Below are 47,129 nucleotides of genomic sequence, written 5' to 3' on the forward strand. Positions count from 1 at the left end.
CCCGCAACGCTCACGACCCCACTCCTCAAGGCTTGTTTTGGCTTTTGGTACCCCTGTTTTGCTCTTCAATGCCGAGCGGTATAGGGCGTTATACACTTAGAAGACTCGGTGAGTGTGGTGCCGGGCTTGCCGATACGGTGGCCAGGTGACGGTCACCGGGTTCTTCTCCTCCTTCGAACCGAGCGATCCGCAACCTTTGCTCCCCGGCATAGACACCGGGCCTGCCCACTCCCCCACTGCCAGGGAAAACGCCGGCTTCACCGGACTGCACGCCCTGCGCTTCACCGGCGGTGGGGTGCTGTTCGAAGTGGACGTCGCCGTCACCGAGCACAGTGAACTGTCCTATGTGGTGTTCCCTGAGGGCGATCTGCTCGTCACCGTGGACGTCGAGTTCGAGGATGGCAGCCGCGCCGGGCTCACGACCGACCCGAAGTCGCTCTACCCCGATCAGTGGAACCTCGTCCGCAGGCGACTGGGTTATTTTGCGGGCAAGACCGTGCGCAGGATCCTGCTGCACGCCCAGTCCCCCGGCTGGCTCGACGACGTGCGGCTCGCCGAACGGCCCATCGAGGACAAGGACCCGGTCGACTGGGTCCGCACCACCCGTGGCACGAACTCCAGCAGCGACTTCTCCCGCGGCAACACCTTCCCGGCCACGGCCGTGCCGCACGGGTTCAACTTCTGGACCCCGATCACCAACTCGCGGGTGACCGACTGGATCTACGAGTACCACCGGCACAACACCGCCGAGAACCTGCCGGCGCTGGAAGCGTTCGGGCTCAGCCACCAGCCCAGCCCGTGGATGGGCGACCGGCACACGTTCCACGTCATGCCCGGCATCGGGCCGGTCGAATCGGCGCGTCACAAGCGGCTGCTGACCTTCCGCCACGAGAACGAGACCGACCGGCCACACCACTACGGCGTCCGGTTCGAGAACGGGATCACCACCGACATCGCGCCTGCCGATCACGCCGCGATCTTCCGGTTCACCTTTCCCGAGGACCGGTCCTGGCTGCTGTTCGACAACGTCAAGAACCGCGGCGGCCTGCGCCTCAAAACACACAAGGGCGTGCTGACCGGACACACCTGGGTCCGCAGCAGGCTCTCGACCGGCGCACGCCGGATGTTCATCTACGCCGAGTTCGACAAGCCGGCCAAGCACGGCGGCAAGCTCCGGCGGCCGTTCTGGCGCACCGTCACCGGCTACCTCGAATTCGAGGCGCGCGAGGTCACCATGCGCATCGCCACCTCGCTGATCAGCCTCGACCAGGCCAAACGCAACCTCGAGCTGGAAATCCCGGACGGCACCACCTTCGAGGAAGTGCGCGACAACGCGCGCGCCGCCTGGCAGGACATCCTCGGCCGCATCGAGATCGAAGGCGCCACCGAAGACCAGCTCACCACCTTCTACTCCAACCTCTACCGGCTCTACCTGTACCCGAACTCCGGGCACGAGGACACACCCGACGGCGTCCGGCACGCCAGCCCGGTCATCCGCCGCTGCCGTCCGAGCACCCGCAAGCAGACCGGCGCACAGGTCGTCGACGGCGAGATGTTCGTCAACAACGGCTTCTGGGACACCTACCGCACCACCTGGCCCGCGTACGCGCTGCTCACCCCGAGCCGCTGCGCGCGCATGGCCGACGGCTTCCTCCAGCAATACCGCGAAGGCGGCTGGGTCTCCCGGTGGTCCTCCCCCGGCTACGCCAACCTGATGACCGGCACCAGCTCGGACGTCGCGTTCGCCGACGCCTACCTCAAGGGCGCCAACGGCTTCGACCTCCGCACCGCCTACGAAGCGGCACTCAAGAACGCCACCGTCACCCCCACCGGGGCGGGTGTCGGCCGCAAGGGACTCGCGGAGTCGATCTTCCTCGGCTACACGCCGGCCAGCGTCGGCGAGGGCCTGTCCTGGGCACTCGAAGGCTGCATCAACGACTTCGGCATCGCCAACATGGCCACCGCGCTCGGCGACCGCGACAACGAGGCCTACTTCCGCCGCCGCGCCATGCAGTACGTCAACCACTTCGACCAGCGCGTCGGCTTCTTCCAGGGCCGCAACCGCGACGGCAGCTGGCACCACACGCCCGAGCAGTTCGACCCGGCGGCCTGGGGCGGCGACTACACCGAGACCAACGCCTGGAACACCGCGTTCTCCGTGCCGCACGACGGACACGGGCTCGTCGCGCTGCACGGCGACCTCGAGTCCAAACTGGACAAGTTCTTCGCCACCCCGGAAACCGGCCGCAACCCCGGCGCGTACGGCGGCATCATCCACGAGATGACCGAGGCTCGCGACGTCCGGCTCGGCCAATACGGCCACTCCAACCAGCCCTCGCACCACATCCCGTACATCTACAACTACGCGGGCGCGCCGTCGAAGACCCAGCGCATCGTCCGCGAGGTCCTCACCCGCTGCTACCTCGGCAGCGAGATCGGCCAGGGCTACCCCGGCGACGAGGACAACGGCGAGATGTCCGCCTGGTACGTCTTCAGCGCGCTCGGCTTCTACCCGCTCGCCATGGGCAGCCCGTACTACGCCGTCGGCTCGCCGCTGTTCCCCAAGGTCACCATCCACCTCGAGAACGGCGAAGACCTCGTCATCCGCGCCTCCGGCCACCAGCACCCGTACGTCCAGAACCTGCACGTCAACGGCACACCGCAGACCATGCCGTTCCTCGCGCACGCCGCGCTCGCAAGCGGCGGGACGATCGACTTCACACTCGGCCCGCAGCCGTCACGCTGGGGTTCGGGCAGACCGCGCCCCCGCATGCCCGCTCCGCTGCACGATCTCACCGGGACAGTCCACAGTGCACAAGGCACCAACGTCGAGGCACTGATCGACGACACCACCCGCACAGAGGCCACTTTCCGCTCGACCACCGCGACCATCGACTACACAGTGGACGGTCCTAACAGGCCGGTCGTGCTCTACACGCTCACCTCCGGCGCCCGCGGCGGCGACCCGAAATCCTGGATGCTGGAAGGCTCCGACGACGGTACCGAGTGGACTGTCCTCGACGAACGTTCCGACCAGACGTTCCCATGGCGCCGCCAGACCAGGCCGTTCCTGCTGAGCCGCCCGGCCACCTTCGGCCGCTACCGCCTGCGTGTCACCGGCAGCTCCGCCAGCTGGATCACGCTCGCCCAATGGGAGCTGCTCGCACAGTGAAACTCTGGGACTCCACAAGGGACCGGCTGGTCGCCTCCGACCCCGGCTTCGTCCGGCTGAAACTGGGCCTCTCGGCGGTTCTGGGCATCGTCCTGTCGGTGCTCGCGTTGCTCCCGCTGCACCAGCCGCTCACGGTCATGCTGGTCGGCGCGATCGCCGCGATGATGGCCGCGTTCACCGTCGGCGACGCCACCCCGAAGAAGCAGGCCGTCACCCTGCTGCTCGCGCTGCTCGTCGGCGCCGTCGCGCTGACCGTCGCCAGCCTCGGCACCGCCGCGCCCCCGCTCGACAGCATCCTGTTCGTGCTGCTCATCTTCGTCGCCGTCTACGCCCAGCGCTTCGGCAGCCGCGGCATCGCGCTCGGCTCGGTCGGCTTCTTCCTCTTCTTCTTCGCGATGTTCCTGCAGACGCACCTGCGGCAGGTGCCGTCGCTGCTGCTCGCGCTCACCGTCGGCATCGCGGCCAGCGCACTCGTCCGGTTCGTGCTGCTCCGCCGCCGCCCGGACGCCGAGTTCCTCCGCGTGCGCCGCGCCTTCCGCGCCAGGCTGGGCGCCGTCGTCCGCGCCGCCGAGGCCTACCTCGCGGGCGGCGGCACCGACCGCGCCCGCAAGCAGCTGCGCACCGCCAACTCCCGCCTGCACGAATGCGTGCTGCTGATCGAGGACACCGCCCCGGACGTCATCGGCGAACAAGACGTCGACCTGCTCCGGCGCCGCGCGATCGAGGTCGAACTCGCCGTGCAGTGGCTCGCGATCACCACCCAGCGCACCGTCACCGAGGACCTCGCGCCGTCGACCCGCGACAAGCTCATCGCCAGCCTGCAACGCTTCCACACGCTCATCGAACGAGACCCGCGCGACCTGCCGCTGATCAGCGAGACCGGCGAGTTCAGCAAGATGCTCGTCGAAGGCAGCCGCATCGACGAGCACCCCGAGCCCGGCGACGAACTCCGCCGCGCCATCGCCGAACTCGCACTCGCCGACGTCAAAGCCCAGCGCGTCGCCGAGCACGACAAGTCCACTGAGGACTCCGCTCCGGAAGAGCCGGAGAAGAAGCCGGCGTTCACCTACGACAACCAGACCCGCAGCGCCATCCAGGCGGTCGTCGGCGGCGGGCTCGCGGTCGTCGGCGGCGCGCTCGTCTCCCAGCAGCGCTGGTACTGGGCCGTCCTCACGGTGTTCGTGGTGTTCATCGGCTCCTCGACGGCGGGCGCCACCTTCGTCAAGGGCGCACGCCGTCTCGGCGGCACGCTGATCGGCATCGTCGGCGGCGTCGTGCTCGCGACGCTGGTCACCGGCAGCACCGGCGCGACACTCGCGCTGATCCTCGTGTGCGTGTTCGGCATGGTCTACATGTCACGCGTGTCCCAGGTGATCATGGCGTTCTTCGTGACCGCGATGCTGGGCCTGTTGTACAGCCTCCTCGGCACCTTCAGCCTCGAAGTGCTCTGGATCCGCCTCGCCGAAACCGCCGTCGGCGCGGCCGCGGGCATCCTCGCCGCGGTCGTCATCGTCCCCGTCCGCACCCGCTCGGTGATGCTCGACGACACCGCCGCCGTGCTCGACCAGCTGCGAGACTTCCTCGACCAGGCCGTGAAACTGTTGTCCGGCAGCGAAAACGTCAACATCATCGAGCTGTCCCGCGACCTCGACCGCGCCGTGGACAAGGTCCGCGCGACCATCGAGCCCCTCACCCACCCGATCAACTTCAGCAGCGCCCGCCGCGACTACGGCTGGCACGTACTGACCACACTGGAAACCATCGCCTTCCGCGCCCGCCACGTCGCCGCCAGGTCCCAGCCCGGCCTGCTGGCCGACGAAGACCGCTTCCTGCTGTTCGCGGGCCGCATCGACGGCAACGTGGGCGTCCTGCTCGACGCGGTCCACGAGACAGCGCACGGCAAGCTCATCCTCGACGACGGCACCCCGGTCTCGGACACGATCACCGACCCGCAGGCCCGCTCCGTCCTGTCCAGCCTCGGCCAACTCGACAACGCGCTGATCGCACTCGGCCGCGCCTTCGACGTCAAGGCGATCGCCCGCTCAGGGTCGTGAGTGGTATGACCGGTTAGAACCGGCCGGATCACTCACGACCCCTAAGCTCCAGGCTGTTTTTTTACCTGGCTGAGCCGATTTTCGCCTCAGGCCGAGCGGTATAGGACGTTATACACGTCTCTCGACCTGATCGATTAAGCGGAGAGTGACAGGACGCACCCGATCGGCGTGACGCGGGGCGGATAGAGTCGCCTGTACAAGCCATCGTCGTCTGCAGGAGAACGCAATGACCCAAGCCCCTGTCAACGTGACCGTCACCGGTGCGGCCGGCCAGATCGGGTACGCGCTGCTGTTCCGCATCGCGTCCGGTCAGCTGCTCGGTGCCGACACCCCGGTGAAGCTGCGGCTCCTCGAGATCCCGCAGGCGGTCAAGGCGGCCGAGGGCACCGCGATGGAGCTCGACGACGGCGCGTTCCCGCTGCTCGCGGGCATCGACATCTTCGACGACCCGAAGCAGGCCTTCTCCGGCGCCAACGTCGCGCTGCTGGTCGGCGCCCGCCCCCGTGCCAAGGGCATGGAGCGTGGTGACCTGCTCGAGGCCAACGGTGGCATCTTCAAGCCGCAGGGTGAGGCCATCAACGCGGGCGCCGCCTCGGACATCAAGGTCCTGGTCGTCGGCAACCCGGCCAACACCAACGCCCTCATCGCCCAGGCGCACGCCCCCGACGTGCCCGCCGAGCGCTTCACCGCGATGACCCGCCTCGACCACAACCGCGCGCTCGCGCAGCTGTCGAAGAAGCTCGGCGTCCCGATCACCGAGATCAAGAAGCTCGCCATCTGGGGCAACCACTCGGCCACCCAGTACCCGAGCATCGCCCACGCCGAGGTCTCCGGCAAGAACGCCACCGAGGTCGTCAACGACGAGCAGTGGCTCGCCGACACCTTCATCCCGACCGTCGCCAAGCGCGGCGCGGCGATCATCGAGGCCCGCGGCCTCTCCTCGGCCGCTTCGGCCGCCTCCGCCGCCATCGACCACGTCCACACCTGGGTCAACGGCACCCCGGAGGGCGACTGGACCTCGGCAGCGGTCGTCTCCGACGGCTCGTACGGCGTTCCCGAGGGCTTGATCTCCTCGTTCCCGGTCACCGCCGCGAACGGCGAGTACAAGATCGTCCAGGGTCTCGAGATCGACGACTTCTCCCGCGCCCGCATCGACGCCTCGGTTGCCGAGCTCGCCGAAGAGCGCGACGCCGTGCAGAAGCTCGGCCTGATCTAAGGCCGCACCACTCGGGTTCTTCTTGCTTCACACGCGAAGGCCCCCGCCACGGAACTCTGGAGGTTCCCGGCGGGGGCCTTCGTCACGCAAAGGGTCGTGAGTGTTTAGACCGGTTAGAACCGGCCGGAACACTCACGAGCCCAGTCCTCAGGCGCCGGTGAGGCCTCGGCGCTTCAGCAGCGGCTCGATCTCCGGGTCACGGCCGCGGAAGTTCCGGAACGCCACCATCGGGTCGACGCTGCCGCCCCGCCCGAGCAGCTCACGGCGGAAGTGATCGCCGTTGTCCCGCGTCAGGCCGCCGTTCTCCTTGAACCACTCGACGGTGTCCGCGTCGAGTACCTCGCTCCAGATGTAGGAGTAGTACCCGGCCGCGTACCCACCCGAGAAGATGTGCGCGAAGTACGTGCTCCGGTAGCGCGGCGGCACACTCGCCAGCGCGACGCCAGCCTTCTCCAGCGCCGCGGCCTCGAAGCGCTGGACGTCCTCGACGTGGTCGTCGACGCCCAGGCCATGCCAGGCCTGGTCGAGCAGTGACGCCGCGAGGTACTCGGTCGTCGAGAAGCCCTCGCCGTAGAGCTGGGACGTGAGGAGCTTGTCCACCAATTCCTGGGGCAGCGGCTCCCCCGTCTCGTGGTGACGGGCGTAGTTGGCGAGCACCTCCGGCCAGAGCATCCACATCTCGTTGACCTGCGACGGGTATTCGACGAAGTCGCGCGGGACGTTGGTGCCGGAGAAGCTCGGGTAACGCACGTCCGAGACCAGTGCGTGCAGCGCGTGGCCGAACTCGTGGAACGCGGTGTTGACCTCGTCGAAGGTGAGCAGGGTCGGCTCGCCTGCCGGTGGGCGGGCGATGTTGAGGTTGTTGACGACCACGCACTGGGTGCCGAAGAGCTCGCTCTGGTTGACGAAGGTGTTCATCCACGCGCCGCCGCGCTTGGAGTCGCGGGTGTAGTAGTCGCCGAGGAAGAGGCCGAGCCCCGTGCCGTCGGCGTCGAAGACCTCGAAGACGCGGACCTCGGGGTGGTACTTCGGCAGGTCGTGGCGCTCGGAGAAGGACAGGCCGTACAGCTTGCCCGCGGCGTGGAAGATGCCGTCGACGAGCACGCGGTTCAGCTCGAAGTACGGGCGCAGCGCGGCGGCGTCGACGTCGAACCGGTCGCGGCGGACCCGTTCGGCGTAGAACGGCCAATCCCACGGCTCCAAAGAAGCGCCGGGCACGTCTTCGGCGAGGTAGCGCTCCAACTCCTCGGCCTCGACCTTCGCGTTGGCGACCGCCGCGGGCGCGAGCCGCTCCAGCAGCCCCGTCGCCGCTTCGGCCGTCCGGGCGGTCTCGTCGGAGATCACGTACGCCGCGTGATGCGGGTGACCGAGCAGCGCGGCGCGCTCGGCGCGCAATGCCGCCATGCGGGCGAGGGTCGCCTTGTTGTCGTAGGTATTTTCACCGTTACCACGGGCGATGGAAGCGTGGTAGAGGCGCTCGCGCAGTGCGCGATTTTCCAACGAAGCCAATGCGGGCTGGCCGGTCGGGAGAACGAGGTTCAGAACGTACTTACCCGGCAAGTCGCGTGCGATCGCGGCCTCGCGCGCCGCGGCGATCGTGTCCGCGGAAAGGCCCGAAAGTTCTTCGACGTCGTCGACGACGACAGCCAATTCGTTCGTGTCTTTGAGCAGATTCTGCTGGAATTTCGTGCTGAGAGTGGACAATTCACCATTCAGCTCGCGCAACCGTTGCTGATCCCCCGCTGGCAGCCCGGCTCCCGCCCGCTGGAAATCGGTGTGGATCCTTTCCAACAGCCAATCGGACTCGTCATCGAGCGCCAGCTCGGAACGCCGCGAGAAGAGGTCGGACACCCGCGCGTACAAATCCTCATTCAAGTGTATGGCATCGTGGTGCGCCGCCAGCCGCGGCGCGATCTCCGACTGGATCCCCTGGATCACGTCGTTGCTGTCCGAGCCCGCCAGGTTGTAGAAGACGGAGAGCACCCTGGACAGGAGCCTGCCGCAGCGCTCCAGCTCGACGATGGTGTTCTCGAAGGTCGGGGCGTCGGGATTGGCGGCGATCGCCGCGATCTCGGCCGTCTGCTCAGCCAGCCCGGCTTCGAACGCCGGCAGGTAGTGCTCGTCGGCGATCCGATCGAACGGCGGCAGGGCGTACGGGAGCCCGCTCGGCGTCGCGAACGGGTTGTCCTGCGAAATCATCGGATCTCCAGCTCAGGTCGGCTCACGTTTGGTCTCTTGGCGCACCTTAACGTCCGGTCGTCCCACCCACGACGGCATCACTGGAAGCCTTCCGCTTCCGGCCACGCGACGGCTTGGGCTTCGGCGGCACGACACCGGCCAGGTCACCGCCGTTGTCGTTCATCCGGAGCACGAAAGGCCTGGTCTCGGTGTACCGGACGACCGAGATGGACGCGGGGTCGACCACGATCCGCTGGAACGCGTCGAGGTGCTGGCCGAGCGCGTCGGCGAGGATGGCCTTGAGCACGTCACCGTGACTGCACAGCAGCCAGACGGCCTCGTCGCCGTGCTCGGCGGTGATCCGGGCGTCGTGCTCGCGCACGGCCGTCACGGCGCGGGCCTGCATGGCGGCCAGCCCCTCCCCGCCGGGGAACACCGCCGCCGACGGATGCGCCTGCACGACCCGCCACAGCGGCTCGCTGAACAGGGTCTTCAGCTCCCGGCCCGTCCACTCCCCGTAGTCCACTTCGGACAGTCGGGGTTCGACGTGTTTGCCCAGGCCACGCGCGGTCGCCAGCGGGCCGACGGTCTGCTTGCAGCGCAGCATCGGGGACACCACGAGCTCGGCGAGCGGTACCGCCGCGAGCCGCTCGACCAGCCGCTCGGCCTGCTCCTTGCCGGTCTCGTCGAGGTTGACCTTCGGCGAGCGCCCGGCCAGCACACCGGAGCCGTTCGCGGTGGACTTGCCGTGGCGCAGCAGGATGACGGTACTCACCGGCCCCACCTTACGTGTCCATGATCGCTGTGGCGGCGCGAAAAGGTTTGATCACGTAGAGTAAACGGTTTCCCGGTGGAGCGATCACCAACCCGACGCGGCGAAAATGGTTTAGTCCACCTACGCCAAATGGCGGCCTCACACGGCCGCGCCGACCAGCGATAAAGCCCTTCCCCGGCCGTGATCCACTTCGCGCCCAAGAAAGCGCTATCCCACTCAGCGGAAACCATTAGTAAATTGAGAAGTGAGCGATCACTAACCTCGCAGGAAATGAAAACACAAAAGAATGACTACGGAGCGGATCGTTCGGGCCCGCACTACCTGTCGGACCGTCAACGACGCCGAGGTGGCCTGCGGGTAAAAATATCGGTACCCCAAGGAAACCGAGCATCAGATCATCTCTCGGTCTGCGTGTTATAGGCCGATCGGGCGGTCCGCTACTCCATCAGAGAGCAATTCAAGAAATTGTCGGTAACGGTGTAACGCATCTGGCGCCGAGTCCGACCCACTAGTTGCTGTCGCTACTGCTTTGGAACAGCGGGGTAGGCCATCAACCGTCAATCACCATTCTCCGTCAGGCCCATCGACGGGGAACCGGTCCTCCCCTGCCCACATCATCCTACGTCCGAGGGGAAAAAACGGACCATGAGAACGTCGCCCTCCAGTGGCAGAAAGACCGCGACGCTGCTGCTCACACTGCTGCTCACGTCGGCGGGAGCCCTAGTCCCACCAGCGGCGAGCGCGAGTGAGCATCCGCGCCACGGGCTCATCCGCGGTGAGGTGGCCCGCCCGGCGCCCCCACCCGCGGCGCCACTACCGGTCAAGAACGGCCCTGTCGGCGCGGCCACCGCCCGCGCGGCGCAGGTGCTCGCCACCGACCAGGTCGCGCTGCGCCCGCTGGTGATCGCGCTCGACAGCGCGGACTTCGGCCTGCCCACCTGGAAGGCCGTGCTCAACCGCGCTGGCTCGCCCTACGACGTGCTGTACGCGAAGTCGGACCCGCTGACCGCGGCGAACCTCGTCCGCGGTGACGGCGTCGGCAAGTACAACGCCATCCTGCTGACCGACAACGCGCTGCTCTACCAGGACGGCGGCGGCAACTACGTCTCCGGCCTCGACCCCGCCGAGTGGAACACGCTCTGGGACTACGAGCGCACCTACAAGGTGCGTCAGGTCTCGCTGTACACCTCGTGGGGCAGCTTCCCCGAGGACTACTGCCTGCGCCCCGGCATCGAAGGCAGCGTCGGCGCCTCCATCCAGTCCGCGCTGACCACCGACGGCGTCAAGTTCTTCAGCGACCTCAACCCCAGCGGCCAGATCCCGATCTCGTACTCCTACGTCTACCGGTCGAAGCTCCAGGCGGGCTGCAACGCCCAGCCGCTGCTGACCTCCGGCGGCTACGTGCTCGGCGTGACCAGCCCGTCGGCCGACGGCCGCGAGCGCGCCGCGCTGACGTTCTCCTCCAACGAGTACCTGATGCAGACCGACCTGCTCGGCTACGGCCTGCTGCGCTGGGCCACCCGCGGCGTGCTGACCGGCGAGTTCCGGCACTGGCTGACCGCCGACGTCGACGACTGGTTCAACTACAACGACCACCGCTACCCCGACGGCCACGTCGAGACCGACCCCGGCTTCCGGCTCTCCGGTCCCGAGGCGGCCGCCGCGAACGGCCAGCAGATCGCACTGCGCTCGCTGTACCCGCTCGCGGGCAACTTCACGCTGAACCTGCCGTACAACGGTGACGGGATCGCGGCCGGCGCGCTGCCGCTGTGCACCTCGCTGCTCTCCCCCGACCCGCTGACCAGCTTCTCGAAGTGCCTGGCGAACAACTTCCGCTGGATCAACCACACGCTGACCCACCCCGACCTCAACACCACGACCTACGCGGTGAACAAGGCCGAGATCGCCGACAACCTCACCGTCGGCCGCCAGAACGGGTTCACCGTGCCGACCGAGGTGCTCAAGACCCCGGCGTACTCCGGCCTCGGCGTCTACAACCCCGACCCGAACGCGCCGGACACCGACCCGCCGACCGACTTCGGGCTGGCCGCGTCCAACCGCGCCATGCTGACCGCCGCCAAGGACCTCGGCGTGAAGTACCTGCACGGCAACATGTCCTTCGCCAGCCACCGGCCGAGCTGCTTCAACTGCGGGATCAGCCACCCGCTCGAGCCCAGCCTGATGATCGTGCCCGACTGGCCGACGAACATCGGCTACCAGGCGACCACGGCCGACGAGGAGACCTCGCTCTACAACAGCCTCTACGGCCCGAACGGGCGGTTCCCCTACTACGACCACAACCTCAACTACACCGAGGTGATCGGGTACGAGTCGGACGTGACGCTGCAGCACGTGATGAGCGGCTCGGCGTACACGCACACCCTGCACGAAGGGAACCTGCACCAGTACAACTCCAGCCAGAGCCTCACCTTCGACCTGCTGCGGGCGACCGTCCAGAAGTACAGCTCGCACTACCAGGTCCCGCTGAAGAACCCGGACTGGCCCGCGCTGGCCGCCTACGTCAAGGCCCGCACCGCGCACGTCGCCGAGTTCGCGGCCGGTCAGGACCCGGTGTGGAACAAGACCACCAACACGGTCAGCTACACCCCGACGAAGACCGGCTCGGTGTTCCTCACCGGCGTCACCGGCGCGGCCGCCTCCAGTGAGCGCTACGGCGCGGAGAACATCGCGCAGTTCAACACGGTCGCGGGCACGCGATTCACGACGACTGCGACGCCGCGCCCGTGAAGATGGCACGCAGGCTTCAAGGTCCGGCGCTGGTCGTCGCCGCGCTCACCCTCGTCGGGGTGACGCTGGCGAGCCCGAACAGCGCCGGGCCGGGCACGGGCGGTGAACCTGTGGCGGCACCCGTGCCGCCACAGGCGCTCGCCGCCCGCAAGAGCCGGGTCCCGGTGCGGGTGTCCGCGCCGGGCGGCACCGGTGACCGGATCGCGTTGCGCCAGCTGGTGATCGCCACCGGCGAGGACGACTTCGGCCTCGCCACGTGGAAGTCCGTGCTGGACTCGCTCGGCTCGCCGTACGACGTCGTGCTCGGCGACCGCGAGCGGCTCGACCCGGCGAAGCTGACCGGATCCGATGGCGTCGGCCGGTACAACGCGATCCTGCTGACTGACAACGCGCTGCTCAAGGCGCGTGGCGGCGGGAAGTACACCTCGGTGTTCGACGACGCGCAGTGGCAGATCCTCGCCGACTACGAGCGTCGGCACCGGGTGCGCCAGGTCGCGCTCAACGCCTCCCCCGTCGCCGGTCCCGACGAATACTGCCTGCGTGCCAAGGGTGAGACCGACATCGGCAAGAACCCGGCCCAGCTCACGATCACGCCATCCGGCGCGAAGCTGCTGGACTATCTCGCGCCCGATGCCCGTATCCCGCTCACCCAGTCCTACCTGTACAAGACCGAGCTGAAGCCAGGCTGCTCCGCCGAGCCGCTGCTGTCCTTTGAGGACTCCGTGGCCGCTGTGCTCGCCCGCTCGGCCGACGGCCGCGAACGCGCGGCGCTGACCTTCTCGACCGGACCGGACGCGCTGTCGACGGTGTTGCTCGGCTACGGGCTGGTCCGGTGGGCGACGCACGGCGTGATGATCGGTGAGCAGCGGCATTGGTTCACCGTGGACGTCGACGACTGGTTCAACGTCACGATGCGCCTGCAGCCGGACGGCACGCGCGCGGTGTTCCGGCTCGACGGGCCGGAAGCCGCCACGATCAGCGCCCAGCAGAAAGAGCTGCGCGGCAAGTACCCGCTGGCGGACGGGTTCACGCTGAACCTGCCGTACAACGCGGGCCGGTTCCAGAACTGGGTGCCCGCCGAGTGCTCCGCCAACGGTGACGAGGACTCGCTGAGCCGCTATTCGCGGTGCCTGGCGGGCGAGTTCCGCTGGATCAACCACACGCTCACCCACCCCGAGATGAACGACACCTCCTACGACGTGAGCCGCAAGGAGATCGCCGACAACCTGCGGCTCGGCGCCGCGGGCGGGCTGGCCGTGCCCGGCGAGATCCTCAAGACGCCGGAGTATTCCGGACTCGGCGTGTACAACCCCGACCGGCGGTCCACCGAGCCGCCGACCGACTTCGGGCTGGCCGAGTCGAACCAGGCGATGCTCGACGCCGCGCGCGATCTCGGCGTGAAGTTCCTGCAGGGCAACATGTCCTTCACCGGGCACCGGCCGAGCTGTTTCAACTGCGGCATCCACCACCCGTTGCGGCCGGAGCTGCTGGTGGTCCCCGACTGGCCGACGAACATCGCCTTCGAGGCGACGACACCGGCCGAACAGTCGACTTTGTACAACGCCGAGTACAAGCAGGGCCTGGACTACAACGCGGTCATCAACGCCGAAGCCGACGTCTCACTGCGACACCTGATGAACGGCTCGGCGTACGCGCACACCCTGCACCAAGGGAACCTGCACGTCTACGAACCCGGTCGCAGCGTGGCGTTCGACTGGATCACGGCCACTGTGGACAAGTACGCGAAGCTCTACCGGGTCCCGCTCAAAGCACCGGACTGGACCACACTCGCGCACTACACGCGCGACCGGACAGCGCATTTCACCGAACTCGCCGCCCGCCACGACGCGATCTGGGACCGGACGTCCAACACCGTCAGCTACACCCCGGACGGCACCTCGGCGTTGTTCGTCACCGGCCTCGAAACCCGCGAAGCCACCGACGCCGACCAGAACGGACCGGACGAAGGCGAGCTCTACGGATCCGACTCGGTGTCCAGGTTGGACCTGACCGCAGGCAACACCGTCGTAGTGAAGGCGAGCCCCCGGACATGACCGAGCTGGTGGAACTCGAGCCCGGCCGCAAGACGGTCGCCAGGCCGCTGCGGATCGCGCTCGTCTCCGAGGGCGCCTACCCGTTTCAGCCCGGTGGCGTGAGCCTCTGGTGCGATCAGCTGGTCAGGGGCATGCCGGAGCACTCCTTCACCGCGGTCGCGCTGACCGTCGACGGCTCGGAGAAGCCGACGTGGGACGCGCCGGGCAACCTCGACGAGATCGTCAACCTGCCCTTGTGGGGACGGCGGCGCCGCCCGTTCCGCCGCAGGCCCGCCGAGTTCGCCGAGGTGCACGAGGCGTTCCTGCGCTCGTTCATCCCGCATTCCTCGTCGAGCGCCGACCAGCTGCTTTTCGCGCTGCGGCGGCTTTTCGAGCTCGCGCAGACGTCCAATGTGGCCGCCGCGCTGCTCTCCAACGAGTCGGTCGACCGGCTGAGCGAGATCTACCGTGAGGCATTCGGCGAGCGGCTTCCCCTGCGCGAAGCCACCACGGCGACGCGGCTGTTCGAGCACATGCTCCGCCCGCTCAGCTCGCCGCCGATCGTGACCGATGTCGTCCATCTCGCGATGAACGGGCTCAGCGCGCTGGTCGGGATGACCGCGAAATGGGCGTACCGCACGCCGATTCTGATGTCCGAGCATGGCGTCTACCTGCGCGAACGCTATCTCGGCATGGCCAAGGACGACACACCGCCCCGGCTCAAGACCATGCTGCTCGCGTTCCATCGCGCGCTGGCCGAGGCGGCATACCTCAGCTGTGACGCGCTGGCGCCGCATTCGAGCTACAACCGGCGCTGGCAGCTGCGCGGCGGCGCCGACGAGTCGCGCATCCACACGATGTACAACGGGATCGACCCCGCCGATTTCCCCGAGGCGGAGACCGAACCCGACGAGCCGACCATCGTGTTCGTCGGGCGGATCGACCCGCTCAAGGACCTGCACACGCTGATCAGGGCGTTCGACATCGTGCGCGACGAGCTGCCGAACGCCCGGCTGCGGATGTTCGGGCCGGTCACCGAGATCAACCGCGAATACCACGCGGGCTGCCAGAAACTGGTCGACGAACTCGGGCTGACCGGCGCAGCGGTGTTCGAAGGACGCGTGCCCAACCAGGCCGACGCCTACCAGGCCGGGCACATCGTCGCGCTGACCAGCATTTCCGAGGGATTCCCGTTCACCGTCGTCGAATCGATGTCGACCGGCCGCGCGCAGGTGTGCACGAACGTCGGCGGGGTGTCCGAGGCCGTGGGGGACGCCGGCTTCGTGGTCGCGCCGCGAGACCACGAAGCCGTCGCCCGCGCCTGCCTCAAGCTGCTGACCGACGACGACCTGCGGCGCGGCCTCGGCCGGGTCGCCAGGCAGCGGGTGCTGGAGAACTTCACGTTGCAACGCTGGAACGACCGCTACCGCGCGATGTACCGCGACCTCACCGGAGGTCACGAGTGAGCTTGGACGAACTGACCGCGCGGGTGGCGGGGATCCTGCCGCAGCCGGTCGACGAACTGCAGGTCGCCGCGCTGCTGGAGAGCCAGGGCCTGACCGATCAGGGCGCCGTCGACGACTACGGGATGGCGGACGTGTTCGCCGTCGCCGTGCTCGTCTTCGCACGGCTGCGGGAACGGCCAGCGCCCGCTCCGGCGCCGGAAGAGCCGCCGGAGACGCGCAACTGGACCGAGATCGTGCGCGGCCCGCTGTACGCGTTGCCCGCCATGGTCTATCCGGCGGTTTCGATGGCCATGGACGAGACGCGGATCGTGCCCGCGATGGTGTTCACCACCGCGCTGGGCTGGATCTGGGGCGCGGGCACGAGCTGGGTGGCGTACCGGCTGCTCGGCCAGGGCTTGGAGAAGGCGGCCGGGAAGGCACAGCGGGTGCTCGGCGGGGTCGGGCTGGTGCTCGTACTGATCGGTTCGGTGCTGCTCACGCCCGGTCCGCTGGTCTTGTTCGCGGTGACACAGATGGTCTTCCAGCTCGCGGTCGGCGTGCTGGTGTTCTATCGCGACGAGAACCGGCTGGCGATCGCGATGACACCGGCGTGCGTCGCCGGGCTCGCGCATCTGATGTCCGGGTATGACGACGGCCTGACCATCCCGACGCTGGTCTGCGCGGTGGTTTCCGTGCTGCTGGCGGGTTTCGCGGCGCTGCGTGCCACGTTCACCGGCACCGGCACACTGCGGATGCCTCGGTGGCGGCCGCTCGCGATCGGCGCGGCGCCGAGCATGGTCTACGCCGCGCTCTGCGCCGGGCTGCTGCTGTACACCGACACCCGGTACGTCGTCGCGAGGATCGATCTCGCGGTGGGTGTCGCGCCGCTCGTGCTCGGTATGGGCGCCGTCGAGTGGCGCGCCCACCGGTTCTTCGAGCAGGCTGGTGAGCTCATCCGGGGCACCATCCTGCCGGCGCAGTTCAGCCGCGAGGTCTGGCGGGTACTGCTGCGCGAACTCGGCGCGTGCCTGATCCTGCTCGCGTTGTGCGGGCTGCCGGTGCTGGCGCTGCTGGCGTATCACGGCGTGCTCTCGCGCAGCGGGGCGCTGCTGATCGACGGGCATCTGATGCTCGGTGGCGCGTTCTTCCTGGGTTTCGTGCTCGCTCGCGTGTCGATTCCCGCGCTGCTCGCGGTCTGGAGCGGCGTTTTGTTCGTCTACATAGGACTCGCTGAGGTCCTGAACGGCGGCCATGTGCCGCTGCTGCTGGTGAGTGCCACCGGGTTGGTGGCACTGATGCTCATGGCGCTCCGGACGAGCGTCGGGCAAGTACGTCATTACGGCTGACTAAGGAGGCACCATCAGATGCACGCGGTGATACTCGCCGGTGGCCGAGGAGTGCGCTTGCGGCCCTACACCACGGCACTGCCCAAACCGCTCGTCCCGATCGGTGAGGAATACGCGATCCTCGACATCATCCTGCAGCAACTGCGCGCGCACGGGTTCGACCAGGCGACGCTCGCGATCGGGCATCTGGGTTCGCTGATCCAGGCGTTCGTGGGCGACGGTTCGAAGTGGGGCATCAGGGTGGACTACGCGGAGGAGGAGACACCGCTGTCCACCATCGGGCCGATCCTGAACTTCCTCGACCGGCTGCCGGAGGACTTCCTCGTGATGAACGGGGACGTGCTCACCGACCTTGACTACCTCGCGCTGCTCGAACACCACCGGGAAGCCAAGGCGCCGCTGACCGTCGCCACCTACCAAAGACAGGTGAAGATCGACTTCGGGACGCTGGAGACCTCGGACGGCCGGATCACCAGTTTCGTCGAAAAGCCGACGCTGGCGTACGGCGTGAGCATGGGCGTCTACGCGATGTCCCGCAAGACACTCGCGCCCTATCCGCGCAATGTCCCCTTCGGACTCGACGACCTCGTGCTCGATCTGCTCGCGCGCGGTGACCTGCCGTGCTCCTACGACTTCGGCGGCTACTGGCTCGACATCGGCCGTCCCGACGACTACGACGAGGCCAACGCCAGCTTCGAGAAGCTGCGCTCGGTGCTGCTGCCCTCCGGAGAGGCCAAGTGAAACGTATTCTGCTGTTCGGCGCGTCCGGGTTCCTCGGGCGCGCGGTGGTGGCCGCGTTCTCCGGAAGCGCGGACGTGGTGTGCGCGAGCCGCGGTGCCCGCGACGAACCCGGCTGGATCCGGCACGACCTGGAGCAGGATTCCGCCGCTCAGCTCGCGTCGGTCGTCCGGCAGGTTCACCCGGACGCGGTGGTCAACTGCACCGGAAGGCTCGACGGGACGACCGCCGAACTCGTGTCGGCGAACGTGCTCGCGACCGCGCGGCTGCTCGACGCGGTGTCCACTTCGGACGCCCGGCTGGTCACGCTCGGGTCGGCGGGCGAGTACGGCGCGGTGCCGGTCGGTCACCCGGTCGCGGAGGACGCGCCGACCGAGCCGGTCGCGGCGTACGGGGTGACGAAGCTCGCCGCGACCCGGCTCGTGCAGTCCGCTGTGGACGGTGGGGTCGACGCGGTGTCGTTGCGGGTGTTCAACCCGATCGGCGCCGGGATGCCGTCGGGGACGGTGCTCGGGCGGGCGGCGTCCCGTATCCGTGAGGCGCGGAACTCCGGGCAGGACTTCATCGAACTCGGCCCGCTCGACGCTTACCGCGACTTCGTCGATGTGCGGGACGTGGCTTCGGCGATCGCGGCTGCGGCATTGGCTACCGAGGTGAAGGAGCCTGTGCTCAACGTGGGCAGTGGGTCCGCTGTCCGTACCCGCGACGCGGTCGCGCTGCTCGCGGAGATCGCGGGCTTCTCCGGGTCGGTCCGTGAGGTGGGCGCCGCGCAGGCCAGGTCCGGCGCGGTGAACTGGATCGCCGCGGACGTGTCACGGGCCAAGCTGGCCTTGGGCTGGTCGCCGCGATATTCACTGGCCGATTCGATTCGCTTGATCTGGCACGAGGGGTGATCAAGCTTTTCGCGGCGCTTCTGGTCACGCTGATCGCGATGTCGGCGTGTTCGTCCGACTCGCCGGAAGAGAAACCGGTCTCGAACGGCGGCGCGTTCGTTTATCAGCTACAAGGCTATGCGAACGGGCGGCTCGACGAGATCGCGGCCGCTCCGTTCCGGATGGCCGTGATCGATTTGGCAAGAGACGCGTCGCACGCTTATTTCACCGCGAGTGAGATCGGCGCGGTCAAGGCTTCGGGAAAGAAGGTGCTGGCCTATTTCGAGATCGGCGCGATCGAGAACTTCCGGCCCGAATACGCGGCGGTGAAGGACAGTTCGCTCATGCTCAACGAGTGGCCGAGCTGGCCGGGTGAGTTCTTCGTGCGCTACTGGGAGCAGCAATGGTGGGACATCGCGGTCCGGCCGCGGCTCGACCGTGCGCTCGAGGCCGGTTTCGACGGCGTCTACCTCGACACTCCCCTTGCCTACGAGGAGATCGAGCTCAACCGGGTGCCGACACTGACCCGCGAGGAACTCGGCGCCAGAATGGCCTCGCTGATCGTGCGGATCAGTGGCTACGCCAAGCGGGTGAAATCCGGCTTTTCGATCTTCCCGCAGAACAATCCCGAGCTACAAAAATACCCGGGCTTCGTCGACGCGATCGACGGAATCGGCATGGAGGAACTCGTCTTCCAGGCCACTGACCAGCCGTGTACCGCGGATTACTGCGCCGAGAACCTCCAGGGGGCCAGAGAATTACGTAAAGCAGGCAAGACCGTGCTGGCGATCGACTACGCGAATCAGCCAGTGAATATCGCTAACGCATGCCGTCGCTATCGCGACGAAGGTTTCGAAGGGTATGTCACCGTGCGCGCTCTGGATCGAATCAGCGCGCCCTGCCCACCAAATCCGCGCTAAGAGGAGCAGAAAGTGGTAGAGGCGTCACCGGAATTGCGGAAGATCGGCATCATCGGAATGGGCTACGTCGGCCTCACGCTGGCCGCGGCGATGGCCAAGCGCGGGTACGAGGTGCACGGCGTGGACACCCAGCCCGACGTGGTCGACTCGCTCAACCGCGGCAAGCCGCACATCTTCGAGCCAGGCGTCGAGGAGGCCTTCGCCACGCTGATCGGCGAGCGGATCTTCGTCGGCTCGGAACTGCCGGAGAGCGGCGTCGACGCGGCCGTGATCTCCGTGTCCACCCCGGTCAACCTGGACACCCACGAGCCCTACCTCGGCAATCTCGCCGCGGCGGCCGAGCACGTCGCGAAGCGCTGCTCCCCCGAGACGCTCGTGGTCGTGCGCAGCACCGTCCCCGTCGGCGCGAGCCGCAAGGTCGTGCTGCCCGCGCTGGTCGACGCCTGGGGTTCGGCACGGCTGGTCATGGCGCCCGAGCGCACGATCCAGGGCCAGGCGCTGCGTGAGCTCGTCGAACTGCCGCAGGTCGTCGGCGGGCTCGACGAGGAGAGCCTCCAGCTGGGCTTGGCACTGTTCGGCGGCCTGTCCGCACAGCTGGTGCCGGTGTCCAATTTGGAGACCGCGGAGCTCGTGAAGCTCACCAACAACTGTCACACCGACGTCATCTACTCGTTCGGCAACGAGGTCGCCAGGCTCACCCAGCGCCTCGGCCTCGACCCGCTGGAAGTCATCCGCGCGACCAACCTGGACTACCCGAGGCCCGACATCGCCAAGCCCGGCTACGTCGGCGGCGGCTGCCTGTCCAAGGACCCGTACATCATGGTCGCCGCGGGCTCGTCCGTCGGCTACACGCCGTCGCTGATCAGCGCGGCACGCACGGTCAACGAGCAGACCCCGGTCCACGTGGCCGAGCGCATGGTCGAGCTGATGGGCAGCGGCAAGACGCTCACGGTCCTCGGCTGGGCGTACAAGGGCTGGCCTCCCACCGACGACATGCGCGGCACTCCGATCGCGTCGATGATGCCGGTCTTCACCGAAGCGGGCATCACGGTACTCGGCCACGACCCGCTGGTCGGCCCGGCGGTGATCACCCATCACGGCGGCGCGCCGGTCGACCTCGCCGATGGCTTCGCCCGCGCGGACGCGGTGTTGATCATCACCGATCACCCCGAATACCGGAAGCTCGACGTCGACGGCCTGCTGGCGGGTTCGGACGTCAAGCTGCTCTTCGACTCCTGGCGCATCCTCGACGAGAAGAGCGTGACAGCCCACGGAGTCCGCTACGCCGGACTCGGCTACGAACCGACCGGAGCGGCCCGATGAAGACACTGATCCTCGGCGGCGCCGGCTTCATCGGCCTGCACCTGACCCGCCGCCTGCTCGCCGCCGGGCAGGAAGTGACCATTGTGGACGACTTCTCCCGCGGCAAGCGCGACCCGGAACTCGACGCGCTGAACGTCCCGGTGATTTCGGCCGACCTGACCGAGCCGTTGACGCTCCCGGCCGAATGGGACCACGTCTACATGCTCGCCGCGGTCGTCGGCGTCCGCAACGTCGAGCGCGACCCGGCCCGCGTGGTCCGCATCAACACACTGGCACTCATGAACACCCTCGACTGGATCCAGCCGGGCGTGAAGCTCTTCTTCGCGTCCACCAGCGAGGCGTACGCCGGCGGCGTGACGGCCGGCGTGGTCCCGGTGCCGACCGCGGAGGGTGTCCCCCTGCTGATCGAGGACATCACCTCGCCCCGTTTCGCTTACGCCGTCAGCAAAATGCTCGGCGAAGCGGCGGTCGTCCACACGGCCCGCGCCAAGAAGGTCCCCTACGTCATCGGCCGCTTCCACAACGTCTACGGCCCACGCATGGGCGCCGACCACGTGGTCCCCGAGCTGGCGTTGCGCGCGATGGCCAAGGAGGAGCCGTTCCGCGCGTTCGGCCAGGACCAGGCTCGCGCCTTCTGCTACGTCGACGACGCGACGGAGGCCATGCTCCAGCTGATGACCACGGACGCGGCGGTCAACGAGATCGTCCACATCGGCAACGACGAGGAGACCAACATCGGCGACCTCACGGCGCTGGTGTTGAAGATGGCGGGCCACGACCCGGAACTCGACCGCGTCCCTGCCCCGCCGGGCTCAGTCGCCCGCCGCTGCCCGGACATCTCGAAACTCCGCGCCCTGACAGGCTTCGAACCCACGGTCTCCCTGGCCGACGGGGTCCGCCGCACCTTCGACTGGTACGCCGCCAACTGGAAGTGACCCCACCCCCTGCTTTGCCCGGCCCACACGACGTGAACGCCACTTTCGCAACGTTGAGCGTTGTGGAAGTGGCGTTCACGCGGACCGATCAGGGGGCCGGCCGGAGGTGGGCTCCCCCAGTACTCGGCGGGGTGGAGGTTCGTGGCGCGCATTGCCGAGTGCTGAACCTCTGCGCTTTCAAGCCGAGCGGTATAGGGCGTTATACATCGCGAGAGTGCTAGAGCGCGGGGCCCGCGTTGGGGGCGAGTGCACCTGTCAGGATCAGTACGAACAGGAGGATGCCCAGCGCGATCCGGTAGATCACGAACGGCAGGTAGCTCTTGGTCTTGATGAACGCCATCAGCCACGCGATGACCACGTAGCCGACGCCGAACGCGACCAGCGTGGCCAGGATCGTCGGCCCCCACTGCGCGGGCACGCCGTCCTTGCCGATGTCGGTCAGCTTGTACAGCCCGGACCCGAACACCGCGGGCACCGCGAGCAGGAACGCGTACTCGGTCGCCTCGGCGCGCGTGTAGCCGAGGAACAGGCCGGCACTGACCGTGCCACCCGACCGCGAAACGCCAGGGACGATCGCCAATGCCTGCGCGAAGCCGAAACCGAGGCCGTGCGGGACCGTCAGATGGTCGAGTTCGCGGTACTTCTTGCCGACGCGGTCGGCGATCATCAGGATGACGCCGAACACGATCAGCATGGTCGCGGTGATGCGCAGGTCGCGGAACGCGTGATCGATGTTGTCCTGGAACAGCAGGCCCAGGAACACGATCGGCAGCGAGCCGACGATGATCAGCCAGCCGAGCCTGGCGTCGGGATGGCCGCGCCAGTCCTTTTTGTACAGCGAGAAGAACCAGGCCTGGATGACACGGCCGATCTTCTTCGCGAAGTACAGGATGACCGCAAGCTCCGTGCCGATCTGGGTCACCGCCGTGAACGCGGCGCCGGGGTCGTCCCAGCCCGCCAAGGCCGCCGTGATGCGCAGGTGCGCGCTCGACGAGATCGGCAGGAACTCCGTCAGGCCCTGCACCAGGCCGAGCACGAGTGCTTCGAACCAGCCCATGTCAGGCCACCCCCGCCAGTTCCAGCGCCTCGACGGCGGTGCGCAGCGCGGACGCCTGGTCCGCGACGCTCGGCGCGATCGTCAGTGTGGTCACCCCGGCTTCGGCGAAGGCCTGCATGCGTTCGGCGATCCTTTCCTTCGGGCCGAGCAGCGCTGTCGCGTCGAGGAACTCGAGCGGCACCGCGGCCTGTGCGCCCGCGTAGTCCTTGGCCAGATACTTTTCCTGGACCTCCGCCGCTTCGGCTTCGAAGCCCATGCGGCAGGCCAGCTGGTTGTAGAAGTTCTTGTCGCGGCTGCCCATCCCGCCGATGTACAGCGCCGCGTAGCCGCGCACGTTGTCCGCACACGCCTTCCAGTCGTCGCCAGGCACGAGCGGGACGGTCGGCGCGATGTCGAAGCCGTCGAGCGAACGGCCCGCCCGCTCGGCGCCTGCCCGCAGCGGCTTGATCAGCCCGCCCGCGTGCTCGGGCGAGTAGAACACCGGCAGCCAGCCGTCGGCGATCTCACCGGTCAGCTCGAGGTTGCGGGGACCGATCGCGGCGAGGTAGACGGGGATGTGCTCGCGTACCGGGTGGACGGTCAGCGTGAGCGCTTTGCCTGGCCCATCAGGTAAAGGCAGTGTGAAGTGGTCGCCGTCGTAACGGACACGCTCGCGCCGCAACGCCATCCGCACCACGTCGACGTACTCGCGGGTGCGGCCCAGCGGCGACGCGAACCGGACGCCGTGCCAGCCTTCGGACACCTGCGGGCCGGACACGCCGAGCCCGAGCCGGAACCGGCCAGCCGAAAGCGTGTCGAGTGTGGCCGCGGTCATCGCGGTCATCGCCGGGGTCCTGGCGGGAATCTGCAGTACAGCGCTGCCGACGTCGATGCGTTCGGTCTGCGCCGCGATCCAGGCGAGCACCGTCGGCGCGTCCGATCCGTACGCTTCGGCGACCCAGACCACCGAGTAGCCCAGCTTGTCGGCGTCCTTCGCGAGCGCCAGGTTCGACGCGTCGTTGCCCGCGCCCCAGTAACCGAGATTCAGTCCGATCCGCACGATCGCAGACACTAACGGGGCCGGTATGCCCGACACAGACGTGCCTTGGTCAAGGCGACGCGGGCGCGGCGACTAGGCTCGGCGGTCGTGGAAAAGCGACAGCTCGGCCGCTCGGGACTCCGTGTCTCGCGCATGGGCCTCGGCACGATGACCTGGGGCGGCGAAACCGACGCCGAAGAGGCGGCCAGCCAGCTGGTCGCGTTCGTCGACGCGGGCGGCACGCTCGTGGACACCGCCGACATCTACCACGAGGGCGAGGGCGAGCGGATGCTCGGCTCGCTGCTCGCGGACCTCGTGCCCCGTGACGACATCGTGCTCGCCACCAAGGCGGTCGCCAGGCGCGGCGACGGGCCGTTCGACGGCGGCGCCTCGCGTGGCGCGCTGCTGTCCGCTTTGGACGGATCGCTGAAGCGGCTCGGCGTCGACCACATCGACCTGTGGCAGCTGCACGCCTGGGATCCCGCCGTGCCGGTGCAGGAAACACTGTCCGCTGTGGACTACGCGATCACGAGCGGCAAGGTCCGCTACGCCGGCGTGTCCAACTACGCGGGCTGGCAGCTGGCCACCGTCGCCGCGAGCGGGTCGATCGTCTCCACCCAGGCCGAGTACTCATTGGTCGAGCGCGGCATCGAGCGTGAGGTCGTGCCTGCCGCCGCGCACCACGGCGTCGGCCTGCTGCCCTGGGCGCCGCTCGGCCGCGGCGTACTCACCGGCAAGTACCGCACCGGCACGCCGGCCGACTCGCGTGGCGCGTCCGCGACGTTCGCCGGATACGTCGAGCAGCACCGCACCGAGCGCGCGGCCCGCATCGTCCAGGCCGTCGTCACCGCCGCGGACGGGCTGGGGACGTCGCCGCTGGCCGTCGCACTGGCCTGGGTCCGTGACCAGCCGGGTGTCGTCGCCCCGATCGTCGGCTCGCGCGACACCGGGCAGCTGACGGGCTCGCTGGCCGCCGAAGAGATCACCCTGCCGCCTGCCATCAAGTCCGCGCTGGACGACGTTAGTGCCATTGAATTCGGGTATCCGGAGCGTTGGCCTAGGTGACCGTTTGGTGACGCAGGGGTGACGGGACGGGTGAGTTAGAGGATGCTGGGAATGACTCTGCGTAGAGAATCGCCGGGAGGCTTGGTGCGTCTGCAGCTGGTGGTGATCGGCCTGGCTGGCGCGCTCGTGCTCACTGGCTGTTCCGGTGACGGCAAACCGAGCGACGACCTGCAGATCGTCGCGAACCCGGTGGCCGCGACCGCGCCGGTCTCCCCCGCCACCGCGGCCAAGCCCGCCGGCCGGGTGCTCCCGGCGACCGGTGTGACCGCCACGGCGATGGACGCGTCAACACGCACGCTGGTCGTCGCGCTCGCCGAGCCGCCCTCGCTGCGGCTGGTCAACCTCGACACGCCCGACGCCGCGCCTCGTGACGTGCCGCTCGCCGGTCCCGCCGAGCGCCTGACCATCACGGGCGGCCACGCGCTGGCCAGCATCCCGTCGAAGTCCCAGCTCGCGCGTGTCGAACTCCCCGGCGGGGTGCTCGCCTCGGTCGACGTCGCCGGTCAGCCCGCCGCCGGCCGCGAGGCAGGGAACCAGCTGCTGGTGGCCGTCCGTGACCGCAAGGCGCTCGACGTCTTCGACGGCGGCAAGCTCACCAAGAGCATCAGCGGCAAGATCTACAGCGCCGACGACGTGATCACCACCAGCGCGAACTCGACCGTCGTGCTCGACCGGCTGCGCACGGCCGTGTTCGCGGTCGACGTCGCGGCGGGCACCGTCGGCGAGGGCCTGCGCGCCGGCGACGGCGCCACCAACGCCACCGCCGACGGCTTCGGCCGCGTGCTGGTCACCGACACCCGTGACAGCGCGCTGATCGCGTTCTCCACGAACCCGCTGCTGATGCGCCAGCGCTACCCGGTGCCCGGCGGGATCTACGGCATCACCTACGACACCAAGCGCAACCTCGCCTGGGTCACTCTCACGGAGCGGAACGAGGTCGTCGGTTTCGACGTCCGTGGCGGTGAACCGACCGAAAAGTACCGTTTCGCGACGGTCCGTCAGCCGAATTCGGTTACCGTCGACGAACAGACCGGCCAGGTCGCCGTCGGCTCGGCGACCGGGGAAGGGATCCAGGTGATCGCGCCATGAGTGTCGTAGACGAGGCGGTGGTCGAAGGGGATTGGGAGTATCGCCGGCTGCAGCTGCCACCCGGGATTTCCCGCCGGGCGGCAGCGATCCAGCTGGCGATCCACGCCGAGTTCGCGGGCTGGGAGCTCTCGACCGTCCGGCTTTACTCCGACGGCACGCGGCGCGTGCTGCTCCGCCGCAAGCACCGGCCCGGCCTCCTACCCGGCCTGATCACCTGAGTCGTGAGTGATTTGGCCGGTTAGAACCGGCCGTACCACTCACGACGCCTGGAAGAAGCGGTCCAGCACTCGCACGCCGAACTTCAGCGCGTCCACCGGCACCCGCTCGTCCACGCCGTGGAACAGCGCGGAGAAGTCCAGGTCGGCGGGCAGTTGCAGGGGCGCGAAGCCGAAATTGCGGATCCCGAGCGTCTGGAACGCCTTCGCGTCGGTGCCGCCGGAGAGCATGTATGGCAGCGTGCGCGCCCCGGGGTCCTCCGCGAGCACGGCCGCGGTCATCGCGTCCACGAGCGCACCGTCGAAGGTCGTCTCGACCGGCGGCAGCTCCATCCATTCCTTCTCGATGTCCGGGCCGAGGATCTCGTCGAGTTCCTTGTTGAACGCGTCGAGCCTGCCCGGCAGGATCCGGCAGTCCACCGCGGCCTCGGCGAACGACGGGATGACGTTCGACTTGTAGCCCGCGGTCAGCATGGTCGGGTTCGCGGTGTCGCGCAGTGTCGCGCCGATCATCCGCGAGATGTTGCCGAGTTTCGCGACGGCGCCGTCGATGTCGTCCTCGGGGAAGTCCCAGCCGGTGATCTCGGTGACGCCCGCCAGGAACTCCTTGACGGAATCGGTCAGCACCAACGGGAACCGGTGGTTGCCGAGCCGCGCGACGGCCTCGGAGAGCTTGGTGACGGCGTTGTCGCGGTGGATCATCGAGCCGTGCCCCGCGGTGCCGCGCACGCGCAGTTTCATCCAGCGGATGCCCTTTTCGGCGGTCTCGATCAGGTAGGCGCGGACGTTGTCCTTCAGCGTGATCGAGAAGCCGCCGACCTCGCTGATCGCCTCGGTGACGCCCTCGAACAGCTCCGGCCGGTTCTCGACCAGCCACTGCGCGCCGTACTGGCCGCCTGCCTCCTCGTCGGCCAGGAACGCGAACACGAGGTCACGCGGCGGCACGATGCCGTGCCGCTTGTAGTGCCGCGCGAGCGCGAGCGTCATGCCGACCATGTCCTTCATGTCGACCGCGCCGCGTCCCCAGACGTAGCCGTCCTGGATCGCGCCGGAGAACGGGTGCACCGACCATTCCGAGGCGTCGGCAGGCACGACGTCGAGGTGCCCGTGGATGAGCAGCGCGCCGCGGCTCGGATCGGCGCCCGCGAGCCGCGCGACCACGTTGTGCCGGTTCTTGCCGCCGGACTCGACGTAGGTGATCTCGTACCCGACCTCGGTGAGCTTCTCCGCGACGTATTCGGCGGCTTCCCGTTCGCCGACCAGCGTGGCGGGGTCGCCGGTGTTGGTGGTGTCGATGCGGATGAGCTCGCTGACGAGCGTGACGGCTTCGTCGGCGGCGGTTTCGATCAAGTTCGGTTCGGTCACGTGGCCATTCCTACCAGGTGCCAGTATGTAGAGCTGTGGAGTCCACTCGTGTGGACCGCTGGCTCTGGGCGGTCCGGCTGACCAAGACCCGACCGGACGCGGCGGCGGCCTGCCGCGGCGGGCATGTTCGCGTCAACGACAAACCGGCCAAACCCGCGACGACCGTGGTGCCCGGCGACCAGATACGGGCGCGGGTGAACGACACGACCCGGATCATCGAGGTCGTGCGCGTGATCCAGAAGCGGGTCGGCGCGGCGGACGCGGCCACCTGCTTCATCGACCGGACCCCGCCCCCGCCGAAGGAGATGGCGATCCCCGTCGCGAAGCGGGACCGGGGCGCGGGCAGGCCGACCAAGCGGGAACGGCGGGTGCTGGACCAGTTCCGGTCGGGCAGCCTCTGAGCCGATGAGAAAGTTCTCATCCGACCCTCATCGAGGGCTCACGCCCGGCCATGATGATCGACATCATGCCCACCAGGACAGCTGTGCTCGCGATCGGCTTCGTGCTGCTCGTGGTGGCCGGCGCCGGGACGCTGGCGGTCACGGCGACCTCGGCGGGGTCGCCGCCTGACCTCGGCCCGCCGGTCGTCGCGCCCGCACTGCACAACGGCACGGCCGACCGGGGCGCTCCGCCCGCGCCGGTGCCGCCACGGGTGGCCGGTGACGGCGACGACGTCGATGATGACGGCGATGACCTCGATGACCTTGACGACCTTGACGACTTCGATGACTGACCCGGTGCGCCGGTGAGCGCCAGGGCCCGCATCCTCGCCTGGGTACTGCTGGTCGTGCTGCTCGCGCTGGCAGGCACGCTGCTGGCGACCAGGACCGTCCTGCGCAACCAGCTCGACCAGCGGCTCGACAACGAGATCGCGCACGAGACGAGCAAGCTCCGCGCCTACCTGGGATCACCGGACTCGCGACCGGCGGGGCAGCCGGTGACCGTCGACGCGCTGCTCGGCCGCTACCTGGAGCGCAACCTGCCGGAGAAGTACGAGACGTTCTTCTCGATCGTCGACGGCGCCGCGTCCCGGCGCAGCGCGATCGAACCACCCGCCAGGCTGGACAACGACCACGCGCTGGTCGCCGAGCTGGCGAAGGCAAACGCGCCGGCGTACGGCACGGTCAGCACCGCCGTCGGCTCCGCCCGCTACGGCGTGATCCCGGTTTCCGCCGAGAACTCGCCGGGCCGCGGCGCGCTCGTGATCGTCGAGTTCGTCGACCACGCCGCCGGGGAGATCACCGACGTGATCAGGGTGATGGCCGCGATGTCCGGCGCGGCGCTGGTGCTGGCCGGGCTGGTCGGCTGGCTCGTCGCGGGCCGGATTCTCGCGCCGGTGCGCGAGGTGCGGCTCGCGGCCGAGCAGATCGGCGAATCCGACCTCACCCGCCGCATCGAGGTGCGCGGCTCCGACGACGTCGCGGCACTCGGGCGGACCTTCAACACCATGCTGGACCGGCTCGAACGCGCCTTCGCGGGCCAGCGGGAGTTCATCGACGACGCCGGGCACGAGCTGCGCACCCCGATCACCATCGTGCGCGGGCATCTGGAGCTCATGGGCGACGACGACCGCGAAGCCACCCGCGCGCTGGTGCTCGACGAGCTCGCGCGGATGCAACGGATCGTCGACGACCTGCTCGTGCTCGCCAAATCCGGCAACCCGGGGTTCGTGGCGCCCGCCGAGACCGACCTCGCCGACCTGACCGTGGAGACGCTGGCGAAGGCCAGGCCGCTCGCCGACCGCGCCTGGCGGGTCGACGCGGTCGCCGAGACGGTGATACCGGCGGACGGCCAGCGCCTCGGCCAGGCGCTGCTGCAGCTCGTCTCGAACGCGGTCCGGCACACCCGTGACGGGCAGGAGATCGCGATCGGGTCCGCGGTCATCGCCGAATCCGCGCTGCTCTGGGTGCGCGACACCGGAGAAGGTGTCCCGCTGGACTCGCGGGCGCGGATCTTCGAGCGTTTCAAGCGCGGCACCAACACCACCGGTGACGACGGCGCCGGGCTCGGGCTGCCGATCGTGGCCGCGATCGCCGAGGCGCACGGCGGCCGGGTGCTGCTCGACAGCGTGCCGGGCGCGGGCGCCCGCTTCACCATCGAACTGCCACTGCCTCCGGAGGCCCCGTGACCAGCATCCTCGTCGTGGAGGACTCCGCGCGTATCGGCGCCTTCGTCGAGAAAGGCTTGCGGGCACACGGTTTCGCGACGCGCTGGGCCCGCACCGGCGCCGACGGGCTCGCCGAGGCGCTCACCGGCGCGCATGACCTGGTCGTGCTCGATCTCGGCCTGCCCGATCTCGACGGGTCGGACCTGCTGCGTGCGCTGCGCGGCGCCGGGCGGACCACGCCGGTGGTCATCCTGACGGCGAGGGACAGCGTCGTCGACCGCGTCGCGGGCTTGTCCGGCGGCGCGGACGACTACCTCGCCAAGCCGTTCGCGTTCGAGGAACTGCTCGCCAGGATCCGCCTCAGGCTGCGCGGTCACGTCGACGCCGAGCCCGCCGTACTGCGGTCGGGCGACCTCACGCTGGACCTGCGAACGCGGCGCGTTTCGCTGGCAGGCAAGGAAACCGACCTCACCGCGCGCGAGTTCGCACTGCTGGAGACGTTGCTGCGCAACCGGGGTCAGGTGCTCTCCCGCGAGCAACTGCTCGGCAGCGTCTGGGGATTCGACTTCGATCCCGGTTCGAATGTCGTGGACGTCTACATCCGGTACCTGCGCAGGAAAGTCGGCGCCGAGCGGATCGAAACCGTGCGGGGCATGGGATATCGGCTCGAATGAGCGGCTTCTCATCCGGCTCTCACGCCGCTCTCCCCCGCGGGCGGAACAGTGGTTCCCATGACCACGACATTGCTTCATCTCGCCGCGGATCTCGTCGCGGCCGTGCTGCTCGCCTACGGGATCTACGCCCGCCGCCACCATCGGCGTGACCTCGCCTGTGCCTATCTCGCGCTCAACGTCGGGGTGTGCGTGTCGGTCGCCGTGCTGCTGTCCGTGCCCGCCGCCGGGACGCTCGGGCTGGGCCTGTTCGGGGTGCTGTCGATCATCCGGCTGCGGTCGGACTCGATCAGCCAGCAGGAGGTCGCGTACTACTTCGTCGCGCTGGTGCTGGGCCTGGTGAACGGCCTGCCGTCGGCGGACTGGCGGATCGTCGCCGTGTTCAACGTGCTGCTGCTGGGTGTCATGTACGTGGCCGATCACCCGGCACGCGCCGGTGGCCCGGTGCGCCGGACGGTCGTGCTCGACACGGTGTATCCCGACGAAGCCGCCATCGTGCTGGACCTGCAGGCCAGGCTGAACGGGACGGTGGTCAGGCACAGTGTGTCCGAAGTGGACTACGTGCGGGAGGTCACGACCGTCGACGTTCGGTTCCGGCCGCGTCCGGCACCGGTCACCCACGGCGCGCCCGCGATGCTCCGATGACCGCGCCGGACCGGGGCACCGCCGTCGTCGACGTCGTGACGGCCCGCCTGCCGGGACTTTCGCTGCCCGAGGTCGTCGCCACCAGCGCGCTGATGAGCCGCACCGACCGCAAATACCTGCTGCGGCCGCCGGAGTTCCTGGCGCTGGCCGACGCGCTCGGCGCGGACCTGGCAGGCCTCGACATCGCGGGCAGGCGCTCGTTCGGGTATTCCTCGACCTATTTCGACACCCCCGACCTGGCGGTGTTCCGCGCGCACCGGCAGGACCGCAGGCGCCGCTTCAAGATCCGGACCCGGACGTACACGGACTCGGCAGACACCTTCTGCGAGCTCAAGCTCAGCGGGCGACGGGACGAGACCGTCAAGGTCCGCCGCCCCCATCCGACGCGGTCGGCGCACGCGCTCACCGCGTCCACCCTGTCGTTCCTCGACGACCAGCTCATGGCGTCGTTCGGCCGACCGGCACCACGCCCGCTGGCCGCGTCACTGGTCACCACGTACCGGCGGGCGACGCTGGTGACGGCCGACCGGCGGACCAGGGTCACCTGCGACACCGGGCTGACCTGGTCGGCGGGGACACGCGAGCTGCCAGCGGCCCGCGACCTGGTGCTCGTGGAGGTCAAATCGGCGGCCGGGCGCAATCCGGTCACCGAGACACTCGCGCGGCTGCGGATCCGCGAGCTGTCGGTGAGCAAGTACTGCTCGGGACTGGTCGCGCTCGGGCTGACCGGCGGCGGAAATCGCTGGCTGCCCGCGCTTCGCCGCCTCGCCGTTCACCCGATCTGGTGAAGCCGACGGCCGGCCGTCATGATCACGCACGGGTTCCCTCTCTCCCGGCGTGTGGTGGTGCCACTCGGCACGCCCCCCGACCGGGCGGCACCACCACAGCTTTCCCCGTAACGCGATGCCGGATTCGCGCGACTTGTCTTGTCCAACGCCCGTGGAGGCGAGATGAGACGGTCACGAGCGCGCCGCCGGATCGCGGCACTCCTGCTCACGGCACCGCTGCTCGCCGCTTGCGGCTGGTTCGATCCTGACCCGGTGCCCACTACGACGTCGGCCCCACCGGTCTGTGCGCAGGGCTACCCGTACACGCTCCAGCTCATCCCCGAGACCTTGCCTGAACTGCTCGCCCAGAGCGGCCTCACCGTCTGCGCGGACAGCACCTCCAGCAACCTCTTGGTCCGGAACGATTCGAAAGCGGTCTGGATCATCGACCGCCCCGTGGGACTGCACTGGCCGCTCAAGGACTTGGCGCTCAACGACGTCGACCTGTTCCGGAAGATCCGCGGCACCGCGCCGGGCCTCACCGTCGAACCAGGGCAGAGTGCCACCATCACGGCAACGCCAGCCGACCTCCACCTGAAGCTCGACGTCTTCGCGGCGGCCGGTTGGCAGACGATCACCGCGATCAAGGACTCCATCGAGAAGAAGGCCGTTGGCGCGTTCTTCAAGCTCGTCGCGGGGAACTCGACCGCGAAAGAGGTCATCATCGAGTGCGGAACGGCCGGGTACAACGCGGGACAGGCCATCGCGAAAGCGCCCCAGCAGGACCCCGCCGAAGCGGTGAAGAGCGCGTTAGGCCTGATACCCGGCGTCAGGACCTGCTTCAGCGTGGTGAAGGCGAACGAAGCCCGAACCGGCGAACTCAAGCTCGCCTCGCTGGCCGAGCACGTCAAGCAGCCCGCGTGGACCATGGAGACCAATTCGATCGGCCGCGCCGCGCTGAAGCAATTCGCGTTGCGCTTCAGGATCCCGTGAGCAGCGGGTTCGGGTGCGCGACGTAGGTGCTCGCCGCGCCGTCCGCGCCGAACCAGCGCAGCAGCAGGTTCGTCTTGCTCGGTACCTGCGGGCTGTCCAGCAGCTCGCGCAGCTCCCCCGGCGCACCGTGATCACGTCCGTACGCGACGAACGCGCCCCGCGCCTCGGCCCACACGTCCTGGGCGAGCGCCGGATGCCGCTCGATGATCGCGCCCGCGATCTCGTGCAGGTGATTGGTCACCAGGCAGTACTGCAGGCGCTGCCACCCGTGCTCGGCGTCGACGCCACGCGCGAGCGAATGCGGCCCGTCGACCTCGCGCAGCAGCCCGGCGTGACGCGACGCGAGCAGCCGCACGCCCTCGTGGTCACGAAAGAGCGCCTGCACCGGCATGCCGTCTGGGCCGACGCCGACCAGGACGTTCTGCAGGTGGCACTCGAGGACGACACCGTGGCGGAAGTACATGTGCAGCACCGGCGGCACGACCGTCGCGAGATAGCGGCGCCACCAGGTGAGCGTGGCCGCGGCGTCGAGCCCGTCGAGCGGGTTGCCGGGGAAGCCTTCGCTGATGCCCGCGGTCAGCAGCGGGGTCACGCCGGGCAGGGTGTGCGCGCGGACACCGTCACGGACCACGACGGCCAAGCCCTCGTAGACGTCCACGTCGCCGACGTCGATCGTGCGGTAGCCGCGGTCGATCAGGAACGCGGTGCCGGGGAACGCCGAGGCGACGTCGGCGAACGCGGGGCGCAGGACGCGGGCGAGCGGCGCGGTCCAGCGCAGGTCGTACAGCCAGAGCCTGCGGACGTCGTTGGTGATCCTGACGTCCAGGCTGAACTTGTAGAACAGGTCCGCGGCCGGATCGCACACCGTGCGCACCGACGAGGTCGGCCAGACCCGTCGGTCACCCGCGCCGAGCGCGCGCAACCTGCCGTCGCGCAGCGCGGGCAGCTCGCATAACCGGTCTTGCAGCAACGTGAGCTGCCACGGGTGCGCGGGCAGCAGCCGGTAGCCGTCGGGAACGTCGGCGCCGAGTGCCGACAACGCCGCAGTGTCACCGTCGTCGACGAGCACGTCCTCGCGAACCGCCAAGTGGCTCAACGGAAAGCTCGCGTGCGCTTCGGGCGCGTACGGCAGCCAGTGCTCGGCCGCGATGCCGCCGCGGCCTTTCGGCGCCGGGTGGTAGCGGTGCCCGGCGACCAGCGCCTGTTCCGAGCGCTGATAGAGCTCGTCCGGCATGGCGGCGCCGACCCTGGCGCGCAGCATCGCTTCGAGCGCGGTGCGGCTGTCGGTGATCTCGGCGACGAGCGCGTCTGCCGCGACGCCGGTGTGCAGTGTCAGCTCCTGGCAGACGGCGCCTGCCAGTTCACGCCAGGTCAGCGGGCTCCAGACGTCACCGGTGAGCCGTTCGGGCTCGGACGCCCAGCGCCCGTGGCGCGCGCGCAGGACGATGCCCGCGCGCGGCAGCCTGATGGTCACGTGGGTGTCGTCGGTCGTCAGCCCGCCCTCGACGGCGGTGACCTCACGCCGGAGGCAGTTCAGCACCGCCGTGCCGGTGATGGCGTCGGCGCGGCGCTCCAGGTCAGTGCTCGGTTCCACCGATCTCCTCTAGGGTTGATCGCAGTCGCCCATCATTCTCGTGTAACCGGCAAAGGTGCGGTGTCGTTGGTCTTGTCACAGGCGTTCGAATCACCCGTTGAGGCCGTCTTCGCCGCCGATCTGCTAGCGCTTCGCCCAGAACTCCGCTACCGCGACGCCTTACCGGGCGCGCGGGCGGCCGTGCTCGACCGGCTTTGGCGTGGGCTGAGTCTTGATCCGCTCCCCCGTGTCGCGCACCGCGACCGGGACACCATCACGCTCGACGGCGGACGGCTCCTGGCCCGCTCCGGCGCCGTGATCAGCCTCGACGGCAAGCATTTCGACCATCCGGCCGCTTTGCTGGCCGCGCTCGGCTGGCCAGAAACCGCCTGCCTCGAAACGGAAGTCGCCCACAGCGTCGCGGCCATGGCGCTGGCGCGAGCGGGGGCTCCGGCGCTCGGTCGTCCCGCCGAAACGTTGGCCGAACACGAACAAAGCGTTGTCGACGGTCACCCTTTACATCCCTGCTGCCGCAACCGGACGGGCTTCACGGCGGCCGACCATCTGGCGTACGGCCCGGAATTTCGCCCGATCGTGGCACTCGATCTGCTGGCCGTCCCGGCCGATCGCTGTGTGGTGCGCGGCGACTGGCCGGAAGACCTCCGCGACGGCGACTCCGTCCTGCTGCCGATCCACCCCTGGCAGTCGGCGCATGTGCTGCCGCGGCACGATCTCACCCCGCAGCGGCCTGGCGCGCTGCCGTCGCGGCCGCTGCTCGCGTTGCGCACACTCGCGCCGATCGGGAAGCCGTGGCAGGTGAAGACCGCGTTGAGCACTCAGCTCACGTCGGCCGTCCGCGACATCTCCGGCGGTTCGGTGGACACGAGCGTCGCGCTGTCGGCGTTCCTGGGCGACGCCGTGCGGCGGCTCGACGGCCTGAGCCTGCAACACAACCGGGCCGCCGCCGCGGTGCTGATCGACGGGGAGCCGCACCGGGACCTGGCCGCGATCGTGCGCGACTCCCCCGCCGTGCTGCCCGGCGAGACGGTGCTGCCGATCGCCGCGCTCACCGCCCGGCCGGTGTCCGGTGCCTGCCCGCCGCTGTGCTCGCTGGCCGCCGATCCGGCCGAGTGGCTGGCGGAGTTCGCGAGTGTGGCGTTGCCGCCGCTGCTGACACTGCTCGCGTGGGGCGTCGCCCTGGAAGCGCACGAGCAGAACCTGGTGCTGGTGCTGGAAAACGGCAGGCCGAAGCGGTTGATCTACCGTGATCTCGCCGACATCCGGCTCGGCCCACGGCGGCTGAGCGCGGCCGGCTTGTCGTGGCCGGGGATGCCCGATCGGTTCCGCGTGGCCGACGAGGATCTGCGTGCGAAGTTGTTCGCCACGTTCTTCGCCAACACCACGACCGGCCTGGTCACGACACTCGCCGACCACGCGCCAGGGTTGTGGAGCGTCGTCGCTGACCAGATCCGCCGTGCCTACGACGCGATGCCCGACACCGCCGCCACCAGCGCGGACAGGTCGGCGTTGCTGACCGAACCGATCCCCGCGAAGCCGCTCACGCTCATGCGCCTGGACCCGAACACATCCGCTTGGGCGTACCTGCCGAACCCCTTCGCGTCATAGGGTCGGGCCGACAAGATCGTTCCGGCAGAGCGGAGAACCGAAGTGGCGACAGTCGCCGGTGTGGAAGTCAGCCCGGCCGCCGGCCACATCGGCGCCGAGATCACCGGCGTCGACCTGGCCGGGCCGCTGGACGACACGGTCGTCGCGGCGATCAGGGCGGCCGTGCTGCGCTGGAAGGTCGTGTTCTTCCGCGACCAGAAGCTCGACCACGCCTCGCACATCGCGTTCGCGCGCCGCTTCGGGGAACTGGTCACCTTGAGGTCCCGCGGCAGTGCCTCGCCGAAGGACTTCCCCGAAGTCGAGACGACCGCAGACCGTTTGGAGCTGGCCGGGCGCTACGGCATGGGCAACGCCGAGTGGCTCGAACGGCGACGCCACTCGACGCTGCGCGGCTGGCATTGCGACCACGGCGCCCGCATCGATCCGCCCGCCGCGACCATCCTGCGAGCCGAAACCGTGCCCCCGTACGGCGGCGACACGACCTGGTCCAACCTCGCCGTCGCGTACGAAGGCCTGTCCGAGCCCGTGAAGAGGTTCGCCGACACGCTCTGGGCCGAGCACCGGCTCGGTGTCGGCTACCAGACACGGCCAGGGCCCGACGCCTACGCGAAACACCTGCAAGACCACCAGGTCGCGTCCATCCACCCGGTCGTTCGGGTACATCCCGAGACCGGCGAACGCATCCTGTCCATCAACGGCTACTACATCGAGCAGATCCGGGACGTTTCCCGCGCCGAGAGCCGGTTGCTGCTGGAGATGTTCCTCGAGCAGGTCACCCGGCCCGAGTACACCGTCCGCTTCCGCTGGGAACCGGGCAGCGTCGCGTTCTGGGACAACCGGGCCACCATCCACCTCGCGCCGAGTGACACCGGGCATCTCGACTTCCCACGGACGATGCACCGGGTGATGCTCGCCGGTGACGTCCCGCTCGGGGTGGACGGCAGGCCGTCCACCCCGATCACGGGTTCGCCGCTGGTCAGCCGTTAGTCGCGTCGATCCTGTTCGTTTCCCTAAATGTCTTGCCGCCGCACAGCATCCAGAACCACGTTGACCGCGGCCCGTGGCGGTCCCCCACGCCGCACGGCGGCGGTGATGGTCCGCGTCACCGCCGCGGCCAGCTCCCGCGTCACCACCCGGTACCGGTCATCGACGGCCAGCCCCGGCAGCAGCGCGACCGAAAGCCCGGCCTCGACATGCTGCAAGGTCATCAGGTAGTTGCTGAACCGGCAGACCACCCGCGGCTCGAACCCGGATTGGCGGCACAGCCGGATCGCCAGGTTCGCCATATACGACTGCGGCATGTCAAAAGCCCAGGACGCCCCGGCGAACGCGGCAAGATCGACCGGCCCCCGTCCGCCATGGTCTTCCGGGAGCACGAGCACGACCGGGTCCATACCCAGCGTCACCAGGTCGACATCAGGCCCCAACGGCAGCTCCACGAAGTCGGTCGTCGTGATGATGACGTCGACATCCCCGCCCCTCAGCGCGGGCATGCTCTCGTGCGGCTCAAGTTCCAGAACCTCGACCTCGAGCTGCGGATGCGACGCCGCGAGCCTCGTCACCGCGGGAACGGCCATCGTGTGAATGGCGCTCTGAAACGCCCCCAGCCGCACCAACCCGGCCGGCTCCTCGTTGAGCCCCCGCAACTCGGCCTCGACTTCGGCCATATGGTCCAGAATCGCCCGCCCCCGCCGAGCGAGCACCAGCCCAGCAGGCGTAAGCCGCACCCGCCGCCCACTCCGCTCGAGAAGCTGAGTACGCGTCTCGGCTTCGAGCACGGCCAGCTGCTGCGACACGCTGGAAGCACTGAGATTCGCATCCACCGCGACCGCCCGGACGGTACCGAGCGTGTCCAGTCTGCTGAGCAGCTGAAGCCGCCAAGGATTGAGCGTCACAGCGGCCATTCTTGTACGGCTCAGCCGAACAGCAACCCCAGATTTGTGAGCTGGACGCGTTCACACAGGCCCACTTACCGTCAAACCATGACCACTCAGTTCTGGGCCGACGCCGACCGCCACCTGGTCCGCTACCTGGGCGCGGGCACGTTCACCCGCGAGATCATCGCCGGCGCGTCCGGCAGCTTCCTCCACACCGAAGACGGCCGGAAGATCCTCGACTTCACATCCGGCCAGATGAGCGCGATCCTCGGCCATTCCCACCCCGAGATCGTCGCCACCGTCCAACGCCAGGTCGCCTCGCTCGACCACCTCTTCAGCGGCATGCTCACCCGCCCGGTAGTCGACCTCGCCCGCAAACTCGCCGAGACCCAGCCCCTCGAGAAGGCACTGCTCCTCACCACCGGCGCCGAGTCGAACGAGGCCGCGCTCCGCCTGGCCAAACTGGTCACCGGCAAACACGAGATCGTCTCCTTCGCCAGGTCCTGGCACGGCATGACCCAAGCAGCGGCATCGGCCACCTACAGCGCGGGCCGCAAGGGCTACGGCCCGGCGGCGCCCGGCAACTTCGCCATCCCGGTGCCGGCGGGCCCGGACTGGCAGGCCCAGCTCGACCTCGCCTTCGACCTCATCGACGCCCAGTCGGTAGGCAGCCTCGCCGCCTGCATCATCGAGCCCATCCTCAGCTCAGGCGGCGTCATCGACCTCCCCCTCGGCTACCTGGAAGCGTTGAAGGCCAAGTGCCGGCACCGAGGCATGCTCCTCATCCTCGACGAAGCCCAAACCGGCCTCTGCCGCACAGGAACCTGGTACGCCTTCCAACGCGACAACGTCGTCCCCGACATCCTCACCCTGTCGAAGACGCTGGGAGCTGGCCTTCCGCTGGCAGCGGTCCTCACCACCCCCGAGATCGAGCAGGAAGCCCACGACCGCGGTTTCCTGTTCCTGACCACCCACGTCTCAGACCCCCTGGTCGCAGCGGTAGGCAACACGGTCATCGACGTCCTCACCCGCGACCACCTCGACGAAAGGGCCACCAAACTCGGCGCCACCCTTCGCGCCGGTCTCGACGCCATCGCCGCCCGCCACCAGGCCGTCGGCGACATCCGAGGCCGCGGCCTCCTGGCGGGCCTCGAGCTCACGGCACCTCCCGGCAGAAGCGCCGACGAACTCGGCGCCCTGGTCACTCAGCGCTGCCTAGCGCTGGGTCTGCACATGAACATCGTCCAGCTCCCCGGCATGGGCGGCGTCTTCCGCATCGCCCCACCCCTGACGGTCACCGAGAAAGAACTGGCCCTGGGCCTGGAGATCCTCGACGAGGCTCTCGGCGATGCATCCAGCCACCTAGGCCTCTGACCTCATGACGGCCAAACTTCCAGATCTTGCCAGTGGCCCGCACAGCGCGTAACTGGACCCCCGTGAAAACGGCCTGGACGCGGCGTATAGTCTTCTTACATCAAGTCCGGGTGGCGGAATGGCAGACGCGCTAGCTTGAGGTGCTAGTGTCCTTAACGGACGTGGGGGTTCAAGTCCCCCCTCGGACACTCAATTACCCCATAAGACCAGTTCAGCTCCTACAGGCCAACTCCTGTAGGAGCTGAACTATTTGGTGGCATTTTCAGGCTAGCGAAAGCTGTGCAGCGCATGAGGCCGCAACAGGATGGCGTCCCTCGATCATGACTTCGTTGCCGTCGCATCTGAGGAACCAAGAATTCGATCTCAGATGCCCGGCGAGTGAGGTCGCGTCGCTTGCCATATGAGCAGCCAGGCGTACGCGCAGGGTGGCGAGCAGGTGATCCTCACGGACGTACAGGTTCTTCGGGAAATCGCGCGGACGGCTGCGCGCGCTGGTGTGACCGTGCCGGCAGCGATAGCCAGGACGGTTGTTGATCCAATGGGAATCCAGCCGCCGACCGCACAAGCCACACGTGACCAGCCCGGCCAGCGCGTAGTCCCTGGCACTGCCGTTTTTGGGCGGTCGACGGGCCCTCATCCCCTGGACCGACAGGAACGTAGCCTCATCTACCAACGCGGGGTGTGAAACCTTCTCCGACACAGCCCACGCTTGCAATGTCGTCGGCGACTTCGAGCCACCGCTACCAGGCAAGCACGTCGTCCTGGCACCATGGCGATTCCACGTCTGCCTGCCCGTGTACCGCGGATTCTCGATGATGCCCAGCACCGTACGGACGATCCACTGCCGCCTCGTCCGATGCCGATTTCGCTCCGGATCAGCGCTCGAGGGACAAGGCACGCCTCGCATGTTGAGCTCTCGGGCTATCCCGGCCACACTGCGGCCGGCCTTCCGCTGCTCGAATATCCACCGCACCCATGGCGCCGTGTCCGGGTCCGGCTCCAACCGCTGCAACCTTCGACCCCAGCCAGCGTGCGCCTGGTTCGGATGCGGTCCAGCATCGACCAGCTGATATCCATACGGCGGCCGACCACCAAGAAATCTGCCCTGCACGCGGGCCTGTGTGTGCATCGCCGCCAGCACACGGTGCCTGGCCCGCATCACCTCCCGGCGCGACTGCGACCCCAGCAGCAACATCAACGCCTGATGCACCGGATTGTCCAGCTCGACAGGACCGCCTGCCTCGGGCAACCACAGCTGCACCCCATGCTCGCGCAGAACCGCCAGCACACCACCGAACTGATCACCATAAAACGCGCGCTCATACTCCCCCACGATGACCGCATCGAACTCACGGCCCGGAGACCGCGCTGCAGCGAGCAAGGCCGCGGCCGCCGGGCGATCATGCCACGGGAGCCGACGCGAACACCCTTCATCGAAGTACTCCGCCACGATCACGCCACGCTCTTTGATCATCTCCTCGGCCACCTCCCGCTGCCACCACAGAGACGTTTCACGATCCTGGAACTCGACCGTTGACATCCGCCCATAGAACGCAAACCGAACCCCCAGCCCGACGGCCGCCCGCACACGTCGCCTCACACCCGATCTTCGCGGCGAGACCCCGGCAGCAACCGCGCATGTGGCTCTCGTCATCCCTACCTCACCATCGCAGAACTTCCCAGGTCACCGTCGAAACCAATCCGAGCGACCGCAATGACGAACCTTGAGCCCACATGCACCCGGATGGCCGTATGAGCGACCTGCTGGTCAAACAGCAAGAAACCTCGACTGTTTCGGGCTCGCCCTTGCTGACGTACCAGAAGTCGGCCCAACAGGTGCACATCCTGAGACTGACGCAAGCCGTCCGGTGAGGTGGTTCGGCATCGACTTCGACTACCAGCTGTCACAACGGGTAGTACATTTCGGCATCGTCGCCGATCCTGGGTTGATTCCGCAGGCCAGGACCCGGATTCTGTTCTACTGCCCATCAAGAGGGGATGGGTGTGGCGATGGGGACTGGATGCGTCCGAACGACCCGAACGTTCGCCGCGAGGCGATTAAGCTGGTGCAGTACCTCCGCGACATGGCCGCGTCGACGAAGGCCGACAGCTGCGACCTCGACGACTTCGAACGATGCTGGTGGCTATCAGAGCTGCCAGGCGGCCTCGAGCTGCGCACGCAGTTGGCCCCGGACGGCGGCCTTCTCACCGTCGACCAAGTCCCACTGCCGCCACCACCTGATCTACCTCCGCAGCTCAACGGTCATGTCGAGCACCAGCAATGGGTGGACCACGACCTGAAGCAACTCGACCTCTCCGAGGACCTGACTACCCGGGTCGCAGACGCTCACGACGCGACCGACCTCACCACCGCCTACCGCACCGCGGTTGCCGCCCGGGACGCGTGGCTAGCCGAGGTCAAGTCGGTACGTCCGCAACGCACGCTCTACGAAGATCTGCGGCAGGTCGCGGGCCAACTCGCGAACCAGGACGACGAATTCGAGCTCGTGCTGTGCGCTGGTCTTGTGTCGGGTAGCGACGAGAACGGTCGGCTAGTGCGGCGACACTTGCTGGTCAAACGGCTGTTCGCCAGAGTCGATGATCGCTACTCCGGTGTGACCGTCGGCCCCGATACCGACGCGATCATGCTGATGGAGGACCGGAGGTTCCTCATCCCCGTGCTGGGAGAGCGATTGGGAAGCGCTGATCACATCCGGGCCGAAGTGGAGCAGTCCGACCTCCTGCCGACCGACGAAGGTGCCAGCAAGTGGCTCAGCGACTGGAGCGGGCGACTGCTGCCAGACTCGCCACGATTCAGCGACGCCGTAACACCGCCGACTCTCGATCAGGCGGGACGACTCACAGTGTCTGCTTCACCTGCCATCGTCCTCCGGCGCCGCGATCGTTCAAGTGTGGCCGGCTTTCTCGACCGCGTGCTGGAACAACTGCGCGACCCGGGCGTAGTCGTTCCGCAGGCACTCGTTCAGATCCTGCGTGATCTTACGCCCGACGAGCAGGAGGCGTGGCTGGCCGCAGTGGCCGGCGGCACCAAGTCCCTGGGCGCCGAACCGCTCTTCTCACGAGAGCACAACCTGCAGCAACGGTTGGTCCTCGATCGAGTCCGGCAGGACAACGGCGCCGTCGTCCAAGGACCACCGGGAACCGGCAAGACACACACTATCGCCAACTTCTTGGTGGCGATGCTCGCCGAGGGAATGCGAGTGCTGGTGGTCAGCCAACGCGAACAGCCGCTTCGCGTGCTGCGGGGAATGTTGCCGCCAGACATGCAGAAGTTGTGCGTCTCGCTTGCCGGAAGTAAAGACGGACGAGCCAGTGAGCTCGAATCGAGCGTGCGCGCGATGGCGGAATACCTCGCGAGCACCACCAACGACCAGGCGCAACATCGAGTCGCGACCAGCCATGAGCGCTGGCTTGTAGCCCGGCAGCGCGTGGCCGACATCCAGGTGGACCTGGCGGTCTTGCGCGAATCCGAGCACGTCGACCATCCGTCGGTCAGCGACGGCTATCGAGGGCGGCTCGCCGACATCGCCGCTCAAGTCCAGGAAAGGCGCGGCCGACTCGACTGGTTCCCATCCCTGGCCGAGCACTCAGCATCGCACAGCCCGCTCACCCCTTCGGAGCTCACTGACCTGCGCACCCTGCTGATCGAACATCCACTTGGGCCACAGCGCGCGATGGAGTTCGTCCCTCCCCCAGACCAAATCCACACGCCCGAACAAGCCGAAGTGCTGTTCAATGCGCTCAGACCACCTCATGTCCGCGACGGCGCCGCGCAACTTGCCGACCTCTGCGGCAGGATCGACGCGGCAGAGCTCGATCGATGGCTGAGCAACCTCACCCGCTTGAACCAGATCGTCCGGCACCTCCAGCAGCGAGCGAACGTGCCGAGTGACGCTCAATGGCTCACCACAGCAGTCGACGACCTGCTCTCTGGCCGCAACTTCAGCGCATGGCATGACGTCATTGCCCGATCGTCGGTGGCTGAGGCGCTTTCGGCGAGGTCACGAAATCCGCTGCTGCGTGATGTCCACTTTCCAGAACACGACCACACCGCTCTGCGAGATCTGCGCGACGAGGCATGGAAGCTGCGGCAAGGACTGGCAACCCGGCAGCCTGTGCGTACCGCCCTGTTCCGCAGGCTCACCCTCCTTGGGCGTGACACGCAGGTGGTCCGGGAACGATGTAGATACCGCGGTCGTGAGCCGCGTACTAGAGAGGCCGCAGCTGCCGTACACGATGTGCTGGACATTGTCGTCACCCTCGCCGAGGCAGAACACGCGTGGAGCTTCGTGGTCGCGATCCCCACCGCCACCGCCCATGCCGGCGAACGACTTCGCTGGCTCGTCGAGGCTGAAGCGGCATTACCGGTCTTACGAGAGTTGGGACAGATCACCTCCGGGATGCGGACCACACTTGCCAAGAACGGCATCCTGGCCGTACTCACGACACATGACCTGTGGCTGACGTTCCATGATGCCGTCACACTCGCCCGGCACCGCATCGACGCCGCGCAGCACGAGCAGTACCACACTCAGCTGAACGCGTCGTGGGCAGCGGTCCTCGCTTCGCCCGAAGCTGCCCCAGAACTGGGCGAGCTTGCGGCAGCACTGGAGCACTGCGACATCTTGGCATTCCGGACCGCAGCTGACGCAGTCAACGACGCCAGACGCACGATTGAGAGCCATTGCCGATTACGCGAACTGCACGATCGCATGACCGAAGGCCACGCCGAGCTTGTCACCACTTTGACGTCCTCCTTGCTAGATAATGTCTGGGAGACTCGCTTTCCCATGATCGACGAGGCCTGGTCTTGGGCGATCGCTGACCGTTTCGTACACGCTCAATACCGGCCTGGGCTCGATGCCCAGCGAGAATCTGACCTTGCAGAAGCCAAGGCCGACCTGCTTAAGGTGACAGCCGAACTCGCAACAGCCAAGGCTTGGGCGAACTGCCTGCAGACCATGGATCCCAAAGCACGCCGCGGCCTGAAGAACTACGAACACTTCGCGAAGAAGCAACGCGGCCGAGGAGCAAACGCCGCTCGCTATCAGAAGTCCGCCCGATCCGCGATCGCCGACGCCAAACCGGCCGTTCCCGCCTGGGTCATGACGATCGACAGAGTTGCGGAGTTGTTCCCGGCAGCGCCGAACAGCTTCGACGTCGTCATCGTCGACGAAGCCAGCCAAGCCGAACCGACCGCCCTGTTCCTGCTCTGGCTCGCACCGCGAGTAATCGTGGTCGGTGACGACAAACAGTGCACACCGTACTCGAGCCCGCGCCTTCTAGACGGTGTGATCGACCGTCTGCGGGCGGATTTCCCCGACGTGCCGTCCCACGTGCGGGAGGTCCTCCTACCGAACGGAAATCTGTACAACATCCTCAGCAGCGCATTCCCGGCCGTAGTCCGGCTCCGGGAGCACTTCCGCTGCATGCCGGAGATCATCTCCTGGCCTTCGCGACAGTTCTACGACGACGATCTGGTGCCACTGCGGCAACACGGAGCCAATCGCCTGGAACCGGTCCTGATCGGCCACGTACCGAACGGGCAAACCACCGGCTCTTCCGAGACTTTGACGAATCGTCCTGAAGCCGAATACGTCATCGACCGCCTGGCAAAATGTCTGGACGATCCAGCGTATGAGGGCAAGACGTTCGGCATCATTGCTGTGCAAAGTGCTCGTCAGGTCAAGATGCTCACAGGGCTGCTCCACAAGAGAATCCCCGCTTCGGAAATCGAACGACGCAATATCCGTGTCGGGAACGCTCAGAATTTTCAAGGTGATGAACGCGACGTCATGCTGGTCTCGACGGTCGTAGCCGGTCGGCCGCAGATCCTACGCAACGACACGCGCTACGAGCAGCGAATCAATGTCGCTGTCAGCCGAGCCAGAGATCAGCTGTGGTTGATCACGTCACTCGGCCCCGACTTGGACAGCGAAGACATCCGCCATCGCATGCTCAGCCACTACAGTGAAATCGAAGAAATCGATCAGACCGAGGACTTCGACCACATCTCGCCGACGCAGCGCTGTGAGCCGTTCAGGTCTCTGTTCGTCCAGCAGGTCTACCTGGCGATCCGCCACCGCGGGTATGCCGCCGACCCGCACCAGGACATCGGTGGCCGTCAGCTCGATATCGTCGTCCGCGGCCAGGACCGATCTGTCGCGGTCATGTGCGATGAATACACCGGCCTCAGCGCGGAACGCCGCAGAAAGGACGACGAGTCGCTGCGGGAGTTGCGGCGTGCGGGCTGGCCGTTCTGTCGCGTCGCCCACAGCCAGTTCATCCTTGCCCCCTCGAAGGCCTTGGAAGTCGTCTGGCAGATCTTGACTGAGCACGGCGTCGAACCCCAGGAGGCGTGATCATGGAACCGATTGATGAGCAGACCCTGATCGCCGTCGCAGACCTCATCTGTGGCGACGGCACCGTGTACTACCGTCGAGCAACCGATTTGGTCGCCTTCTTCCGCCGGGCAGGCTGGAACGACGTGCGTGAGTACGACGGCGACAGCCGTAAGGCCTGGACGATCTCTCACCTGCTGAATCGTCACACCGAACCCGATGCCATCGAGCAGGTGCTCAAACGCCTGACCGACCCCCGTGAATATCAGCAGGACCGCGAGTCCGCGGACGAGATCCTGCGCCAGCTCAATCTGCTGCTGGAGGTAGAGAACCTGCACGTCGAACTCGACGCGAACTTGCGTCCGGTCGTTCGGCCTGGCCGTGCAGTCTCAGAGTCCGTGCCTTTGGACATCAGCAGGCAAAAACTCCAGTACTCGGTCGAGGACGTCGTGACGGACCCGACGCTGGTCCCCTTACTCACCCAACGCATCGACGAAATCGACAAGTGCAGGGCGGCCGGTTGCTACCTCGCAGCGATAATCCTGCTGGGAAGCCTCCTGGAACTACTACTCCTCGATGCCGCAGAAAACCGCCCGATCCCCGATGAGATCTGGGATGAACCCGAGGCGAAGGCCGAACGCGTCCGCCCGGCCAAAACGGCGGACAAGCTCAACCTGCATTCGCTGATCTACGTGGCTCATCGGCTCAAATGGATCGACACGGACGCCTACCGCATCGCGAGCATTCTTCGTGAATTCCGCAACCTGGTCCATCCGAACCTCCAGCGCAAGCTGGTCGGTCGCATGCCTGACGAAGACACCGTGGACATGTACTGGCCGGTATTCATCGGGACCTTCAACGACCTCGGCCGATCCCGGCCAGGCCGACCAGGAGCGGGCGTCCGTAAAGACGAGCCGCCCTCGGACCCCGCCGGACCGTGGGGACGCGGCCGCGGTTCGCATAAATAGACCACGAACGCGCGGTACAGCCACACTCTCGAACTACGGCTTCGTCGGTGGTCGGCTCGACACGTCGCAGTAGAGAATCGAGGCTGCGAGCATTGCGGCCGACTTGACTCGAACCGCCCTGCCCCTCATCGAGTCGCTTCGTACGTACGAAGTTGCCTGGTCGTCGCATTCTTTTGAAGCTCAAGTAGCAGCAGTCCCTTCGCAACCCTGAGCCTGGATCCTTGTTGTCGGCGACCTAATCGTGTCGCATGCGCACAGGCGTCCCGTCGAGCCTGAGACACATCGCCGTGTCAGCGACCCGGAAAGTCATATCCCGGCGTCAACCAAACTCGGGGCAGCCATCCTCCTGCATGAACTGCCACGACGACACAGCGCAACCGATACGTGTTTTCTATTCCCGAATAGCATCGAACAGGTTTCATTTAACGCACGCCCTGTAACTACCTGCCTCTAGAAAGCGACTGGCGCAGAACCAGCGACGGGAGTGAGGTTCACCCCGAATGGTGGACAGGGGCTTACGAGGGTTCAGGCAGCCATGCGGAGTGACTGCTCGAAGTTGTCGGGACTGAGCATCCCGATGGCGGAGTGCCGCCGGATACTGT

35 protein-coding genes and 1 tRNA gene are annotated in these 47,129 nt (G+C 67.8%); 28 read left to right on the forward strand and 8 right to left on the reverse strand.

Annotated elements, in window-relative coordinates; genetic code table 11:
- Positions 1-145 precede the first annotated feature (145 nt).
- The 3 genes from ACFV15_RS32465 (at position 146) to ACFV15_RS32475 (ending at position 6,442) form a co-directional block, all read left to right on the forward strand.
- Complete coding sequence (locus ACFV15_RS32465) at positions 146-3,172, forward strand: GH92 family glycosyl hydrolase (RefSeq protein WP_378355141.1); 3,027 nt, start codon at positions 146-148, stop codon at positions 3,170-3,172.
- Positions 3,151-5,226 carry an FUSC family protein gene (locus tag ACFV15_RS32470; RefSeq protein ID WP_378355142.1) on the forward strand — a complete coding sequence of 692 codons (2,076 nt, stop codon included), beginning with the start codon at positions 3,151-3,153 and terminating at the stop codon, positions 5,224-5,226. The genes ACFV15_RS32465 and ACFV15_RS32470 overlap by 22 nt, the downstream gene beginning before the upstream one ends.
- Before the next feature lie 226 nt (positions 5,227-5,452).
- Entirely contained in the window at positions 5,453-6,442 is a 990-nt protein-coding gene (locus ACFV15_RS32475; RefSeq protein ID WP_378355143.1) for a malate dehydrogenase, read from the forward strand.
- 147 nt (positions 6,443-6,589) lie between these two features.
- On the opposite strand, the gene ACFV15_RS32480 is transcribed toward ACFV15_RS32475, so the two are convergent.
- Entirely contained in the window at positions 6,590-8,641 is a 2,052-nt protein-coding gene (locus ACFV15_RS32480) for a M3 family metallopeptidase (RefSeq protein ID WP_378355144.1), read from the reverse strand.
- A 46-nt stretch (positions 8,642-8,687) separates the two neighbouring features.
- Positions 8,688-9,395 carry a histidine phosphatase family protein gene (locus ACFV15_RS32485; protein ID WP_378355146.1) on the reverse strand — a complete coding sequence of 236 codons (708 nt, stop codon included), beginning with the start codon at positions 9,393-9,395 and terminating at the stop codon, positions 8,688-8,690.
- Positions 9,396-10,040: 645 nt separating this feature from the next.
- On the opposite strand from ACFV15_RS32485, the gene ACFV15_RS32490 reads away from it, so the two are divergent.
- The 9 genes from ACFV15_RS32490 to ACFV15_RS32530 are packed head-to-tail and all read left to right on the forward strand — an operon-like array spanning position 10,041 to position 21,755.
- Positions 10,041-12,143 carry a hypothetical protein gene (locus ACFV15_RS32490; protein WP_378355147.1) on the forward strand — a complete coding sequence of 701 codons (2,103 nt, stop codon included), beginning with the start codon at positions 10,041-10,043 and terminating at the stop codon, positions 12,141-12,143.
- On the forward strand, positions 12,140-14,197 hold the full coding sequence (locus tag ACFV15_RS32495; protein WP_378355149.1) for a hypothetical protein: 2,058 nt from the start codon (positions 12,140-12,142) through the stop codon (positions 14,195-14,197). Before ACFV15_RS32490 ends, ACFV15_RS32495 begins: the two co-directional genes overlap by 4 nt.
- Positions 14,194-15,642: a GT4 family glycosyltransferase PelF gene (gene pelF, locus ACFV15_RS32500; RefSeq protein WP_378355150.1), complete on the forward strand. Its 1,449-nt coding sequence runs from the start codon at positions 14,194-14,196 to the stop codon at positions 15,640-15,642. The genes ACFV15_RS32495 and pelF overlap by 4 nt, the downstream gene beginning before the upstream one ends.
- Positions 15,639-16,967: a hypothetical protein gene (locus tag ACFV15_RS32505; RefSeq protein ID WP_378355152.1), complete on the forward strand. Its 1,329-nt coding sequence runs from the start codon at positions 15,639-15,641 to the stop codon at positions 16,965-16,967. The genes pelF and ACFV15_RS32505 overlap by 4 nt, the downstream gene beginning before the upstream one ends.
- Before the next feature lie 18 nt (positions 16,968-16,985).
- Entirely contained in the window at positions 16,986-17,708 is a 723-nt protein-coding gene (locus tag ACFV15_RS32510) for an NDP-sugar synthase (RefSeq protein ID WP_378355154.1), read from the forward strand.
- Positions 17,705-18,598 (forward strand): NAD-dependent epimerase/dehydratase family protein, encoded by an 894-nt coding sequence (locus tag ACFV15_RS32515; protein WP_378355156.1) that lies wholly within the window; start codon positions 17,705-17,707, stop codon positions 18,596-18,598. Before ACFV15_RS32510 ends, ACFV15_RS32515 begins: the two co-directional genes overlap by 4 nt.
- On the forward strand, positions 18,595-19,497 hold the full coding sequence (locus ACFV15_RS32520; RefSeq protein WP_378355157.1) for an endo alpha-1,4 polygalactosaminidase: 903 nt from the start codon (positions 18,595-18,597) through the stop codon (positions 19,495-19,497). Before ACFV15_RS32515 ends, ACFV15_RS32520 begins: the two co-directional genes overlap by 4 nt.
- A 12-nt stretch (positions 19,498-19,509) precedes the next feature.
- Positions 19,510-20,820, forward strand: coding sequence for a nucleotide sugar dehydrogenase (locus tag ACFV15_RS32525; protein ID WP_378355158.1), 1,311 nt, complete (start codon positions 19,510-19,512; stop codon positions 20,818-20,820).
- On the forward strand, positions 20,817-21,755 hold the full coding sequence (locus tag ACFV15_RS32530) for an NAD-dependent epimerase/dehydratase family protein (protein ID WP_378355160.1): 939 nt from the start codon (positions 20,817-20,819) through the stop codon (positions 21,753-21,755). Before ACFV15_RS32525 ends, ACFV15_RS32530 begins: the two co-directional genes overlap by 4 nt.
- 217 nt (positions 21,756-21,972) lie before the next feature.
- On the opposite strand, the gene ACFV15_RS32535 is transcribed toward ACFV15_RS32530, so the two are convergent.
- Together ACFV15_RS32535 and ACFV15_RS32540 are read right to left on the reverse strand one after the other, a co-directional pair.
- Positions 21,973-22,812 (reverse strand): undecaprenyl-diphosphate phosphatase, encoded by an 840-nt coding sequence (locus ACFV15_RS32535; protein WP_378355163.1) that lies wholly within the window; start codon positions 22,810-22,812, stop codon positions 21,973-21,975.
- 1 nt (position 22,813) lies between these two features.
- Entirely contained in the window at positions 22,814-23,851 is a 1,038-nt protein-coding gene (locus ACFV15_RS32540) for an LLM class F420-dependent oxidoreductase (protein ID WP_378355164.1), read from the reverse strand.
- A gap of 87 nt (positions 23,852-23,938) precedes the next feature.
- Between ACFV15_RS32540 and ACFV15_RS32545 the strand changes: the two genes are divergently transcribed.
- Genes ACFV15_RS32545 through ACFV15_RS32555 form a run of 3 tightly spaced genes read left to right on the forward strand, consistent with a single transcriptional unit; the run spans position 23,939 to position 26,202 of the window.
- Complete coding sequence (locus ACFV15_RS32545) at positions 23,939-24,895, forward strand: aldo/keto reductase (RefSeq protein ID WP_378355166.1); 957 nt, start codon at positions 23,939-23,941, stop codon at positions 24,893-24,895.
- Positions 24,896-24,946: 51 nt separating this feature from the next.
- On the forward strand, positions 24,947-25,984 hold the full coding sequence (locus ACFV15_RS32550) for a YncE family protein (RefSeq protein ID WP_378355168.1): 1,038 nt from the start codon (positions 24,947-24,949) through the stop codon (positions 25,982-25,984).
- Positions 25,981-26,202 carry a DUF5703 family protein gene (locus tag ACFV15_RS32555; protein ID WP_091287619.1) on the forward strand — a complete coding sequence of 74 codons (222 nt, stop codon included), beginning with the start codon at positions 25,981-25,983 and terminating at the stop codon, positions 26,200-26,202. Before ACFV15_RS32550 ends, ACFV15_RS32555 begins: the two co-directional genes overlap by 4 nt.
- Positions 26,203-26,241: 39 nt before the next feature.
- On the opposite strand, the gene ACFV15_RS32560 is transcribed toward ACFV15_RS32555, so the two are convergent.
- Positions 26,242-27,564 (reverse strand): M20/M25/M40 family metallo-hydrolase, encoded by a 1,323-nt coding sequence (locus ACFV15_RS32560; protein WP_378355170.1) that lies wholly within the window; start codon positions 27,562-27,564, stop codon positions 26,242-26,244.
- A gap of 50 nt (positions 27,565-27,614) precedes the next feature.
- Between ACFV15_RS32560 and ACFV15_RS32565 the strand changes: the two genes are divergently transcribed.
- The 7 genes from ACFV15_RS32565 to ACFV15_RS32595 all read left to right on the forward strand — a co-directional run bounded on the left by ACFV15_RS32565 (position 27,615) and on the right by ACFV15_RS32595 (position 32,747).
- Positions 27,615-27,965: an RNA-binding S4 domain-containing protein gene (locus ACFV15_RS32565; RefSeq protein ID WP_378355172.1), complete on the forward strand. Its 351-nt coding sequence runs from the start codon at positions 27,615-27,617 to the stop codon at positions 27,963-27,965.
- A gap of 65 nt (positions 27,966-28,030) precedes the next feature.
- The gene (locus ACFV15_RS32570; protein WP_378355174.1) at positions 28,031-28,297 is read left to right on the forward strand and encodes a hypothetical protein; all 267 of its coding nucleotides are present in this window, start codon (positions 28,031-28,033) and stop codon (positions 28,295-28,297) included.
- Positions 28,298-28,309: 12 nt separating this feature from the next.
- Positions 28,310-29,692: a sensor histidine kinase gene (locus ACFV15_RS32575; protein ID WP_378355176.1), complete on the forward strand. Its 1,383-nt coding sequence runs from the start codon at positions 28,310-28,312 to the stop codon at positions 29,690-29,692.
- A complete protein-coding gene (locus tag ACFV15_RS32580) occupies positions 29,689-30,345 on the forward strand; it encodes a response regulator transcription factor (protein ID WP_378355177.1) in 657 nt (218 codons plus the stop codon). The genes ACFV15_RS32575 and ACFV15_RS32580 overlap by 4 nt, the downstream gene beginning before the upstream one ends.
- A gap of 57 nt (positions 30,346-30,402) precedes the next feature.
- Complete coding sequence (locus ACFV15_RS32585) at positions 30,403-30,987, forward strand: DUF4956 domain-containing protein (protein WP_378355178.1); 585 nt, start codon at positions 30,403-30,405, stop codon at positions 30,985-30,987.
- Positions 30,984-31,775, forward strand: coding sequence for a VTC domain-containing protein (locus ACFV15_RS32590; RefSeq protein ID WP_378355179.1), 792 nt, complete (start codon positions 30,984-30,986; stop codon positions 31,773-31,775). Before ACFV15_RS32585 ends, ACFV15_RS32590 begins: the two co-directional genes overlap by 4 nt.
- 162 nt (positions 31,776-31,937) lie before the next feature.
- Positions 31,938-32,747 (forward strand): hypothetical protein, encoded by an 810-nt coding sequence (locus tag ACFV15_RS32595; protein WP_378355181.1) that lies wholly within the window; start codon positions 31,938-31,940, stop codon positions 32,745-32,747.
- Here the strand turns inward: ACFV15_RS32595 and ACFV15_RS32600 are convergent.
- Positions 32,734-34,341: an IucA/IucC family protein gene (locus ACFV15_RS32600; protein WP_378355182.1), complete on the reverse strand. Its 1,608-nt coding sequence runs from the start codon at positions 34,339-34,341 to the stop codon at positions 32,734-32,736. The genes ACFV15_RS32595 and ACFV15_RS32600 overlap by 14 nt on opposite strands.
- Before the next feature lie 60 nt (positions 34,342-34,401).
- Here ACFV15_RS32600 and ACFV15_RS32605 point away from each other — a divergent pair, with 60 nt between their 5' ends.
- Positions 34,402-35,946, forward strand: coding sequence for an IucA/IucC family protein (locus ACFV15_RS32605; RefSeq protein ID WP_378355183.1), 1,545 nt, complete (start codon positions 34,402-34,404; stop codon positions 35,944-35,946).
- A 42-nt stretch (positions 35,947-35,988) separates the two neighbouring features.
- On the forward strand, positions 35,989-36,933 hold the full coding sequence (locus tag ACFV15_RS32610; protein WP_378355184.1) for a TauD/TfdA dioxygenase family protein: 945 nt from the start codon (positions 35,989-35,991) through the stop codon (positions 36,931-36,933).
- A 23-nt stretch (positions 36,934-36,956) separates the two neighbouring features.
- Here ACFV15_RS32610 and ACFV15_RS32615 read toward each other — a convergent pair whose 3' ends face one another.
- Positions 36,957-37,850, reverse strand: a complete 894-nt coding sequence (locus ACFV15_RS32615) for a LysR substrate-binding domain-containing protein (RefSeq protein WP_378355185.1) — start codon at positions 37,848-37,850, stop codon at positions 36,957-36,959.
- A gap of 78 nt (positions 37,851-37,928) precedes the next feature.
- On the opposite strand from ACFV15_RS32615, the gene ACFV15_RS32620 reads away from it, so the two are divergent.
- The gene (locus ACFV15_RS32620) at positions 37,929-39,197 is read left to right on the forward strand and encodes an aspartate aminotransferase family protein (protein WP_378355186.1); all 1,269 of its coding nucleotides are present in this window, start codon (positions 37,929-37,931) and stop codon (positions 39,195-39,197) included.
- A gap of 104 nt (positions 39,198-39,301) precedes the next feature.
- Positions 39,302-39,385, forward strand: a tRNA-Leu gene (locus ACFV15_RS32625).
- A gap of 74 nt (positions 39,386-39,459) precedes the next feature.
- Here the strand turns inward: ACFV15_RS32625 and ACFV15_RS32630 are convergent.
- Positions 39,460-40,797 (reverse strand): recombinase family protein, encoded by a 1,338-nt coding sequence (locus tag ACFV15_RS32630; protein WP_378355188.1) that lies wholly within the window; start codon positions 40,795-40,797, stop codon positions 39,460-39,462.
- 421 nt (positions 40,798-41,218) lie between these two features.
- On the opposite strand from ACFV15_RS32630, the gene ACFV15_RS32635 reads away from it, so the two are divergent.
- Positions 41,219-45,580 (forward strand): AAA domain-containing protein, encoded by a 4,362-nt coding sequence (locus tag ACFV15_RS32635; RefSeq protein WP_378355190.1) that lies wholly within the window; start codon positions 41,219-41,221, stop codon positions 45,578-45,580.
- 2 nt (positions 45,581-45,582) lie between these two features.
- Positions 45,583-46,527 carry a hypothetical protein gene (locus ACFV15_RS32640; RefSeq protein ID WP_378355191.1) on the forward strand — a complete coding sequence of 315 codons (945 nt, stop codon included), beginning with the start codon at positions 45,583-45,585 and terminating at the stop codon, positions 46,525-46,527.
- The last annotated feature ends 602 nt before the right edge of the window (positions 46,528-47,129 follow it).

Source organism: Amycolatopsis sp. NPDC059657 (assembly GCF_042734395.1).
Classification (GTDB): domain Bacteria; phylum Actinomycetota; class Actinomycetes; order Mycobacteriales; family Pseudonocardiaceae; genus Amycolatopsis.

Coding starts and splice junctions, on each gene's coding strand:
- ACFV15_RS32530 (WP_378355160.1), top strand. CDS start 20,817: ATGAAGACACTGATCCTCGGCGGCGCCGGCTTCATCGGCCTGCACCTG.
- ACFV15_RS32510 (WP_378355154.1), top strand. CDS start 16,986: ATGCACGCGGTGATACTCGCCGGTGGCCGAGGAGTGCGCTTGCGGCCC.
- ACFV15_RS32570 (WP_378355174.1), top strand. CDS start 28,031: ATGCCCACCAGGACAGCTGTGCTCGCGATCGGCTTCGTGCTGCTCGTG.
- ACFV15_RS32620 (WP_378355186.1), top strand. CDS start 37,929: ATGACCACTCAGTTCTGGGCCGACGCCGACCGCCACCTGGTCCGCTAC.
- ACFV15_RS32590 (WP_378355179.1), top strand. CDS start 30,984: ATGACCGCGCCGGACCGGGGCACCGCCGTCGTCGACGTCGTGACGGCC.
- ACFV15_RS32595 (WP_378355181.1), top strand. CDS start 31,938: ATGAGACGGTCACGAGCGCGCCGCCGGATCGCGGCACTCCTGCTCACG.
- pelF (WP_378355150.1), top strand. CDS start 14,194: ATGACCGAGCTGGTGGAACTCGAGCCCGGCCGCAAGACGGTCGCCAGG.
- ACFV15_RS32585 (WP_378355178.1), top strand. CDS start 30,403: ATGACCACGACATTGCTTCATCTCGCCGCGGATCTCGTCGCGGCCGTG.
- ACFV15_RS32535 (WP_378355163.1), bottom strand. CDS start 22,812: ATGGGCTGGTTCGAAGCACTCGTGCTCGGCCTGGTGCAGGGCCTGACG.
- ACFV15_RS32640 (WP_378355191.1), top strand. CDS start 45,583: ATGGAACCGATTGATGAGCAGACCCTGATCGCCGTCGCAGACCTCATC.
- ACFV15_RS32615 (WP_378355185.1), bottom strand. CDS start 37,850: ATGGCCGCTGTGACGCTCAATCCTTGGCGGCTTCAGCTGCTCAGCAGA.
- ACFV15_RS32480 (WP_378355144.1), bottom strand. CDS start 8,641: ATGATTTCGCAGGACAACCCGTTCGCGACGCCGAGCGGGCTCCCGTAC.
- ACFV15_RS32635 (WP_378355190.1), top strand. CDS start 41,219: ATGCGTCCGAACGACCCGAACGTTCGCCGCGAGGCGATTAAGCTGGTG.
- ACFV15_RS32475 (WP_378355143.1), top strand. CDS start 5,453: ATGACCCAAGCCCCTGTCAACGTGACCGTCACCGGTGCGGCCGGCCAG.
- ACFV15_RS32470 (WP_378355142.1), top strand. CDS start 3,151: ATGGGAGCTGCTCGCACAGTGAAACTCTGGGACTCCACAAGGGACCGG.
- ACFV15_RS32550 (WP_378355168.1), top strand. CDS start 24,947: ATGACTCTGCGTAGAGAATCGCCGGGAGGCTTGGTGCGTCTGCAGCTG.
- ACFV15_RS32490 (WP_378355147.1), top strand. CDS start 10,041: ATGAGAACGTCGCCCTCCAGTGGCAGAAAGACCGCGACGCTGCTGCTC.
- ACFV15_RS32555 (WP_091287619.1), top strand. CDS start 25,981: ATGAGTGTCGTAGACGAGGCGGTGGTCGAAGGGGATTGGGAGTATCGC.